This is a genomic window from Pseudomonas citronellolis, from assembly GCF_001586155.1.
GTDB classification, from domain to species: Bacteria; Pseudomonadota; Gammaproteobacteria; order Pseudomonadales; family Pseudomonadaceae; genus Pseudomonas; species Pseudomonas citronellolis.
Window position 1 is genome coordinate 4564893 of record NZ_CP014158.1, and the last position, 54371, is coordinate 4619263.

The 54371-nt window shown below is 61.2% G+C and carries 57 protein-coding genes and 1 pseudogene (1 of these 58 only partly in view); 12 read left to right on the forward strand and 46 right to left on the reverse strand.

The genetic code is table 11. The features are described 5' to 3' along the window. Both PcP3B5_RS30890 and PcP3B5_RS30895 read left to right on the forward strand, forming a co-directional pair. A protein-coding gene (locus PcP3B5_RS30890) for a YcjF family protein (RefSeq protein WP_082816365.1) crosses the window boundary here: on the forward strand, window positions 1-444 show its 3' portion. It extends 669 nt beyond the left edge of the window; 444 of the gene's 1113 nt are visible here — the last part of the coding sequence; its start codon lies beyond the left edge, outside the window; it ends in the stop codon at window positions 442-444. Window positions 445-493: 49 nt separating this feature from the next. Then, window positions 494-838: a hypothetical protein gene (locus PcP3B5_RS30895; protein ID WP_202604125.1), complete on the forward strand. Its 345-nt coding sequence runs from the start codon at window positions 494-496 to the stop codon at window positions 836-838. 99 nt (window positions 839-937) lie between these two features. Here the strand turns inward: PcP3B5_RS30895 and PcP3B5_RS19765 are convergent, their stop codons facing one another. Both PcP3B5_RS19765 and PcP3B5_RS30900 read right to left on the reverse strand, forming a co-directional pair. Beyond that, a complete protein-coding gene (locus tag PcP3B5_RS19765) occupies window positions 938-1639 on the reverse strand; it encodes an inovirus Gp2 family protein (protein ID WP_061562206.1) in 702 nt (233 codons plus the stop codon). Between the two features lie 537 nt (window positions 1640-2176). After that, a pseudogene (locus PcP3B5_RS30900) lies at window positions 2177-2406 on the reverse strand (helix-turn-helix transcriptional regulator). A 240-nt stretch (window positions 2407-2646) separates the two neighbouring features. Between PcP3B5_RS30900 and PcP3B5_RS30905 the strand changes: the two are divergent. From PcP3B5_RS30905 to PcP3B5_RS31845, 5 genes are read left to right on the forward strand one after another with little or no spacing between them, the layout of a single operon-like run. Then, a complete protein-coding gene (locus PcP3B5_RS30905; protein WP_019726434.1) occupies window positions 2647-3156 on the forward strand; it encodes a hypothetical protein in 510 nt (169 codons plus the stop codon). Further along, window positions 3153-4526, forward strand: coding sequence for a 7-cyano-7-deazaguanine synthase (locus PcP3B5_RS30910; protein WP_082816366.1), 1374 nt, complete (start codon window positions 3153-3155; stop codon window positions 4524-4526). Before PcP3B5_RS30905 ends, PcP3B5_RS30910 begins: the two co-directional genes overlap by 4 nt. Further along, entirely contained in the window at window positions 4523-5692 is a 1170-nt protein-coding gene (locus PcP3B5_RS19770) for an XRE family transcriptional regulator (RefSeq protein WP_023123593.1), read from the forward strand. Before PcP3B5_RS30910 ends, PcP3B5_RS19770 begins: the two co-directional genes overlap by 4 nt. After that, complete coding sequence (locus tag PcP3B5_RS30915; protein ID WP_082816367.1) at window positions 5667-6296, forward strand: PIN domain-containing protein; 630 nt, start codon at window positions 5667-5669, stop codon at window positions 6294-6296. The genes PcP3B5_RS19770 and PcP3B5_RS30915 overlap by 26 nt, the downstream gene beginning before the upstream one ends. A 44-nt stretch (window positions 6297-6340) precedes the next feature. Beyond that, on the forward strand, window positions 6341-7450 hold the full coding sequence (locus PcP3B5_RS31845) for a competence protein CoiA family protein (protein ID WP_160336936.1): 1110 nt from the start codon (window positions 6341-6343) through the stop codon (window positions 7448-7450). A 93-nt stretch (window positions 7451-7543) separates the two neighbouring features. Here the strand turns inward: PcP3B5_RS31845 and PcP3B5_RS30920 are convergent, their stop codons facing one another. The 18 genes from PcP3B5_RS30920 to PcP3B5_RS19860 all read right to left on the reverse strand — a co-directional run bounded on the left by PcP3B5_RS30920 (window position 7544) and on the right by PcP3B5_RS19860 (window position 34102). Then, a complete protein-coding gene (locus PcP3B5_RS30920; protein WP_082816368.1) occupies window positions 7544-9340 on the reverse strand; it encodes a TIGR04141 family sporadically distributed protein in 1797 nt (598 codons plus the stop codon). A gap of 184 nt (window positions 9341-9524) precedes the next feature. Beyond that, the gene (locus PcP3B5_RS19780; RefSeq protein WP_061562207.1) at window positions 9525-11375 is read right to left on the reverse strand and encodes a DUF262 domain-containing protein; all 1851 of its coding nucleotides are present in this window, start codon (window positions 11373-11375) and stop codon (window positions 9525-9527) included. A gap of 42 nt (window positions 11376-11417) precedes the next feature. Further along, the gene (locus tag PcP3B5_RS19785; protein WP_061562208.1) at window positions 11418-14486 is read right to left on the reverse strand and encodes a type III restriction-modification system endonuclease; all 3069 of its coding nucleotides are present in this window, start codon (window positions 14484-14486) and stop codon (window positions 11418-11420) included. A gap of 10 nt (window positions 14487-14496) precedes the next feature. Beyond that, window positions 14497-16368 carry a site-specific DNA-methyltransferase gene (locus PcP3B5_RS19790; protein ID WP_061562209.1) on the reverse strand — a complete coding sequence of 624 codons (1872 nt, stop codon included), beginning with the start codon at window positions 16366-16368 and terminating at the stop codon, window positions 14497-14499. Between the two features lie 43 nt (window positions 16369-16411). Beyond that, a complete protein-coding gene (locus PcP3B5_RS19795; RefSeq protein ID WP_061562210.1) occupies window positions 16412-17086 on the reverse strand; it encodes a DUF4391 domain-containing protein in 675 nt (224 codons plus the stop codon). Next, the gene (locus PcP3B5_RS19800) at window positions 17083-20373 is read right to left on the reverse strand and encodes a helicase-related protein (RefSeq protein ID WP_061563305.1); all 3291 of its coding nucleotides are present in this window, start codon (window positions 20371-20373) and stop codon (window positions 17083-17085) included. The genes PcP3B5_RS19795 and PcP3B5_RS19800 overlap by 4 nt, the downstream gene beginning before the upstream one ends. 433 nt (window positions 20374-20806) lie before the next feature. After that, the gene (locus tag PcP3B5_RS19805) at window positions 20807-21067 is read right to left on the reverse strand and encodes a hypothetical protein (RefSeq protein WP_058487177.1); all 261 of its coding nucleotides are present in this window, start codon (window positions 21065-21067) and stop codon (window positions 20807-20809) included. A 35-nt stretch (window positions 21068-21102) separates the two neighbouring features. After that, window positions 21103-21366, reverse strand: coding sequence for a hypothetical protein (locus tag PcP3B5_RS19810; protein ID WP_061563306.1), 264 nt, complete (start codon window positions 21364-21366; stop codon window positions 21103-21105). Window positions 21367-21425: 59 nt separating this feature from the next. Continuing rightward, entirely contained in the window at window positions 21426-21800 is a 375-nt protein-coding gene (locus PcP3B5_RS19815; protein WP_061562211.1) for a hypothetical protein, read from the reverse strand. 9 nt (window positions 21801-21809) lie between these two features. Next, window positions 21810-22223 carry a cell wall hydrolase gene (locus tag PcP3B5_RS19820; protein WP_061562212.1) on the reverse strand — a complete coding sequence of 138 codons (414 nt, stop codon included), beginning with the start codon at window positions 22221-22223 and terminating at the stop codon, window positions 21810-21812. A gap of 66 nt (window positions 22224-22289) precedes the next feature. Further along, entirely contained in the window at window positions 22290-22526 is a 237-nt protein-coding gene (locus PcP3B5_RS19825) for a hypothetical protein (protein WP_061562213.1), read from the reverse strand. After that, window positions 22526-24289, reverse strand: coding sequence for a hypothetical protein (locus PcP3B5_RS19830; RefSeq protein WP_203228512.1), 1764 nt, complete (start codon window positions 24287-24289; stop codon window positions 22526-22528). The genes PcP3B5_RS19825 and PcP3B5_RS19830 overlap by 1 nt, the downstream gene beginning before the upstream one ends. Next, on the reverse strand, window positions 24289-25035 hold the full coding sequence (locus tag PcP3B5_RS19835) for a hypothetical protein (protein WP_145923922.1): 747 nt from the start codon (window positions 25033-25035) through the stop codon (window positions 24289-24291). Before PcP3B5_RS19835 ends, PcP3B5_RS19830 begins: the two co-directional genes overlap by 1 nt. A gap of 26 nt (window positions 25036-25061) precedes the next feature. Continuing rightward, window positions 25062-26027, reverse strand: a complete 966-nt coding sequence (locus tag PcP3B5_RS19840) for a hypothetical protein (RefSeq protein ID WP_061562216.1) — start codon at window positions 26025-26027, stop codon at window positions 25062-25064. Beyond that, window positions 26027-29599 (reverse strand): hypothetical protein, encoded by a 3573-nt coding sequence (locus PcP3B5_RS19845; protein ID WP_061562217.1) that lies wholly within the window; start codon window positions 29597-29599, stop codon window positions 26027-26029. The genes PcP3B5_RS19840 and PcP3B5_RS19845 overlap by 1 nt, the downstream gene beginning before the upstream one ends. Before the next feature lie 66 nt (window positions 29600-29665). Then, window positions 29666-29971, reverse strand: coding sequence for a hypothetical protein (locus tag PcP3B5_RS19850; protein WP_061562218.1), 306 nt, complete (start codon window positions 29969-29971; stop codon window positions 29666-29668). 13 nt (window positions 29972-29984) lie between these two features. Continuing rightward, window positions 29985-30386 carry a hypothetical protein gene (locus PcP3B5_RS19855; RefSeq protein ID WP_061562219.1) on the reverse strand — a complete coding sequence of 134 codons (402 nt, stop codon included), beginning with the start codon at window positions 30384-30386 and terminating at the stop codon, window positions 29985-29987. Continuing rightward, window positions 30386-34102, reverse strand: a complete 3717-nt coding sequence (locus PcP3B5_RS19860) for a tape measure protein (protein WP_061562220.1) — start codon at window positions 34100-34102, stop codon at window positions 30386-30388. Before PcP3B5_RS19860 ends, PcP3B5_RS19855 begins: the two co-directional genes overlap by 1 nt. Before the next feature lie 217 nt (window positions 34103-34319). On the opposite strand from PcP3B5_RS19860, the gene PcP3B5_RS19870 reads away from it, so the two are divergent. Next, window positions 34320-34667: a hypothetical protein gene (locus PcP3B5_RS19870; protein ID WP_145923923.1), complete on the forward strand. Its 348-nt coding sequence runs from the start codon at window positions 34320-34322 to the stop codon at window positions 34665-34667. 22 nt (window positions 34668-34689) lie between these two features. Here the strand turns inward: PcP3B5_RS19870 and PcP3B5_RS19875 are convergent, their stop codons facing one another. The 25 genes from PcP3B5_RS19875 to PcP3B5_RS30925 form a co-directional block, all read right to left on the reverse strand. Continuing rightward, window positions 34690-35436, reverse strand: a complete 747-nt coding sequence (locus tag PcP3B5_RS19875) for a phage tail tube protein (RefSeq protein WP_061562223.1) — start codon at window positions 35434-35436, stop codon at window positions 34690-34692. A 29-nt stretch (window positions 35437-35465) separates the two neighbouring features. Beyond that, entirely contained in the window at window positions 35466-35681 is a 216-nt protein-coding gene (locus tag PcP3B5_RS19880) for a hypothetical protein (RefSeq protein ID WP_061562224.1), read from the reverse strand. 50 nt (window positions 35682-35731) lie between these two features. Further along, window positions 35732-36169: a hypothetical protein gene (locus PcP3B5_RS19885; protein WP_061562225.1), complete on the reverse strand. Its 438-nt coding sequence runs from the start codon at window positions 36167-36169 to the stop codon at window positions 35732-35734. Continuing rightward, window positions 36169-36489 (reverse strand): hypothetical protein, encoded by a 321-nt coding sequence (locus PcP3B5_RS19890; protein ID WP_145923924.1) that lies wholly within the window; start codon window positions 36487-36489, stop codon window positions 36169-36171. Before PcP3B5_RS19890 ends, PcP3B5_RS19885 begins: the two co-directional genes overlap by 1 nt. Continuing rightward, a complete protein-coding gene (locus PcP3B5_RS19895) occupies window positions 36489-36806 on the reverse strand; it encodes a DUF2190 family protein (RefSeq protein ID WP_061562226.1) in 318 nt (105 codons plus the stop codon). The genes PcP3B5_RS19890 and PcP3B5_RS19895 overlap by 1 nt, the downstream gene beginning before the upstream one ends. 66 nt (window positions 36807-36872) lie before the next feature. Further along, entirely contained in the window at window positions 36873-38963 is a 2091-nt protein-coding gene (locus PcP3B5_RS19900) for a ClpP-like prohead protease/major capsid protein fusion protein (protein ID WP_061562227.1), read from the reverse strand. Continuing rightward, entirely contained in the window at window positions 38935-40581 is a 1647-nt protein-coding gene (locus tag PcP3B5_RS19905) for a phage portal protein (RefSeq protein ID WP_061562228.1), read from the reverse strand. Before PcP3B5_RS19905 ends, PcP3B5_RS19900 begins: the two co-directional genes overlap by 29 nt. Beyond that, window positions 40581-40796: a hypothetical protein gene (locus tag PcP3B5_RS19910; protein WP_061562229.1), complete on the reverse strand. Its 216-nt coding sequence runs from the start codon at window positions 40794-40796 to the stop codon at window positions 40581-40583. Before PcP3B5_RS19910 ends, PcP3B5_RS19905 begins: the two co-directional genes overlap by 1 nt. Beyond that, entirely contained in the window at window positions 40787-42751 is a 1965-nt protein-coding gene (locus PcP3B5_RS19915; protein ID WP_061562230.1) for a phage terminase large subunit family protein, read from the reverse strand. The genes PcP3B5_RS19910 and PcP3B5_RS19915 overlap by 10 nt, the downstream gene beginning before the upstream one ends. Beyond that, window positions 42723-43268, reverse strand: a complete 546-nt coding sequence (locus PcP3B5_RS19920; protein WP_061562231.1) for a terminase small subunit — start codon at window positions 43266-43268, stop codon at window positions 42723-42725. Before PcP3B5_RS19920 ends, PcP3B5_RS19915 begins: the two co-directional genes overlap by 29 nt. 171 nt (window positions 43269-43439) lie before the next feature. Further along, entirely contained in the window at window positions 43440-44228 is a 789-nt protein-coding gene (locus PcP3B5_RS19925; RefSeq protein ID WP_061562232.1) for a hypothetical protein, read from the reverse strand. Between the two features lie 10 nt (window positions 44229-44238). Further along, window positions 44239-44610, reverse strand: a complete 372-nt coding sequence (locus tag PcP3B5_RS19930) for a hypothetical protein (protein ID WP_061562233.1) — start codon at window positions 44608-44610, stop codon at window positions 44239-44241. A 216-nt stretch (window positions 44611-44826) separates the two neighbouring features. After that, window positions 44827-45216, reverse strand: coding sequence for an antiterminator Q family protein (locus PcP3B5_RS19935; RefSeq protein WP_061562234.1), 390 nt, complete (start codon window positions 45214-45216; stop codon window positions 44827-44829). Window positions 45217-45218: 2 nt separating this feature from the next. After that, entirely contained in the window at window positions 45219-45518 is a 300-nt protein-coding gene (locus tag PcP3B5_RS19940) for a hypothetical protein (RefSeq protein WP_061562235.1), read from the reverse strand. Then, a complete protein-coding gene (locus tag PcP3B5_RS19945) occupies window positions 45496-45915 on the reverse strand; it encodes a hypothetical protein (RefSeq protein WP_061562236.1) in 420 nt (139 codons plus the stop codon). The genes PcP3B5_RS19940 and PcP3B5_RS19945 overlap by 23 nt, the downstream gene beginning before the upstream one ends. Continuing rightward, the gene (locus PcP3B5_RS19950) at window positions 45915-46346 is read right to left on the reverse strand and encodes a VRR-NUC domain-containing protein (protein WP_061562237.1); all 432 of its coding nucleotides are present in this window, start codon (window positions 46344-46346) and stop codon (window positions 45915-45917) included. Before PcP3B5_RS19950 ends, PcP3B5_RS19945 begins: the two co-directional genes overlap by 1 nt. Continuing rightward, entirely contained in the window at window positions 46343-46714 is a 372-nt protein-coding gene (locus tag PcP3B5_RS19955) for a Ref family recombination enhancement nuclease (RefSeq protein WP_061562238.1), read from the reverse strand. Before PcP3B5_RS19955 ends, PcP3B5_RS19950 begins: the two co-directional genes overlap by 4 nt. Next, complete coding sequence (locus PcP3B5_RS19960) at window positions 46711-46944, reverse strand: hypothetical protein (protein ID WP_237143052.1); 234 nt, start codon at window positions 46942-46944, stop codon at window positions 46711-46713. Before PcP3B5_RS19960 ends, PcP3B5_RS19955 begins: the two co-directional genes overlap by 4 nt. Beyond that, on the reverse strand, window positions 46937-47617 hold the full coding sequence (locus PcP3B5_RS19965) for a replication protein P (protein WP_061562239.1): 681 nt from the start codon (window positions 47615-47617) through the stop codon (window positions 46937-46939). Before PcP3B5_RS19965 ends, PcP3B5_RS19960 begins: the two co-directional genes overlap by 8 nt. Then, the gene (locus tag PcP3B5_RS19970) at window positions 47614-48363 is read right to left on the reverse strand and encodes a helix-turn-helix domain-containing protein (RefSeq protein ID WP_237143053.1); all 750 of its coding nucleotides are present in this window, start codon (window positions 48361-48363) and stop codon (window positions 47614-47616) included. Before PcP3B5_RS19970 ends, PcP3B5_RS19965 begins: the two co-directional genes overlap by 4 nt. Beyond that, window positions 48360-49100, reverse strand: a complete 741-nt coding sequence (locus PcP3B5_RS19975) for a phage antirepressor KilAC domain-containing protein (protein ID WP_082816369.1) — start codon at window positions 49098-49100, stop codon at window positions 48360-48362. Before PcP3B5_RS19975 ends, PcP3B5_RS19970 begins: the two co-directional genes overlap by 4 nt. 61 nt (window positions 49101-49161) lie before the next feature. Next, a complete protein-coding gene (locus tag PcP3B5_RS19980; RefSeq protein WP_061562241.1) occupies window positions 49162-49782 on the reverse strand; it encodes a hypothetical protein in 621 nt (206 codons plus the stop codon). Window positions 49783-50049: 267 nt separating this feature from the next. Then, window positions 50050-50412, reverse strand: a complete 363-nt coding sequence (locus tag PcP3B5_RS19985) for a hypothetical protein (protein WP_058490330.1) — start codon at window positions 50410-50412, stop codon at window positions 50050-50052. 3 nt (window positions 50413-50415) lie between these two features. Beyond that, complete coding sequence (locus tag PcP3B5_RS19990) at window positions 50416-50829, reverse strand: hypothetical protein (RefSeq protein ID WP_061562242.1); 414 nt, start codon at window positions 50827-50829, stop codon at window positions 50416-50418. Between the two features lie 12 nt (window positions 50830-50841). Then, complete coding sequence (locus tag PcP3B5_RS30925; RefSeq protein ID WP_074980421.1) at window positions 50842-51063, reverse strand: transcriptional regulator; 222 nt, start codon at window positions 51061-51063, stop codon at window positions 50842-50844. A gap of 95 nt (window positions 51064-51158) precedes the next feature. Between PcP3B5_RS30925 and PcP3B5_RS19995 the strand changes: the two genes are divergently transcribed. The 4 genes from PcP3B5_RS19995 to PcP3B5_RS20010 are packed head-to-tail and all read left to right on the forward strand — an operon-like array spanning window position 51159 to window position 53360. After that, the gene (locus tag PcP3B5_RS19995) at window positions 51159-51863 is read left to right on the forward strand and encodes a S24 family peptidase (protein WP_061562243.1); all 705 of its coding nucleotides are present in this window, start codon (window positions 51159-51161) and stop codon (window positions 51861-51863) included. Between the two features lie 9 nt (window positions 51864-51872). After that, complete coding sequence (locus tag PcP3B5_RS20000) at window positions 51873-52103, forward strand: hypothetical protein (RefSeq protein ID WP_374046628.1); 231 nt, start codon at window positions 51873-51875, stop codon at window positions 52101-52103. Between the two features lie 56 nt (window positions 52104-52159). Next, the gene (locus PcP3B5_RS20005; RefSeq protein ID WP_061562245.1) at window positions 52160-52615 is read left to right on the forward strand and encodes a hypothetical protein; all 456 of its coding nucleotides are present in this window, start codon (window positions 52160-52162) and stop codon (window positions 52613-52615) included. After that, window positions 52605-53360: a DUF1828 domain-containing protein gene (locus PcP3B5_RS20010; protein WP_070065508.1), complete on the forward strand. Its 756-nt coding sequence runs from the start codon at window positions 52605-52607 to the stop codon at window positions 53358-53360. Before PcP3B5_RS20005 ends, PcP3B5_RS20010 begins: the two co-directional genes overlap by 11 nt. Window positions 53361-53795: 435 nt before the next feature. On the opposite strand, the gene PcP3B5_RS20015 is transcribed toward PcP3B5_RS20010, so the two are convergent. Further along, on the reverse strand, window positions 53796-54053 hold the full coding sequence (locus PcP3B5_RS20015) for a DUF1654 domain-containing protein (protein ID WP_061562247.1): 258 nt from the start codon (window positions 54051-54053) through the stop codon (window positions 53796-53798). Window positions 54054-54371: the final 318 nt, after the last annotated feature.

The following is a 54371-nucleotide window of genomic DNA, read 5'->3' on the forward strand; positions in this document are numbered from 1 at the left end:
ACTAAACTGAAAATCGAGCAAGCTGAAAGAGAAGTCAATATTGCGAGTGTTGCGGCAGGAGCTGCCGCCGCCGTCCCAATTCCGTTCTCTGACGCCATCGCACTCGTCCCTATCCAAGTAGGCATGCTCGCAAAGGTTGGCGTCACGTTCGGAATGGAAACCAGTACGGCAGCACTCACCACACTCGTGACATCTGCCCTAGGCTCCACCGCAGCAACTCTAGTCGGACGCGCTCTAGTAACTGGCCTTTTGAAGATGGTCCCAGGGCTGGGTAGCGCAGCTGGCGGCGCCATTGCAAGTACTACTGCCATAACACTGACCAGGACGCTAGGGGCCGCCTATATTTCAATCTTGACCAGCTTCATCGAAAAAAACCCAGGGAAAGAGTTGGATGTCGATCTGATTTCTAACGAGCTAAAGAAAAAGCTTTCGATCTCTTTCTAAGCTCCCTTAATCTCAAAGCAAGACTAGCGCAACCAAAAACAGAAGGAATATGAAAGTGGGATTCTTTGATATTGTAGCAGGAATTGGAAAAGCAGCTGCAAAATCCATGGGCGATGCTATTACAAAACAGCAATTAGAAGCCTGGGAAAAAATAAGAAATGCGCCATCATCTCGCCTTCAAGACTTTTATGAGCAAAACAATACAGAAGATCGAAACAATGCTTCTAAGCGTGCGCTCGCGCTAGCAGCAATGGGTGGATGGGAAGGCCGAGATCTATTAGGGCGAGATGAGAATGCAAAGCGCGCCCTGAAAAGAATCCGAGAAAGCGTTTCTCTTGACGAGTCCCACTCTGCAAAGTCTCTTCGAGAAGCAATTGATAGACTCTTGCAATAAAGCAAAATATATTTCTGCTTTAAAGCGAACACCTTAGACGTGGGTCACACTAAAATCCGGGCCCGATCAGGCCCGGATTATTTCACACTTATTATTCTGCTATCCCCGGCTAGTATCAAACCCCCGCTGACGATTCCCGTAGGACTTCGTAGCCACCTTGCACAGGTAGCTAGCCCTATAGAACAGCACTGGCAGTTCATCTTCTTCGCCACGACGGACATACCGGTCAACGCGATACTCGGCATTTTTCGGAATATTCACTAGGCCTCCCGCTTGGTCGACTGATATGCCCAGAGCACCAGCCCAGGACTCCCCCATGCGGCTGATCATGTTCGCTCTCGCGGACCGCAGCCTCCCTATCGTGTAATAGGCGTCCCGGTTCAACAGGATCAATACGTGGTAATGTGGCCGCCCTCCTCGTGGAACCTCTCTAGACCATGCGTACCGGACCTTGCAGCCACGAGCGTAGCCGTCACGCTGACGCACTCTTTCCTGGTCGTAGCGGATTTTCTTCGTAAAGGACTCGAAGAATTCGCTAATGACTTGGTTGGTGTAGGCGTAGTCAGGCAGCTCAATGCCCCTAGGCAACCTGAGATCTACCCGGAATGCAAATACTCTCGGGTACTCAGCCAAGGCCAGATCGATGGCGTGTTTGAGGTCCGACAGATACTCCCGGATAAAGGGTCCCTTCTCGATCATCACGGGTAAACCGTCATAGGTGTCGTCGTAGTACAGGCTGAGGTTGTTGTTATCGGGATGCCGGAGCGGATAGCGCTGGGCGGTAGCAGTGTTTTTGGGCATGGTTATGATCTCTCAGTGGTTGAGTTTCATAACCTGTGCCTGCTGTGTATTTTTTAACCGTTACTTCTTCCCTGCCTGATCCCCCTCGACTGGCTGCCTGGTGACATATCTCATCCAGTAATGGATGGAAATTGGTCTCCGATGGTGAGCTGATGCTGGTAGTGGTTCAGTGTTCGATGATCCCCCCTCGACGTGTATGGGACCTGGTCAGCGATGCTTATCAATGCTCGGCTAGGCGGAAACCCTTCGGGTAGTAATAGCTAGTAAAAGCATACTACCCACACCGCAACTAATCGCTCCGACGCGCTTGGAAAAATCCACCCCGATCACCAAGCCACAGCGACAGTTTTTGCTGAAACCGTATTCCGGAGAAAAACTACATCGAAAGCCCATGGAGGCCGATGCCAGCCAGAGTCTGCCGGAGCGATGGGGAGCAACATCGCTCTGGCTTTCTGGAGAGAGTCAAACAGCCTTGATCTGGTAGCCGGCATAAGCGCCATGACCAGCTATAGCCAGTCATGGCGCAGATGGTCAGTTCTAGCTGGCCATGTTCAGGTGGCGGTGGAGCGCGTCGCAGCACTCTCTGCCAGGTCACGCTCCTCAATCCTTGCCAAAATCCAGTTGTGCACCTCGCTGTCGACCCAACCAACACAGCGTCCCACGAGAGGGACTGGTTTAGGAAAATCTCCTGAACCGATGAGCTTGTATATGGTTGATCTCGCCAAGCCGGTAGACCTGACCACTTCCTTAAGGCGAATGATTCTCAAAATACCCCCTCTACTGACATGTACCGCACAGGTACGAAGCTGAGAATTCTCTCCGATCTCTATTCCTCACTGCGGCAATAGCCAACACCGGCTCAGCGCTAATTGTCTCAAGGCTTGACAATGTCATTTTTTTAAATGAAATTACTGACATTGTCAGAGACGGTGATCACCGGAGGCTGGACGATGAGCGACGGACCCCACAGAAGCTTGCCGATGCGAAAGCCTTGGAAAGAGCTGGCCATGCGCGGCGACAAGGCTGCCTACAGCGCCAGCGAAGTGGCAGAGGCCGCAACCAACGCCCTCGCCAGCGATTTCAAGATGGAGGTTTCCTGGGAACTGACCCAAGAACTGAAGTCCATATTTTCCGGTCGTGACAATTCCCTCATGCTCCCTGAAATTGCGCTTGCTCAGCTAAATGATGCAACCGCTCTTGCTGCTGGATCAGTGTTTGGCAGAAATGTCGTGGCATGCAGCATTGAGCTCATCCATGAAGGCAAATTCGGTTCAGATGCGTTTCATGAAGCTGTAGGCCTTGCTGCCAAAATGCGTGGACTAGCAACCGTGCGCTCTGTTGAAGAGCACTACCTGAGAGAGTCCAACCACAGGCGAGCGGATCATGTGAGCACGCGTATCTCCGACGCAATCTGCGGACTCTCAGAAAACCAATTGGGCTTGATTCTGTTGGGCCCGGCACCGGTCTCTCAGCGTTCAAGAAAAATGACCGGCTTGGACGCGGGAGTATCGCTTTGAAAAATTTCTTACCTCTGAAGGAGATGGCTGTTGATGTGGTCGAATCCGGCGTACGCCCACAAAAAGGCATGCTGCCCTGCTATCTCGGACAGAACATCAATTTCAATCTAGAAGCTCTCGCATCCTTCTCCTCGCAAAAATGGCAACCCAGGGTCTATGACGCCCTAGTCGTGGCCGCTGCCGTTGAGTTTTGTGATCGCACTCTTACCCGCAGCACAATGAATTGGGGGCGGCGTTTTGATGTACGCATTCCAGTTCATGACCACGAAAAATGGTCAGAAAATGCAGTTACCGGAGCACTAGTGGAGGCACTGAACCTTCTTACCGGAGATGCCTGGTATTTCGAGTTCCACGCTCGAAAAGCTCCCGCAGAACCACCAGTTCAAGATCACATGCAGTTCCCATCCAACGCGGAAGCGGTCATTGCCTATAGCGATGGAATGGACTCCCGTGCGGTAGCCGAGCTGGAAAGCAAGCGCTTAGGAAATCGCTTGGTTCGCGTGAGAGTAGGCAGCAAGCAGCACGATATCTCCAGGAAGGAACGTCTCAAAATCCCGTTCACGGCACTCCCCTATTCAGTGAAACTTGACAACCGCAAAAATACTGAAACTAGCGCCCGAAGCCGCGGATTCAAATTTGCTGTCGTATCTGCAATGGCGGCATACCTAGTTGATGCACCAGCAACCATCGTTCCTGAAAGCGGCCAAGGCGCACTCGCACCGGCCCTCCTTCCAGTTGGTCATGGATACGAGGACTACCGAAACCATCCGGTCTTCACCAAGCTGATGGAGCGATTTGTTAACGCGCTACTCGACTATCCGATCCAATTCCAATTCCCCCGTCTATGGAAAACGAAAGGCGAAACTCTGCACGAATTCGTCGAAACCTGCGGAGATGGGGCTGGCTGGGCAACTACCAGATCTTGTTGGCAGCAGTCGCGGCAAACTGCCGTTTTAGGCTCACGGCGACAGTGTGGCATTTGTGCTGCGTGCATCCTGCGGCGCCTAAGCGTACATGCCGCTGGCTTGAATGAAGCGCCGGAGACCTATGTGTGGGAATCGTTGAGCGCAACGGACTTTGAAGCTGGAGCAGCAAAAGACTTCAGCAGACAAACTCAAGCCTTGCGAGAATATGCCATCGCAGGGGTGCTCCATTTCGAGCATCTATCTTCTATTAGGGAATCCACGCAGTACGAACTGATCAAACGCCTCAGGACGAACGAGCTAGCTCGTGCTTTGGCTGAAACGCCACAAACGGTGGCGGAGAATCTTGACCGGCTCTTGCAACAACATGCCATGGAATGGTCAGCGTTTACGAACGACCTGGGACCAGAGTCGTTCGTGAGAAAATGGATAGATCACGCATCATGACCAAACCAAATTACGAACTCAGCCCAGTAGAGCTGGGTGAACGACTGAAGGTTGCGCGGGAAACCGCGAACATCACCCAAGATGCTGCCGCTAAAGCAGTAGGCGTAGCGCGCACCACGCTTGTGGCCATTGAGAAAGGGCAACGTACTGCGCGGCTCGATGAAATCCAGGCACTTAGCCGCTGCTATGGTGTATCTGCCAACTCGCTGCTGCGACAGGAAGCCGTTCATGTGGATCTTGTTCCACGCTTCCGCTCGCTTCCAGATACCAATGAGGTAGGTGTCGAGCAAGCTGCGCGGATGCTGAACGATCTCGTCAGAGCTGAGGTTGAGCTTGAAAATGTGCTCGGTATTCAGAGAGCACACAACTACCCTGCAGAGAAAACTATCCTTCCTGGTGATGTCCGCAAGCAGGCGGAGCACGATGCTCAAAGCCTCCGAAACTGGCTGGGACTCGGCGAAGGGCCAATTCAGGACATCTTTGCACTTTTGGAGCTACAGCTAGGCGTGCGAGTCTATAGCCGAAAACTCGCCCCAAAAGTCTCTGGACTGTTTGCTTATGATGACGCCGTGGGTGCTTGCATACTAATCAATGCCAGCCACCGAAAGGACCGCCGGGCCCAAACCAGTGCTCATGAGCTTGGTCATTTTATTGCGACCCGACGCCGGCCCGAAGTCTATCAAGACGAGAAATATGAAAACTCCCGTGAGGAGCGATACGCGAATGCATTTGCGAGTGCGTTTCTCACGCCAGCCCGGGCCGTGATGGAGAAGTTCAAGGAGCTGACCATTGGCTCAACCCACCTCACTCGTAGGCACATCATCCTGCTTTCCAGCTTTTTTGGCGTATCCCGGCAAGCGATGGTGATGCGCCTTGAAGAACTGGGCCTAACGAAGAAAGGCACCTGGGACTGGTTCATGGATAATGGGGGTATTACTGATGAGCAAGCCCGCCAGGTCCTAGGAGATACTGTATTTGACTCAGTCCCTGCTGATGTGACGCAATCGTCACGACTCTTCTTGCTGGCGATCGAAGCATGGAAGAAAGATCTAGTCAGCGAAGGGCAGATGTCAGAGATGCTGAAGCTTGATCGCGAAAGAGTGCGTGAATTGCTTGATGAGGCAGAAGAGGACGAGGTAGATGACCTTTTCAAGCTGTCTCATTAATCAGAGAAATGCCATTGTCCTGGATGCTAGCGTAATCATAAATCTGCTGGCGACGGGGTATGCGAACACTATCCTGCGAGCATTGGCTACGCCTCTCTATGTAACCGACTACGTCGTGCGCGAGATAGAGCAAGGAGCAGTAAATGGCCGTCCAGAACCAGCGCTACTTGCAGAGCTGATCAGTGACCAAGTCTTGATAGTCGAGGAGTTAGCAGGAGCCGCCTTGGAGGATTTCTTTGGGATGGTATCCGGACATACCTCAAGCTCACTTGGCGACGGCGAGGCGGCTACTCTAGCCCTCGCATACAGAAATGAGTTATCTGCCGCCATTGACGAGAAGAAAGCTACCAGAGTGGCTGCTGAGCGCTTTGAAAGCTTGAAGCTCATTACAACAGTTGACATCCTAGCGTACGCTCCTGTGCGGTCTTCACTTGGGAATGAAGTGCTCGCCAAGGCGACGCTACTTGCTCTAAAAAACGCGAGAATGCAAGTTAGAGAGCACCAGTTTGATTGGATAGCCCAGCTAATTGGCGTAGAAAATGTTGCTGCCTGCCCGAGTTTGAAACGCCATATAAGACGAGGGGCATTTGCGCTTAGCCCTTAAGCAAGCCTCCTCAATTCCGCAGGATACATTCGATTAATAGAGCGATGCACGAAGCCAAGATCCCCTTCGGTGAACGTGACGGCACCCTCTTTCGCGCCCACGAGGTCGAAAACGGGCTGCGTTGTGGATGCATCTGCCCCGGATGTCAGCAACCGCTGAACGCAGCCAACAATGGCGAGAAGGTCGTACCACACTTCCGCCATGCGAAATCGAATGACTGCTTTGATGGATTCCGCGAAGGAGTCAGACGTGCTGCAGTCGCGCTGATCGCGAAGCACAAGCAGCTCATGCTCCCGGCACTTATAGAAACAATCCGAGTGGCCACACAAGACGGCCGGCTGCTGGAGGAAAAGGTCGAACTGCAACCAGTGGTGATCACTGCCGATAACGTTGAGCGGTTTGTTGACCTGGGTAGCTTAAGAGGTCATGCCGTCCTGCACCAATCTACTCGGCAGCTGATCGTCCGGATCAAGCTCTCAACGCGGATGGAGCATGAGCGTTATCGCCAGCTCGAAGCCCTGGAACATTCCAGCATGGAGATTGATCTCCATCACCTGGCACTGGAGCAGATCAATGATCCGGCCAAGTTCGAGCACGCGGTTCTGCATGACTCGGCAAACCGATTTTGGATTCGATCAATTCGCGGTGAAAGGCTCGCAGCAAACGCGCTGCAAAAGCTTCAGTCAGTGGCGGACGAAATAAACGCTCAGTGGCAACTCGAACGGGCAGCGCGCGAGGCTGCTGAGCAAGCCCGGCAGATTGAGCTAGCCAAGGAGAAAGCCGAACTGCAGCGCGCACTAGAAGCCCATAGAGCCAAGCAGCTTCAGATGGCGGCCAAACAATCAGCCTCAGAGCAAGACAACACGACAGAGGACAGAGCCGAGTTGATAGCAGGAACCATGCTGAAGGCCTTACAGGCATGGGGAGGACGAGCCATTGAGTGCACTGCCTGCTACTTGCTCAGCCCACCTGATTCAAGGTTCTGCCTTTACTGCGATGCCTCTACCAGCAAGGTAAACCCTGTAACGTTATCACCGGACATACCCTCCACAATTAATTTGCGCATGCGGTGTTCTGCAAAGCCAAATACGTCACTGAGAAACGCTCCCAGTCTCATTGTCCGACCATATTTCGACGAGGCTGAAGAACACTAATTCTTATAGACATGGAAGCTGCACACGCACAGCGTCAGAAAAACACCGAAAAATATAAAGCAACGAACATCCCAAGAATACCAAAGGAAAGGTTTAATCAACTTTCTTTTTCGAGGCTCTCCCCCTGCTTGGAGCCTTTTTAGACTTAGCTGCCGAAGCTTTCTTCTTGGCCAATTTTTCTGCAGCTTTCTTGGCGACATCTGCAAGATAAACTGCAGACTCAGGAATATGCATTAATTTTACCTGAAAGCCATAAGAGGAAATTGTCTTCCCATAATTCTGCAAAGTGACCTTACTAAAGAAAGGAATATCTAAATTCTCTGATGCAGGACCATCAACGATGGCGTATACAACATCATTACCACGTGCCTCAAATGGATTCGGGACAGGATTAATGCTCTGCGCTATTAATTGTGAATTTACATCCTGAATAAAACCAGCCTCCCTGACCATAAGAGTAGACGCAACAAAACCTTGAGCAAAAAGATGACTCAACGTGGACGATCCTCGCCCGCGCTTAACATGAATAAATTCACCTCTCTCATTACCAATTTTAGGCTTATATATATCGCAAACCTCAATTTTGTCGTAGCTGCCACCAAACCTTATAAGCTTTCTGTCCAGCATCGCTAAAGCACCGCCTGCCCGAGCGCATACATCTTCATTATAGGAGCCTTCGCCATCATGTTGATATTCAACAAATGGGGCTTCAAATTTCTTTCTTGGAAGACTCGAAAAATACCCCTCAACAGCTGTTTGAAAAGAGCTCTCTACCTTAAACCAACTACCAACATTCAAAATAAATAAGCCTAACTTATTTCTCACCTCAGCATACAAGCACCGGAAGGCACTGAAAGACCTTAAGGGAGAACCATCAGATAGAACTAAAAAAATATCTCGTCGCTTAAGTGTTTCAAGCGTGGCACCGCTACGAAGGGTTGATAGAAATCTATCTAGATCAAGAACTGGATCAATTTCATCATCCTGAGCATTATTGCTATAGGCAAAGCCGGTAACCCCAGACCAGTCAATTATGTCTGGAATTGCAAGCCACATATTTTTCCTTTCCGTAGAATTTAGTGCCTCCCAAAGCTGGTTTTCGAGTGTAGAAATAAGATCTTTATCCTTGACAGGCAGCAGATTCTCAACCCAAGAGAACTCGCTAGGATGCCCATCTTCATCTCGATCCAAATAGTCTTTTGAAGCCGATCGCTCCAGGGCAAGTTTAAGAAAACCACCTAGGCCAGAAAGCTCCATTGGAATGGAGGCTTTAAAAGAGTCAATTCCCGCTATGACGCTACCGAAAATCTCTAGATAATCACTTTTAGTGTGCCCAACCAACCCTCTGAGCAGGTCTTGCTCAGCATTGATCATATAGTCGGATACGGCTGCAGCTTTAACCGTCTGGGTACGACTTATTCTTGGAGATGCATCAAATGTCTGGCGATCAATTGACGCTATTTTATCAGGCAAAACACTATTGAGAACTACCCGAATGCCGAAACGGTCTTCGATAAGTCTAGGCTCAATCAAGTGCCTACCATATCCAAATGCAATAGCAAATTGTCGACCAGACTGCTGCACCACCAAAATAGCAGAGATACTCTTGTTCTTCCATCTGGAAGTATTTACATCATCAGCAAGCCCTGACTGAACAAAGCTCAACCACTCAGGCGAGGTTTCCACCAGTGGCTTACGCACAAATAGAGTACCGCTTATACCATCTGGACCGAGAGGAAACTTATCCGTTCCTATTTGCCTTGGCTTTCCACCCGACCCAATGGGACTGGCGATGAAGTCTTTTGGAGTCCAAGACTGAACACCAGCAGGGGGCTCTTTAAGCAAATAAACATTCAGAGTAATTCTTTTTGGACTTTTATTATTAGCCATTGCCACTCCTAAGCACCAAAAAATCCATCAACCATGATTACTGAGAAAAACCTGATTTACCCCCCCTGACGCTACCATTCAATAGCAAGCTCAGCAGCAGTTTTCCTCAAAATGCCCACACCAAAAAATTAGAAAAGCCAACGCATTTACTTTCAAGAATTAACTCAAAATAATAAAAAACACGTCAACTTGCATTCCAAATTAAAGCCGCGACCTCAAAGAGTAGCTTTTGCCGTTCTTCAAGATCACTGGGACCAAACTCATCAAGCGCCCTAAATCCGAGTCCAGATTGCTTAGCAAAATCGCGAAAGTCCAATTTACTGTGGTAAGAGTCACTGCGCAGCGTCTCATTCCAATAAAGCGTATTGGCATACGACCTCAGCTTGTCCGCATATAGCTCATTACCGCTCGAAATATTATCCTTCCCCTTCATCAACAACACACCGCCAAGCCGATTGCGCTCGACCTCAAAGCGCTCTTCATCACCATCGAAAGCATCAAGACTTTCTGCATTGCGTGACAATATATGTTCGATATGAAATCCAGTCTTGGCGCCTCTGAGGGTGACAAGATTCTGCAAGGGATGCTTCATTTTTAGCTTCATACCTTCGGCGAGAAATTGCTCTACCCTAGCAAAGAAAAATCGAGTGAAGCGAGTATTCAAGCGATCAATAGTCATATTGCGGAATAAGCTATAACTAAAGACGGATGAGACGACAATCGCACGCTTCCTGGTAATTTCCTGCAAAAGATGCTTCTCGAACACCAGTGGGATCTGAGCCACTGGCTTTTCGCGGATTTCGGCGCTAATCTCAAATAATTTAACAGCAAACTCATTACTGTCGTAAGCGCCCTGCAGCTGCTGAAGCGAGAACATTCGATCAAGTTGTTCTGCTACCACACGAATCTTGGCGACTTCCTCCGGATCATTCACGGTGCAGGCCGACAAAATAAGCAGATACTGACTATCCAGCTCGTTCAGGCTGTTGAAGAAGACCGCTGGGTACTGTTCATTCTCGTGCTGGCTGGCATGCAGCAGTCGTACATACAGCTTCGTGTAGTACGAAAAATCCTCCTTGAGAAATGCTTTGACCTTGGAGGAATCATGCTCAAGCTGGAGAAGCTGATTGATATCACTCTTGAACATTTCTCTGTGGTAGTCGCCATCAAAGCGCTGTCCAGCCTTTCGGCTATCGGAGAACTTGCTCTTCAACCAGTAACGGAAAAAACTATCGATTTCATCTTCCCGATAGGCGTTCACCGCCCTCACGTGCGTATCCCAGAGCTCGTTATAGTTACCAGAGTCAAGTTCAAGCTTGTCGATCTGCCCCAGGAGCTTTCCTTTCAATATCTCGTAAGGCTTGAGTCGTACACCACGGTCATTGATGACCTCGAACACCATCGGTACATGGGTAGAATCGACGGACAGATTGATGAGCACCAGGCGGTAAAGGAAGTAGTGAACGAAGGTCTCGAACTTGTGCTTGCTGTTCAAACGGGTAGATAGCTCCGCCGCGATTACCGAGAAGTTCCTCAGCATGTTGGCAGCCGTCAAGCCTGTGGATCTATCTACAGCCTCGGGAGCGACACCATCCATCAGGGCCTTGAGAACATGGATATGACGGACGTGGTTCATCCAAAACTCGTATTCCACCCCCGAATAGCCGGCGATTTTGCGCTCCAACCAACCAGAGGTCTTCGACTCGAAGACCTTGGCCATCCGGAACAGCTGAACCAGAAAAAGCGTCAGGGTTGTCAGGCGCTGCTGGCCGTCAACTACAAACACTTTGCCCTGTACGGTGTTGGTGACATAGGTGTTGAGGTAGTACCAGGGATACCGGGCGTTGATACTCTCCGAGTTCGGTTCCAGAGCCGAGTGCTTGGAATAGGCTTCATCGAACTGGTAGAAGACATCGTCAACCAGACGCCGTACGGGCTCCTCCGTCCACTTGTAGTCCCGCTGATAGAAATCGATGTAGTAAACCGTCGATGCAAAGGTGCGATCCAGGTTCTGCTTGTCCGGCTGAATATCCATATCAAAAACGACTCGAAGAATTGATCCTGACTGCGGAGCTGGCTACTTGACCAACTCCATCAGCTTCCCATACCCATCCACCACGTCGTACCTAACCTGCTCCGATGTAATCTTGGCGAAGAATTTCCGCGCACAGGCGATCTTCGAGGCCTCGATGGCACGCAGATCCAGGCTGGACATGGAACCTTTGGTTTCAGCAATGAAGTAGATGTGCTTCACTTTGCCCTCGTTGAAGGCAATGGCCCAGTCCGGGTTGTAGTTACCAACTGGGGTGGGGATGAAGAAGCTCTTCGGCAGTTTGGCGTAAACAACTACCTCAGTGCTGGCATCCAACTGCTCGACGAACTTGCGCTCGTTGGTCGAGTCGGTGAACACGTAGTCGTAGATGTGGCGCTTGGCCTCGAAAGCGTTGCTAAAGTCGTCTTTCGGCTTTTCGGCGGTGAAGATGTCCGAGCTATGGGTCTCGGCCACCGGGTCGTAGGCAATATGCTCGACGATAGCCGTGGCCTTCTGCTCGTTGATCAGCGTGGCAGCCCTGGCGATGAAGTCTTCCGGGTTGGTCTTGTACTGGCTGAAAACGGCAGCATTCAGACCCTGCAGAACGCGCGCGATGGTGCGGCGCGTCAGCTGGGTGGCCTCGGCCAGGTTACCGAGCAGGTCGTATTTCACCGCCGAATGCACCGAGTTTGTGTAAGTCTCGGTGGCCGTCTGCGCCAGCTTGAACGCCTCGCCCCGTTTCAATTCGTCGAAACTGGCATGCTCTTTCTGCGTGCCGCGCTCGATGATGTACTGCATGGGCTTTACCCGCAGTCCCTCATCCTTGTCGTTGAGTGCGGCAATGCACTTTTCGACCAGCTCGTCGGCCTCGAAGTTGACGGTGTACGCGGCCTTGCGATTGATCTTACTCCACAGTGCCTGGAACTCCTGGCGCTCGAAGTTGGCGTTGAGCGGATTGACCTTGGTCTTGCGGCCGTCGCCAATATGCGGCAGCTGCGCCTCGCTGAACACACTGTCGATCAGCTGAAACACCTGCTGGGTATAGGGCTTCAGCTCATCAGGCAGCTCGGCCAGCTGCTCATCCTTCTTCGCGGCGTGGTAGGCAAGCGTGATCTGATCGTTGTCGTCGGTGTAATCGTTCTTCAGCAGATATTTGTAGATCTGCTTGGCCATTTGCGGCGTGACTTCCACGTCGCCGCTCAGGGTCTGCAGAACCTTGCCGGTGAAGTATTTCTCGTTGGCTTCGCGCGGTCTTGCTGACAGCGATTCGCTGATGTCCTTCTGCAAGGCGCCGACGAACTCCCTGTAGCTCTCGCTGGCCACGACGGTCAATTCGTTGATGTCGTGAACGGTCGCCGGGTAGTCCATTCGGTCGCCGTTTTGGTTGACCGAAAGGCGCAGCCCCCGACCGACTTCCTGACGGCGGGAAATGGTGTTGTCGCTGTGCTTGAGCGTACAAATGACGAAGACGTTGGGGTTATCCCAACCTTCGCGCAGGGCCGAGTGGGAGAAGATGAAACGCACCGGCTCGTCGAAGGACAAAAGACGTTCCTTGTCCTTGAGAATCAGGTCGTAAGCATCCACGTCATCGGTTTCGGTCGACTTCGCTTTGGTGGCCGGGTCGACCAGACGCTTGCTCTTCTTGTCGATCGAGAAGTAGCCATTGTGGGTCTGACTAACCAGAATCCCCTTCAGGTAGCGGTTGTACGGCGTATCCTCCAGGCTCAGCACCTCGTTTAGGTAGGCGTTGTACTCCTCCTCGAAGACCTTCGCATACTCGCCCGGCTGCTCTCCGCTTTCGTCGTACTGACGGTACTTCGCAACCTCGTCGATGAAGAACAGCGTCAGCACCTTGATGCCTTTGCTGAACAGCATCATCTCTTTCTCGAAGTGCGCCTTTACCGCCTCGCGGATCTGGATGCGGCGCATAGCCGGCTCATCCAGGTTGCCCACAGCCTCACCGGCGACCAGCTCCACGCCATTGGTGAAGCTCAGGATATCGATCCGCGCATCGATCTCGGCGACCACATAGCCCTTGTACTGATCCAGGCCACCGGACAGGTCGTACAGATTGTCGTTGTGGCCAAGCTTGCGCATGACACGCTTGATACCGCTGTTCTGCTTGATCTCCATCTCCACCCGCGCCACCGGGGCCTTGTTGGAGATATCAATTCCCTGCAGGAACAGATAGGCATTGGTGCCGGGCAGGTTTTTGACAGTGATACCGCGCACGTCGATCTTCTTCACCAGCTTCTGGTTGTAAGCGTCGAGCGCATCTAGACGGTGGATCTTGTTGTACTCAGTCTTGTGAGTTGCCGAGTAGCGCACGATAAACAGCGGGTTGAACTCGCTGAACGATTCGAGGGTTTTGGTCCCCTCCATCTTCTGCGGCTCATCGAGGAACAGAATCGGCCGGTTGGCCTTGATCACATCGATAGGGCGGCGCGACTGGAAGTCATCCAGCTCCTCATAGATCCGCCGCTGGTCTGCGCCGCGTGCAGCGAAGGCCTGGACGTTGATCACCATGACGTTGATGCCGGCGTCCGAGGAAAAGCTCTCCAGGTTGTGTAGCTGCTTGGAGTTGTAGATGAAGAAGCGCGCCTTCTTACCGTAACGCTCCAGGAAATGCTCGGCGGTGATCTGCAACGACTTGTAGACCCCCTCGCGGATGGCGATGCTCGGCACCACAACAATGAACTTGCTCCAGCCGTAACGCTTGTTCAGCTCGAACATGCTGCGGATGTAGCAGTAGGTCTTCCCGGTACCGGTCTCCATCTCGATATCGAGGTTGATCGAGCAACCGGTTTTCTTGTCGTTTACCAACGCAGCCGACTGCAGCAGGTTCTGCCGACGTTGCACCGCCTGCAGGTTGGTCAGCAGTTGATCTTGCGTCAGGGCCAGCTCCGCATTGCGAAAACCAGCATCCACAGGCGCGATGTTCGGCTGCCGCTCCATACCAGCCAGGGAGCCCTGCTGCGGCGCCAACGGCGCGCCGCCGACACCTGGATCGATGCGATAGCTCACGCCCGACGATTTGGGCTGGCCGGCAAAGCAGTCGGCGAGGGACTCCACAGCGTGGAGTTGGTAGGCCTGCTCCTTGAATTTCAGCTTCATGGCAAGCCCCTTACAGCGTCTTGATTTCGGTCATCGGCGACAGCAGCTTGAACAGTTGCTCGACGTTGATCTTCACGCTGTCGCTGGCAAAACCGTTGTCGCGGAATACCACGCGCAGCGGCTTACGCTCGGCAATCTGTTTCACGAATGCCTCGTCGATGCCCTTATCAAAACAGGCAACCAGGGCGTTGCCGTCAACGAAGAACACCTGCTTGCCGGCGATGGCCTCCTGGCTGATTGGCAGAGCCAGATCTACGCCCCAGTCCAGCAGCACCTGGAACAGAAGATCTTCGGGTGTGCGGTCTTCGCGGATATTGTCGATCTGATCAGACAGCAGATCCTGAGTGACAGCATCCGGCGTGTAATACACCTCCTGCATGTTAGATGTATCCACCTTCAGGACGCGGAATCCTAAGTCGAGCCCAACGGCTTCCTTTTTTTTACGCAATTCTGCGCTGAAGTTCCGCACTCGACTGAGCCCCATCTCGAAGATCGAGCCGAGACCCGGTTCAGGTCGAGGCAACGGCTCGGATATCTGTACGGCGATAAAACGACGGTTACCGCCATCCTCGGAATTCTGTTTCAGCACAGCATGGGCAGTGGACGCACTGCCGCTGAAAAAGTCGAGCACGATGCTTTGTTCGTCTGGCTTGCCCGCCAATTGTAGGATGCGCTGTAACAGCTCCACCGGTTTGACCGAATTGAGGACATTCTCGGTGTGCTGGAACGGGACATATTTGAGCAGCGTCTTCTTGGCATCCTGGGTGTGGCCGACTTCCCTGTAGAACCAGAGGGTTTGCGGAGTCCGACCACTGGAGACCTCTGACAAGAAGCGCTTGATTGCAGGCACGTTGTTGCCGTCTTCCCCCCACCAAATGCGGTTATCCGCATCAAGCTCTCTAAATTTTTCCTGACTAAAACGCCAGTACATGCCTCGTGGCGGGCCGTCAATTGTTCTTCCAGAAGGGCATGTGATTGGATACACGCCGGCATCGTAACGATTCCTTGCAGATAGATCTGCGGCCTTCCACGGCCCACGTGGATCGTCGTCAGGGTTCTTGTAACGAGCCTCCATCTCTGCAGTCCTGGGAAGGAGCTCTGGACGCCAAGAGTCTTTATTTCGAGCGTAGACCAGTACGTAGTCATGGTCCTCGGAGAACCAATAAGCAGTGTTCTTGGGGGAGTAGACCTTCTGCCAGATAATCTGCGCCACGAAATTTTCTTCCCCGAAAACTTCGGTGCAAACCTTGCGAAGATTATCGACCTCATTGTCATCAATTGAGATGAACAGCACACCGTCGTCGCGAAGCAGATTACGGGCGAGCCGAAGACGCGAGTAGATCATGCTCAGCCAATCGGAGTGGAAGCGGCCATTAGCTTCGGTATTTGCCACCAAGTGTGCACCAGTGGCGCTAATCTGATTGGAACGTGTCAGATAGCTTTCGGTGTCGTCCTTATAGTCGTCGTCATAGATGAAATCGCGACCGGTGTTGTAAGGTGGGTCGATGTAGATCAACTTAACCTTTCCGAGATAGCTTTCCTGTAGCAACTTGAGCGCTTCCAGATTATCGCCCTCAATGAAGAGGTTCTGCGTCTTATCAAAGTCGATACTTTCCTCTCGGCACGGCCGTAGCGTTTTCGCAATAGGTGCATTAGCAGCAAGCAAGGCTTCACGCTTACCTGGCCAATTCAACTGGTAGCGCTCCTGCGCCCCTTCAACAACGTGCAAAGAAAGCTCCTGACGCAACAGGTCCAAATCGATACCTTTTTTCAGCCCTCCCTTGCCATCAGCCGTTTCTGTCACGCAACCAGGAAAAAGCTGGGTTAGCTTTTCAATATTCATCTCAGCCAGATTCGGCGAATGCATTTTCAGTTTGTCCACGGGACGTCCTGTATATCTCTAGTAATTAATTACCAACTGGAGTCTATGCACTCAGTTGATCGATTTCATTTTTCAGTTCCCGCAACTGGGCATTAAGCGCCACCTTGCGGTTGAACTGTTTTTCCTTGTGCAGGCGAGCTTCCAGCTTGTTGTACTCGCTCTGCCGGCCACGCAGCCGGGCTAGACGCTCCAACTGCTCGAGCAAGCTTTCGCCGACTCGAGCGGCTTGCGGTAGCAGGCTGCGCAGCAGCTGTTCGTAAAGCCCTTGTAGATCCAGCGCCACGGGCAAAGACTGTCGTTCAACTGTATCCGCCAGCCAGGGACCAGCGAGATAGTTATCGAGTACCCACTTGCCCGCCTCGGCCTGGCTGGGTCGCTTGAAAGCAGCAACCATGCACGCCTGCTGGTCTCGGTACAGCTGAAAAATGATCGGCAGCGGAATAGCTCGATCAATCGCACGCAAGACTTCGTAGTCCAGCTCCGCGCCTTTGAGCTCGATGTCGAAAACCTGAATCTCCGGCACCTCCGGCCGCGCCGACAGGTTAAGAGTCTCCGGCGCCAACTTGTAGGCCCAGGTTATTTGCTCGATCTGAGCGACAAACTTGTCACGCAGCGCGCTGCCTATCTGGCCGTGCTCATAAATCTTGGTTTTCGGCACCGGACGGCCAACTCTGGCCTGGCCAGGAAACGCGAACAAGACTGGCGCGGGCCGAGTCATGCCACATCCTGAATGACGATGAAGGTGATCAGCTCGAAGTCGTCCAGACCGGCAATGGTGTCCACCAAGGCGGTGGTCTTGCCGCCACTGAACAGGCTGTCGATGTCCTTCTCTTCCTTCACTTCGATCATCGAGTGAATGGCCTGATCCAGCAGATTGGAGTAGGCCTGCATATCGCGGCCATCGTTCGTGGTCTGGTTGAAGCGCTGGTAGGCATCTCTGATCGGTTGCCCCTGCCCTTTGCAGGCAGTGCGGGCCAGGTCCAGCAGACGCTTGGCCTCGCTGTAGTCACTGATTACCCGCCCATGGTTATCGATGTAGATCAGATAGTGGGGATAGAGGCGGTTCTGCTGGTTGATGTCCACGCCATGGTTGCGGTTGCGCAGGGTGAAGATCACGCCCGGTAGCAAACCCAGCTCCGGCTGTGCAGGCACCACAGCATGCATGCCGTTGGGCAGATGGTTCAACTCGCCGTGCTGTTTGATGTAGTTGAGCAGATCCATGCGGAAGTCGTTGAGACCGAGGTCGGTAATGGAGACGCCGGTCTTCAAGTCTTCCATCTCGATCACTTCATCCTGCAGACGGCGCAGCTGTTCCTTGCGGTAGGCCACGTCGTTGGCTTGAGCATTGAGCACGTTGTCATCGCCGGTCGCAGTGACGTCGGCGATCATCATGCGATTTTCCACCCGCTCCTTAAGATTGATGTACTCGTCCAAGCTGATATCCGGCCAGTAGTTGACCAGCTGAATACTGCTGTTCTGCGAGCCGATCCGATCCACCCGGCCAAAGCGCTGAATGATTCGTACCGGGTTCCAGTGGATGTCATAGTTGATCAGGTAGTCGCAGTCCTGCAGGTTCTGGCCCTCGGAAATACAATCGGTGCCGATGAGAATGTCGATCTCGCGCGGCTCGTCCGGATAGATCGCCGCCTTCTCCTTTGAGCGTGGCGAGAACAGGGTCAACAGGCCCTGGAAGTCGTAGCTCTGCCGGCTGCCCGGCATGGTGCCAAGGGTGGATTTCGGCGCGTCGCTGCCGGTGACCTTGCCCGTGTGCACCTGGTAGTTTCGTTGCAGGTAATCAGCCAAGTTGTCGTACAGGTAGTTAGCGGTATCGGCGAAGGCAGTGAAGATCAGCACCTTCTTGTTGCCGGGGTTGATCGGCGAGGCGATTTTGCTGGCGATCTGGGTTTTCAAGTGTTGCAGCTTGGCATCATCGGCCGGGGTGACCTTGGACATTTCACCCAACAGCTCGTCAATGAACAGCAAATCGGCCTGCAGATCCTGCTCCCATGAGGGCAGGTCCATATCCTCCAGACTGATCTGAATTTTTTTGCCAATGCTAATGTCGCCAGGCATCGGCCAGCTGTCCTCATCGAAGTCAGCCTCTTCAAAGGCCGCGGTGACGTCGGCAAAACCTGTTGACTGGCCGGTTTTGTTGAACTGAGCAATCTTATCCAGGGCGCTGCGATGGCTGGCCTGCAGACTTTGCAGGGTCAGACGGAAAGCTTCCACCGAGCTCTCCAAACGCTTGAGCAAATTGGTGGTCATCAACGCCTGCAGGCTCTTCTCCCGATCAACCTGCTTGAGCTTGCCTCGCCCACCTTCCACCTGGGTGTCGTACTGCTCCTCATACTTCCTCAGGCGGCTGGGCAGGATGTAGCTCACCGGCGCATATACGGCGAGCTTGAGCAACGACAGGTGATTGAAGATCTCGTTGAAGCCAATGACATCGTCGCGCTGAGTCAGCGGGCAATGGAATGACATCGGCTTGCGGCGCTCCGGGAAACGGCCAATGTCGGCAGTGTTGTAGAAGGTTTCGATGTGTCGACGAGAGCGCGCAATGGTCACGCTGTCCAGCAGCTCGAAGAAGTCGAAATCCAGGCTGTTAAGAATGGCCGCCGCCGTGCGCTTTTCCGGCGGCAGATTGGCCCAAGCGTTGAACGCCGCCTGAGCGCGGCGAAATATGCTGTCGATGTCTTTCTCGGTACGCAGCTTGTCATTGAGGTTCTCGCTGTCACCCTCGTAGGCCAACGCCAGCTGGTTACGCAAATCGCTGAAACGATTGTTAACCGGAGTCGCCGAGAGCATCAGCACCTTGGTCTTCACCCCCTGGCGGATGACCTGGTTCATCAGCCGCTGGTAACGAGTTTCCTTGTCCTTGTAGAGATCGTTGTTGCGGAAGTTATGCGACTCGTCGATCACTACCAGGTCGTAGTTGCCCCAGTTGACCCGATCCAGCGGCATACCCAGAGAGGTGCCGCGGCTGCGGCTCAGGTCGGTGTGACACAGCACGTCGTATGCAAAGCGATCCTTGGCGAGGATATTTGTCTTCAGGTTCTGGTTGTAGGTGAGCCAGTTGTCGGCCAGCTTCTTCGGGCAGAGCACCAGGACGGACTTGTTGCGCAGCTCGTAGTACTTGATCACCGCCAACGCGGTAAAGGTCTTACCCAGGCCTACGCTATCGGCAAGGATGCAACCGCTGTAGGTTTCCAGCTTGTTGATCAGGCCGGTGGCCGCATCGCGCTGGAAGTTGAAGAGCTTGTTCCAGATCACCGTATCCTGATAGCCGGTACGATCGTTAGGTAGCACGTCCTCGCTCACATCCTCCAGGAACTCACGAAAGATGTTGTAGAGCATTAGGAAGTAGATACGCTCGGGGGCATTCTCCTGATACACCGAGGCAATGTGATCACAGAGCCGAGCGGTGACGTCTTCCAGCTTTTCCTGGTCGTTCCAGATCTGCTCGAACAGATTGAGAAACATGCCCGTATGGGCTGGCTCATCGAAGCGGGTGACGATGTTGGAAAGCGCGTTACCCTTTTGGTAGCCCAAGTCGACCGCCGTAAACCCTTGCACCGGCATGTAGACGGACTCTGAGCTTGGCGCACGCACCCCAATGAATGGCTGCATGGGTGCCTGGCCACGGTTGGAGCGGAAAGTAGCCTTGCGACGGATCCAGTCGGCACACTCCCTGGCAATGGCTTTCTGGGTAAGCTTGTTCTTCAGTAGGATCTCGAACTCGCTTCCGGTCAGACTACGCTCACGCTCGGCCTTGGGAATGTGGAACTCGCGCTGTTCCTTCTTCAGCTTGTCCGTCGCCTCGTTGGGCACGAAGGTCGGCGAGGTGAAGATGAACTCCAGGGAGTCGATGCTTTCAAGCTCTCGCTTGAGCGCCACGTAAGCGTATATCGAGAAGCAGGACGCGGCGATCTTCAATTTGGCGCCAGGCTTGAGCGTACCCTTGAGACTCTCGCCAAGCAGCGAATTGATGTTGTCGATCAGCTCCATGAGACACTCCCCGCCCTTATTCATCAGCGCCACCATCCACGCATCACGCATCACGCATCACGCATCACGCAGAAAGCTGATAGCACTCCGCCTTCTTGATCGATCCTATTCCTCCATCGCTCTCAAGCCAATCTCAATTGGCAACCAATTGGCAACCAGAGCGATCATTTTTAGATCAGCCACCAAAAACGCCAGGCATAAAAAAATCCAAGCACCCGTAAGTGCTTGGATTTTTTGGAGTTTTTTGGTCGGGACGGAGTGATTCGAACACTCGACCCCTTGCACCCCATACAGCGGACATATCCAATCCAAGCCTTTGATTTAGCTTGGAAATCGTACCATTTTGACTAGGCAAAACACACCACTTTTCGGCGTTTCGCAAACGTATCCACGCGGGCTCCAGGGGTGGTTTTGCGCCGAGTCTACCGAGCATTCAGCGGTACTCCGCGACGCCTTTTCCTGCCGGCCGCCACTCCTCCTGCGGGGAGTTGGATCGGAGCATGACGAATGCTTCAACTTCCTGTCCCTCTTTCGGTTCCGCCGGGGAGATAGCGGCATGGCGACCAGCCGCGTAGCCGGGGAACATGTCGGAGTTCGCCGACACGTGGTATTCCCAAATCCCGAAATTGCCCGCCTTGCCGACCATGCGCTCCAGCTGAAGCCGAGAGAAAGTGCCCTGACGAATGATGAGCATGCCGACCTCCTGTTGATCGAGGCCGGCATCATACCCTACTGGCAGGCCTGCACCGCGGCACGCAACTGCGCCTCGTAGCCCAGGTGCTGCTGCCGCTCTGCCAGCAGCGCCCGGACCTTGGTCTGCAGGCTGTCCCCCTTCCGCAAGCTCGCCGTGGCCCAGGTCGGCTCCTGCACCGCCGGCGCCCGGCAGGGCACCGCAACCGGCACCTCTACGCGCACCGTGCGCGGCTCAGGCTCGACCTGGCCAGCGCATCCCGCCAGCGCGAACATCACCCCCAGCACCTGCACCACCTGCACTTTTCGGCTGCACCTGCCGAAAATCGCTGCACCTGCAGCTTTTCGCCACTCCTGCGGTTTCATAGGCCCAACTCCTTGTCGATGACCGCCTCTGCCGCTGCGCACTGATCACCCTCGGCGTGCTCCTGCTGCAGGCGCTGCGCCGCGGCGTAGTGCTCGCCGGCCTGCTGCTGGGCATCGGCCACGGCCTGGGCGGCACGTGCCTGGCGCTGCTGGGCCTGGTTAGCCAGGCCAGCGATGGCGGCGTTCTGGTCGCCCACCAGTGCCTCGAGGTTGCCCCGGGCCGCGCGACAGCTGGTCAGATCCACGGCCGCGGCATCGAGCTGCGGACGGTAGTGCCCGGCGGCCAGCCACACACCCAAGCCGGTGCCGACGGCGACCAGCAGCAGCGCGGCCAGCACCAGGCCGGCCGCCTTCCACGGGAAGTTCTGCATGGTTCGCTCCTACGGGACGTCGCGGAAGAAGGCGTGGTGGCCGATCACTGCCGTGCGTTTCGCTTTCGCCGCCCAGGCCGGCGGCTTGGCCATGGTGGTGGCGTAGTAGTGGGTGGCCCCGCCGGTTGGGTCCAGCTGGCTGCCGCTGATCACCGCCAGTGCGGCCTCTCTGGCGCGCAGGTACTCGCCGGCCGGGATCTGCTTCGCGCCGGACAGGTACGGATAGTTCGGATCGTTCTTGTTCCAGCAGCTGAACTGCCAGGGCGCCTGGCAGACGCTGACGATGTCCCGCCCCCACCAGCCAGGCTTCGCCGCGCGGTTACGGATCGTCCAGCCCACGGCGACCATGCCGGCGGCGCCTTCGCCGCGCGCCTCGCCCCACAGCGTCCGCGCCAGCACATCTACATCACGGTCTTGGCCCATGGTTTCCTCCGGGCATGAAAAAGCCCGCCAGGTGGCGGGCTTGGGTTGAAGGCCTGGCCGGCGGGCTCAGACCTCGAAGTCGTACTGCGGCAGGTCCGGGGCCGGGCCGGTGACCTGGCCGTCGACCAGGAACGCGTTCTGGCCGGCAGCCACCGAGGTGCCGCGGGCGAGCACCCGGGTGCCGGTGCGCAGCTCCACCACGCTGGTGCCGGCGGCAGCGTCGATGCTGACCACCTCCCCCACCGTGCGCTCTCCACCGGGCAGCAGCCCGATGAACTTTTTCCAGGGGTTCACGGTGGCCATCAGCTGCTGCTCCCGTAGTGCCGCTCGATCCGCAGCGTCTGCCAAACGCGCGAGGCGCCCACGCCTTCGGCGGTGATGTCGACGCCCAGGCAGAGCCCGCGCCAGGTGACGTCCGGGTCGCGGAACTCAACGATCATGCCCGGCTGCACCAGCCCCGGAGTGTTGTCGCCGTCCGCGAACAGCGGGATACGCCGCGTCTCGATGGCCTGGCTGCCGCCTTTCGACAGCTCGCAGATCCCGCGGGCACGGGCAACGTCGGTGCCGGTCATCCAGTCCTCCATGACGTCCGCCGCCGGCTCGTCGCCGGCCGTGCCGGCGCGCCGCACCTGCACGCTCACGCCGTAGTTGGTGCCGCTGACGTAGACGAAATTCCACTCCGGCTGTGGCGACCATTCGCTGCCCCACTCTGCGACGATCTCCGCCGGCACGATGCAGTCGGGAATCGCGCTGTTCCAGTACCAGGTCGCTTCGCGGTAGCGCGGCAGAACCGTGAAGGCGTCGCCGGCCAGGTCCGGCCGCACGATGCCGCCGGCGACCTCGGCCAGGCGGTGGATCACCTCCATCGGCGCCATCTCGGTGTAGCTGAACGCGCCGGCCGGCAGCGTCCAGTCCGGCGGTCCCATCGACACCGTGTCCCAGGTCGCCGCGAAGCCGGTGAACTCCAGCTGGTCGTCGACGATGTTGCGGGCGTTGATGGGGCTGGTGTTCATGCCGCTGCGCTTCGGCGCGTAGGGCGCGGCGAGGAGCTGGGTGCGGCTGCTGCCGCTGATCGTGTAGCGCTCCTCCGGGAACTTGCCGGTGCCGCTGTAGCGCTCGACCAGGAAGTGCCAGGTCCAGCCGTTGACCACCAGCTCGACGGTCTTCGGCCCGTCGGCATCCTGCAGCACCAGGTTGAGCGAGGTGCGGCCGAACAGGTCGGCGCTGAACGTCCAGGCGAACGAATCGATGTCGAGGCCGATGCGGATGTTGCTGGCGTCCAGCGGCGTGCCGCCGGCCAGCTCCACCAGGGTGACCGTGTTGGCAATCATGTAGGTCTCCAGAATGGTCGGCTCCTCGGGCGGGTCGACAACGACCACAGGCCCCGGGTAGTCCGGGTAAACGATGCCCGTCGGGCGCGGATCGGTCGGCGTGCCCCAGCCCCAGGGCATGGTCCGCATCTGGTCGATGATACGCGCCGGGGTGAAGCGCACCACCGCGCCGCTGTCCACCGGCTGGATGGCATGCGGCTGCGGGCTGTAGCGGAAGTCGAAGAACACGATTGCCGACGTGCTGGGCACGTAGCGTTCCCCACCGAAGCTGAAGTCCACTAGGCCCGGCGTGGGCACGTAGAGGCTGGCGGCGCGCTCGGCCGCGGCGTCGAAGCGCGGGCCGAACTCGTCGCAGCGGAACCACGCCTGCCCGCTGGACGTGTCCTTGCGCGCGGGCTTGGGGTTGTAGAGCAGGCGCAGGCGGGTGTCCTGGGGCTTGACCGAGTGGTCCCAGTCCAGGCGCCGCGCCAGGTCAACCTGCGCGACGGTGTCCCAGCGGCTGGCGGCGTCGGCCTCCAGCGCCCCGCCCTGCCTCCAGCGCCCGCCGTGGCCATGGTCGGCCTGCGCCACCGTGTTCCATCGCCCCGCCAGGCCGGCGTTCCGCGCCTCACCCTGGCCCCAGGGCGCCGAGGTAGCCACCTCCTTGGCGGCCACCGTCCCCCACTCCGAACGGCGCACAAGATCGAACTGGCGGCGGGCCTTGCTCCAGCCCGCCACCGCATCATGGGTCAGCATCAGATCAACTCCACAGGTTGCGGGCCGAGCGCCTGCGGGCGGTAGTAGCGCACCACCTCGGCCCGAGCCGTGCCAAGCGGTTGCGGCCCCTGCAGGCTCTCGTCCCACCAGGTTGGTTCAACGGCGGGCAGTTGGCCGGCCTGCGTCACCCGGTACAGCCACCCCAACATCACGGTGGGGCGGATCACCTGCCCCTCGGCGACGCTCAGGCTCGGCTGAAAGGCCGTTCCCCAGTCATCCAGCGCGACGGCGTAGACCAGGCCATCCGTGACCTTCAGCTCGACGACCGACTCACCGTCCTGGGCGGGCCCGTAGCCGGCAATGCGGAACTGGCCGCTGGAAGGCTTTTCCACAAACACCACCTCCCGCTCAGCGAGCACACCATCGACGCGCACGCGCGCCGTGATCTCGGCCGACTCGCCACCACCCGAACCATCGCCACTGGTGATGTTGAAGGTGTAGGTGCCGTCGGCACTGATGCTCAGGTATGCAGCTCGGATCTTCTTCGGGGCTGTGTCGTCATAGCCAACCACCAGCCAGTCGCCCTGATCGTTCAACGTCGATAGGCGCACAGACTCCCACTGGGTGTACTCGCCATCCTCAGTGGCAAAGCCCAGGCTGGTGAAGGTCTGCGAATTGAAGTCCCGATAAAACACCAGGTTCTTCTGTTCCGCAGTGACCTCGCCCTCGCGCAGGATACGGAAACGGAAGCGCACCCGCGGCGGCTGGACTCTGTCGATCAGCACGGGAGCTACCATCACGGAAAGAGCCATCACCAGAACCTCGCGTCGTCCGTGATGAAGATGCCTGGATGCGCGTTGTACTCTTTGCAGGGAACCACCTTCAGCCCTGTCACCAACTCGAACGGGTTCGCTGCATTCGACAAGCTGAAGTCGGTGACAGCCACCGCCCTCCCCACCGACCGCATGGCGTAATTCAAATAGCCTTGCGCCGTCGGCTGGATGGCCAGTCCTCGCAAATACCCTCCCTCCTTGCTCGTCGTCATCCATGGCAACCGGATCAGGTCGGCATGCTCCAGGGGGTAGACCGTTGTTCCTGTATCGGCCTGATTCGATAGAAGAGGAATATTCGGCGAGATCGATCCGGTATCGATCAACAACCCGGTGGCAGGGTCTCGAAGCACGGTCATCCCGGACGAAGAGAAGTAGTTGTTCGCACTCGCAGAGTTCGAAGCGTTATACCCACCGACAGACAGAAAATTGCCGCCGGAATCTTCCCCAAACGTCAGGGTGATTCCCGCGGGGCTATTGGTGGTCATATTGATCGGCCCCTGGCCGTTGTTGCTCGAATAGTAGTACCAGGTCAGCGCAGCGCTTTTCTCATCAGCGATAACAGACCACGAGAACTGCGAAGTCTGAGAAATCGAGCTGATCATCAGCCACTGTGGCGCCGCATTATTTGCCGCGACGCCAGTCTTCACCCCGGCGCCTGTGATGATGTCGTTGACCACGCCGGTAAACGTCGCCGCCAGCGTGATCTTCATGTAGTACGCCGTGGTGAAGGTGAAGCAGATGTAGCCCGTTCCGCTTCCGTTGCGCAGGATCAGGTAGTTCGTATCCTCCGCGACCAGCGACCAGCCAGCGCCCGGCTTCCCCTGGTAACCATTCACCAGGCACCCTTTAAGGACAGCCTTGACGGCTGCCGCCCCCAAAGCGGCGGTCGTTCCGTTGGAGTAGGTCGGTGCCCCCGTGTCGATGCTGGAATAAATGGTTGGCATTAGTCTGCGTCTCCTCGAATCTGCAGGCGGAACTGGTCGTCATCAACCGTGCCCTGCCCGCTCAGCACCGTGCGTGCCAGCCACACCGGGCCCAGCGCCGAATCGGTGTTGAAGCGCACCGCGTTCGCTGCCGCCCACCCCGTCCCCCAGCCCTCCTTGCGGATGGTGAAATACGGTGTCCCGGTCTGCGGGTTGATGGGCGCGCAGTCGCTGGCGATGTTGCCGGTGGCAATCACCCCCAGCTTTTCCTCGACCACCTGAAACGCGGTCGCCGAGGTGAACACCAGCGCCCACTTCCCGTCGATGCTCCCCATGTTGGTGATGATCGGCGGGTAGCTGAGCTGGTCGTAGTTCGCCGTGGTGGTCTCGCCGACAGGCGCGTCCGTCCAGTTCGGCGCCCCGGTGTTCCACGCCTTCTGGGTGAACCAGTGGTGGTAGCGCGCCTGCAGGTCGCCCCAGCTGAGCGCGCTCGACACCGTCGCCTCGTTCGCCGGCATGTCCCACGGCACAGGCGAGGCCAGGCCGATCTCGCCGCTGATCTGCACCTCTGTGCACAGCGTCATGTGCTCGATGCGGTCCTGCACCACCAGCGGCAGCGTCAGCGGGTTGCCGGCCTCGTCCTGCAGCACCAGCGGGTTGGCCCACGTCACCGTTCCCGCGGCACGGTTCGCCGTGAAGCTGGCGGCGCGCAGGGCGGTGCCGTTGGCGTCGAACACCTCGATCTCGGCCTGCTGCTGCCGCGTCAGCACCAGGGTGCCGCCAGCCTCGGGGCTGGGCACCACCGTTTCCTTCACGTGGCGGATCACCAGCACGTCGGCCTCGCGGAACTGCGGCACCCGGCCGTCCGCCGGCAGGCGCACCGGATCGAGGCCGATCAGGTTGGCGTCCAGCGGCAGGGTGGAATACACCACCGCGTTGTAGCGCAGCAGGATCGGGATCACCGGGATGTCGCTGGCCCCGGTCTGGTCGTCCAGGTTGCTGGTGAACCGCAACCTGACGATGCCCGTCGCGATGTCCACCGTACCCTTGATCACCGCGCCGCTCAGCACGCCGTTGGCGTCCGCCGTGGCCGTCACCACCTGGGCGGTGTCGACGCGCACCGCGGTGACCTGCAGGCTCGCCGGCCGCAGCGGCGCCCCGGGCGTGCGGAACGTCATGGCATTGACCGCGAACCCGGAGTTGGTGGTCAGGCACGCCAGCAGCGTGACGGCCGCCGCGGCGCCGGCCGGGTAGGTGCTGAGCGTGGCCGCGCGGCCGGCATAGTCCACCGAGCCGACCGCCGCCCCGGCGTTCGTGGTGCTGCTGACGTTCTTGTAGAGCACGCCGGAGCGGTCCACATAGGTCTCACCGGCATACGTGAACACCAGCGAGCCCGGCAGGATCGACTCCGACACGCCCGGCAGCAGGTCAAGGGTGACCGGGACCACGGCCTGGGTGTCGGTCTGATCGCCGTAGCTCTGGCTGTTCGACTGCGCGCGGATGGTCAGCGTGCCGCCGAAGCTCTCCATCTCGCTGCGGTCGGTGCTGACCAGCTCGATGGTGTCCGGGTTGAACCCGTGTTTTTCCGTGGCGTAGGTGAATTCCTTGTAGGTGTAGGTCCGCGCCACCTGCAGCGAGCAGGCGCCGGTCGAGTAGTTGATGCTCCCGGCCCGTCCGTCGCCCCAGCCGCCGGCGGTGTTGTCGCTGACGGCGTTGTTGACCAGCACCTCCGACTCGTACACCGGCAGGCTGTTGCCGCTCTCAAGCACGCCGTGGTCGATAGCCGGCACGGCCTGCCTCTGCTTCGTGATCCAACTGATCTGCACCGAACCCGGCTTGAGCGGCGCGCCCGGGATGGTGAACGTGGTCATGCCGGTGCCGTCCGAGGTCACCGCCAGCGGGGTGTCGGTGAACGCCCCTTGCTGGTAGGTGTGGGTGATCGCCGTCCCGGCATCCGGGGTGGCGGTCAACTCCATCGACACGGTGCCGGCGGCGTAGTTGATGACGCCGCTGCCGCCGGAGCCGGACAGCGTGCCGTTGCCGGCGTCGACGATGGTCTTGGTTACCCCGCCGACCTTGAAGCTGGCGGTGTAGGAGCCCGGCAGCAGCCCCTGGTGGGGCAGCGTGCGGTTGACCTTCGCCCGGGCCTGCACGCTCACGCCAGTGCGCTGGGTGAACGCGGCGCTGTTCTGCCCCACGTAGGCCCAGATCACCGAGCTGCCGACATCCGGCAGGGCGTTCAGCGTCAGCGACACCGAACCGGTGTTGAACTGGATGGTCCCGGTGCCCTCCCCGGCCAGCTCGCCGTTGCCCTGGTCGCGCAAGGTCTGCCACTTGCCCAGGGCCATGTAGGAGATTTCGAGCGTGCCCGGCATGGGCGGGGCGTCGGACAGGCTCAGCGTGTATACGTAGCCACGGTTCGACAGGTCGACCGGGATCTCCCCGGTGACAGTCTCGCCGGTGGCGGCGGCGCCGGGCTGGTGGCTGGCGGTGGCTGCACCGGTGTAGCCGGCACCGGTGCGCACCAGGTTGATCTCGCCTGTCTCGTAGTCGATGGTGCCGCTGGTGATCCAGTTGCTGCCCGACACGTAGCGCAGGCCGCCTTTGCTGTCGTCGGCGAAGGTGCCGCCGTTGACCACCAGGGACAGCGTGCCCGGGGCGCAGCCGGTCCCGAGGAAGGTCCGCGACTGGCCGCCGCTGACCAGAGCGAACGTCAGGTTGACCGAGCGCGCCGGCCCGGTGGCTAGCACGATGCGGCGCTGGTAGCCGCCGAGCTGGTCGATCAGCGCGTTCTCGCGGGTGCTCGACGGCACTAGCTGGGCGTAGACGGATTTCACTCGCAGGCTCAGTGCGCCCTCGGCGACGGCCTGGGCCAGCGGGCTGATACCGTAGTAGTGCGCGGCATCCGCCACCTGGGTGGTGAGGATCTGGCTCTTAGTGCCGCTGGAGCCCGACGGCATCGCCGTGCCGGCAGGCGTCGGCTGGCCGCCCGGGAACGTGCTCAGCAGCGGCGAGCTGATCGACAGGTCGAGGCGGCGTCGGGTGAAATTCACGAAGTTCCCGTTGCCGTAGTCGTACGTGAAGCTCTCCAGTCGGGCGTCCACGCTGGTGATCCGCACGTACTGCGATAGGGCGCCGTTCACCAACTGGTACACCTCGCCGATCTCCGGCAGGCGCTGCTCCTCGCGCTGGATGCAGGCGATGGCACGCTGGCCCTGCAGCTGGTTGCCCAGCAGGTCGAACGGCGCGATCACCGCCGGCACGACGTAGGACTCGATGGCGTTGCGGGCGTCGGCGCGCTCGTCGGTCTGGGTGCCGCCGAACAGCAGCACCGACACGCGCGGATCGGCCGGGGCCTGGGTGAGGATGGCGTGGGCGCCCAGGTAGCTGTCGCTGTTGGTCGACTGGACGCCCGCGAAGGCTTTCCGCAGGTTGATGCGGCCGATGGTGCGGTCCAGGCGCGAGATGTCCGGGAACAGGTTGTTCACCTCGGCGTCCACCACGGCCTGCCCGGTGGCGCGGCCGCCGCCGTCCGACTCGTCGGTCAGGCGCTGGGACTTGAGCAGCTTGATGTCGCTTTTGCTGATGGCCATGTGTGCTCCAGCCAGAAACGAAAAAACCCGCCGAGGCGGGTTTGGGGAGGGGGAAAGAGAGAGGGATCAGGCGCCAGGGAAGTCCCAGCGGATCAACTGCGGACGACCGCCGCCCTCGCTGGCCTGGGCCAGCCGGGAATCGGCGCGGCTGCCTGCACGAGTGGGTTCGCCCTGGCAGAGCGCAAGGGCCTGGGCGACGGTTTCGTGAGCGTCCGGGCTGACCTGCAGGGCCAGCTCGGCCTCGGTAAGCGGCACGGCATCGTCGACCAGCCAGCGGCCGGCGGGCTCGTGCTGCTCCATGATGGCGACAGCGCCCAGCGACGAACGAGCGGCCACGATGCTGCCGCCCACCCAGTAGGCAATCAGTTGCATGGTGTTCTCCAGGTCAGGGGGTAACGGGCGGCGGCGCCACGGTGATCAAGCGGAGGGTGATTTCGTAGTCCTCGGACGGCCCCGGGTTCACCGTGCGGTGCACCTGGGAGGCCTCCAGCGGCGCCTGGCCGTTGGCCCGGTTCCACGTCACCGAGAACTCCCGGCCGTCCGGCAACACCAGGTCCATGACCTTCAGCCGCTGGTCGCGCAGGGCCTCCAACTGCCGCACGACCGACAGCGGCGTCCAGGCGCCGCCGTTGGCCTGCAGGGTGATGGGCCGACCGTGCAGTTTGACGCCCTCCTGCACCAGCAGCGCCCCGGTGATGGAGCGCTCCTGCTCCTGCGCCACTGAGTCCCAGGTGAACTCATCGGTCCATTCGAGCTGGTCATCCAGTTCGATGCTGTCGAGCATCATCAGCTAGTCCTCAAGGCGGCCTTGCCGAGCAGGTCGAGCAGTTGGCTACCGTCATCGGTGACGCCGACGTCTACGCTCCGCCCCTGGACCTCTAGGCGAATGGTCTTCATCGGCTGGGAAGGTGCTGCAGCAGCTGGAGCCGCGGCGGCCGGCGCGGGAGCCTGTGCCTGCGCAGCGTTCTGCGCGTCCACCCGGGCCTGCTGCTCCGCCAGTTGGCGCTTGGCATCGGTCTCGGCCTGGATCTGCTGGAGCGTGGCCAGCGCCTCCATGATGTTCTGCACGGCGTTCAGGTTGCCGCCGGCCTGGGCTTCAGCCAGTTGCTGCTGCAGATCCTGCCGGCGGCTGTTGAACTTGCTGCGGTCCACCGCTTCCGTCTCGCCGCGCAGGCCCGCCAGTTCCTCCTTGAGGCCGGTCAGGGTGTCGCGGGTGCCGCTCTCCAACTGGTCCATCCGCTGCTTGGCCGAGTCGATAGCGCTTTCCAGCTGCCGCAGGTCCGAGTCGTTCAGCAGGTTCATGCTGTTGCGCGCGGCCTTGGCCTTGTCCACGAAGTCGCTGAGCGGCATCGTCTTCTTCTCGTAGCCATCCATCAGGCTGAGCAGTTGCTGCTTCTGCTCGAGGAAGGACACGGCAACCCGCTTGCTCTCCTCCTGCATCGACAGCGCCCACCTGCCCAGGCCGGAAAGGCCCGGCATCGAGGCGGCGCCCTGCACCCTGTCCAGCTCCGAGCGCATCTGCTGCAGCGCCTTGGTGGTCGACTCCAGCGAACTGGTATCGATCGAGATGTCGGTGGTGCTGATGCCGCGCAGCTGATCGAAGGCAGCGAGCGCTTCCTTGCCCAGCTCCGCCAGGGGCTGGCGGGCCTGGTTGATGACGCCCTCGTAGAACCCGGCGAAGTCCGACATGTCGGCCGAGGTCTCGGCGATGTTGTCCTTGGTCGCCTGGACGCCCTTGCGCTCCTCCTCCATCTTCTCGCCGGAGATCCGCCGCAGTTCCTCGGTGGTGACGATGCCATCCTCCATGGCCTCGTTCATCATCTGCTGGGACCTGGTCAGGCCCTGGACCTGCTGCGCCTGCGACTGCGTGCTGCTGGAGAGCCCATCCGTGGAGGCCTTCAGCTGCTGCTGTTTCTGGTTGGTCTTGTCGACCTCCCGGTTGTATTCGGAGGCGCTGATCGCCCCCGTCTGGTACAACTTCTGCAGTGCCGACTTGATGTTGGAGATGTCGACGTCGGTGCGGGCATCGCTGATCGCCTGCTGCACATCCTGCAGCGTGGCCAGCGAGGCGCCCAGGCCGCCGACCTTGGTGGCCGCGCTGCCGGCAGCGGCCTCCAGCTTGCGGATGCTGCTGGCCGCGGCGTTGTGCGCCTGCTGGTACTCCTCGAGGCTCAGGCGACCGCCCTTGTAGGCGTCGAACATAGCCGCCTGCAACTTCTTCAGGTCGGCCACGGTCTTGGCCGAGCTGACGGCGTCCTGGGCCGCCTGGAAGTTGGCGACCGACACCTTGGCCTCGTCGGCGGCCTTGCCGGTGTTGCGCAGCTGCTCGGCAATGGCGTTGTGCTGCTTCTGGTACTCCTCCAGGGTGATCTGGTGCTTGAGGTACTGGTCGAGCAGGCCGGCCTGCCGCTGCTTCAGCTGCTCGACGGCACGGGCCTGCTCATCGGTGGCACCGGCCGCCTGCTTGCTCGCGGCCGCCATCGAGGCCTGCCGGGTGCTCGCGGCGTTCAGCGCCTCGCTGTACTGCTCCAGGGTGAGGCGCCCGGCCTGGTAGGCCTCGGTGATCGCCACCTTGACCACGTCCAACTGCTTGGCGGTGTCGGCGAAGTTCACCGCCGCCATGGCGTTATCGAAGCCGGTGATCATGCTCAGGAAGTGGTCGAGCACACCGTCTGCCATGTCCTGGCTGGACTGGCGGGCGGCCTTGGCGCCGCGCTGGACGGCCTGGACCTGGGCGTCGACGTTCTTCTCGACGCTCCCCGTCACCGACGACCAGGTCGCCGCGATGTCCTTGCCGTCCTGGACGACACCGGCCCGCAGGCCGTCCAGCATCTGGTAGGCCGAGTCGCGCGCCGATTCCAGCCCCGCCACCAGCTTGGCGCCGCCGAACATGTCCGGCACCACCTTGGCCAGCAGGGCCAGCTTGGCGAAGGTGCCGCCCATCATATCGACCAGCCCGCCCATGGCGCCCCGCAGGACGCCGGTGACGAGGTTGGCCGCAATGCGGAACGGGGCCACCAAGCCGGTTACCCAGGCCTCGGCGGTGTCGATCTTGGCCTTGAAGTCCTTGAGCCAGGCGGTGCTGTCATCCACCACCTTTTCGAAGCTGACGTCCCCCAGCTTCAGCGCGAACTCCTCGACTTTCTTCGCGCCTTCGATGAACGCCGTGGACAGGCTCTGCGCCAGGGCATCTAGGCGGCCATCGCGGTCCATCCCCTCGATGGTATCGGCCAGCGCCTCGAGGCGGCCCTTCACGTAGTCGAGGGCTCCAGCCTTGGCGATGCGGTTGAGGAAATTGGTGGCCGTGTCCTGCAGGTTGCTGACCAGGCCGGTCAGGCGGCTCATGTTCGCGGCCGCGGCACCGGCCGAGCTGCGGCCCATTTCCTCGATCAACGCCTTGATGGCGTCACGGCCCAGGCGCCCAGCGCTGGCCAGCGTCATCAGCTCGCCGGCGTTGCGCCCGGTCACCTTGGCCAGCAGGTCCCAAGCCGGCACCCCGCGCTCGACGAGCTGCAGGATCTCCTCGGTCTCCAGCTTCTGTTTCGCCCAGGCCTGGCCCACCGCAGAGGCGATGCCCTCCAGGCGTTCCATGCCGCCGCCGAGCTTCTCCGACTGATCCTCGACCGACTGCAGGGTCCCGTTCATGGGATCGAGGCCGTAGGCCTTGAGCAAGGCGAAGGCGTCGGTGACATCGCCCAGTTGCAGGGGCGTGTCCTTGGCGAACTTGGTGATCCACTCCGTCGCCTGCTCGCCGGCCTGCACCGAGCCCATCAGCGACGTGAGGCGCGTCTCCAGGCCCTCGAAGGTGTCGCCGGTCTTCAGCATCTCTCCGATGCCGGCGGCGACGGTGCGCAGCCCGGAGGCCACAAGGCCCAAGACTTTCTCGACGCCCACGAAGGCCGCGGCGTAGCCGAGGAGCTTCGTGGTGCCCCAGGACATCGCCTGGCTGACGGCGCCGACGCGCGAGGCGTGCTCGGCAGCCTGCCGCGCCGCCCGGGCCTGGTCGCGCTCCAGGCTGCGCAAGGCCTTGGAGTTTTCGCCGATCTGGTCCTTGGTCCGCGCCACCTCGGCGGCCAGGCGCTTCTCTTCGTCGGCCAGCTTGCTGGTGTCGACGCCCGCTTCCTTGGCCGCCTTCTCCTGATCAGCCAGCTTGGCGTTCAGGGTGTCGAGGGTGCGCCGGAGCGTCGCGGCATCCCTCTCCACGACCTTCAGCGAGGTCTCCAGCCCCTTGTTGTCGGGGTTCTTGTCGAGCGCCTGCCGCAGATCCTCGATGGTCCGCTCGGCACGCGCCAGCGAGGTCTCGGTGATGCCCACGGCGCGCTGGGTGTTGGCCAGGCTGTTGACCAGGCCGCGGGCGCCCTTGGCATTGTCGAGGGCCTCGCCGAGCTGGCTGGCCTTGGCGCGCAGCGCCTCCAGCGCCTCGGCGGACTGCTTGGCGGCGGGAGACATCTCGTCCTTGCCGCGCAGAACGAATTGAATCAGGCGTTGAACTGGATTGGCCATGGATATCCTCGGGTAAGAAAAAGCCCGCCAGATGGCGGGCTGATGTCATTCAAAGTCGTGGAAACCCAGGCGCCGGCTGAGCCAGAGGAACAACGGGACAAACACGAACCGGCCGAGCAATAGCCAAACCACAAGAAAGCCGATATAGAAGGCCCACTCGGCAGTCCAGGCGGATACCGACGCAATGTAAGGGCCTACTCGCAAGCAGGAGCTAATGGTGAACAAGAGGAAGAAGAAGACGTGGAGAAAAGAATATCTGCGCATTTTGCTCAATGGCCCCGCATCTACGAATGACTATGCTCTGGCCTCTGAACTGCTAGATGAGCAGCTAGCCAAAGGGAAATATCTCCGCAACCGGGCACAACCGGACGACATCGCCAACCTTGTGTGGCAAGGAATAACCACTAAAGGTCGCCTCTTTGCGGATGAGCTAGAGGATGAAATCAGGCGTAGCACTTGGTGGCACCGCACTCTTGTGGCCAGCGGCGGCACCGGGCTTTGGCTGCTGGGCTACTGCACCGAGTCGATCCTTGATTACGGCAAAGCAATGCTCTTCGGCGGATGAGGCCATCCATGGCCAGGCCGCCTTAGGCCGCCAGGTCCATCTGCAGGAACTTCGAGATGTCGTCGGCGACGACGGTCGGATCGGCGAGCAGCTCGATGGGGCCGGTCAGCTTCAGGTAGTCCTGGCCCAGGATCGGCATCTCCTGCAGCAGGCCGAACTTCGCGCGGCGGATGCGCAGCGCGTAGGGCTCGCCCGACTGCGCGTCGTTCAGGCCGGCGATGAAGATCTCGAACTCCTTCTCCGAGCTGTTGAGCATCTGCACGGCCGTGCTCTTGCGCGGGGTGTAGTCAACCAGCACGCCGGTCTCGTCGATGGTGGTGCCGGACAGCACCTGGATGCCGTGGGGCGTCAGCAGGTAGTCGGTGCCAGCCGCCAGGGGATCGCCGCCGGCGGTCTTGACGGTGATGGTCTTGGTCATGTCCGGCATGTACTTGAACGGGATCAGCTCGAAGGCCACGCCGGCGGAGGTGTGAGCCTCGCCGGTGATCGCCGCGGTGGGCGCCACGGTGATGGTGCCGCGAGTGATCGCCGCCACGTTCTCCGGGGTGATGTCGTAGAGGCCGATGGAGCCGGTCACGTCGGTGGGACGGGTGCGCACGTTGCGGTTGCCGCCGCCACCCATGTAGTTCGGCAGGGCCTTGCGGTCAGTGGCATAGCTGACGCTGAAGGCGTCGCAGTTGCCGAACGGCAGCAGGCCATCCTGCGAGCCATACAGGCGGGCGAAGGGCTGGCCCTCGCCGATGAAAGAACGATCAATGGGCTGGAGCATGTAGGTCTCCTCGAGGGATTGGCCGGCGCTTACTTGGCGCCGCTGGTTTCAGTGGTCGGCGCCGGGGCGGGCGCAACGGGCTGGGCGGCGGCCTTCTCGGCCTTGGGCTTGGGCGCGAAGCCATGGGCCCAGGCGTGTTCCGCGACGGCCTGGGAAACCTCGACGGGCAGGCTCGACTTCGGGTAGTGCGTCACGCCGGCCCCCGCGCGGTGGTTGAAGGCCTTGGTGATGGTGATCTCGGGCATGTGGCCCTCCAGAAATGAGAAGGCCGCCCGAAGGCGGCCTGGTGGATGGGTTACAGCTGCTGCACGTAGGTGAAGGTGATGGGGATCACCCGGAACGCCCATCGGCGCCCCCTGTCGGGGTACCGCGGCGCGGAGGTGGGGAACGCCACCTTGATCAGGCCGTCGACGGTGAACCCGGCTTTGATGCCCTTCAGCGCCCGCTTGATGTCCAGCCTGGCGGTGCGCAGCGGCTGGGCATGGTCACGAAGCCGGGTCATCGCCACGATGTTGATGGTCAGCTCCTCGCGCACCGTCGCCCCGGACCGGTCCAGCTCCGAGGTGTCGCCCTCCTGCAGGACGATCAGCTGGTCGGGCAGTTCCTCGTCCTCGGCGTCGATCAGGTCCAGCACGTTGTCCTCGCGGATCTCCGCGCCGAAGCCGGGAACGCCGGCGAGCAGCGTCTGCAGCTGGCCGATGATGTCGGCCTGCACGTTGGGTACGTCGCTCATCAGGGCACCACGTAGAAGGTGATCAGGTGGCCGTCATCCGCATGGATGCCGTCGATGTGCCAGACCTTGCCGGCCTGGTCCCGGAATGCTCCCTTGCGATCGAGGGGCCGCAGGGACTCCTTCAGGGCGGAGATGGTCCGCACCCGGTCGATGGTGTTGGCCTGCTCGTTCAGCCGCTCGGCCGAGTCGTCGACAGCCACAGCGAGGCCCTCGACCAGGACAGAACCCTGGCGGTCGAGGTAATCGACAACGCTATCGGCCGTCCTGGCCTGGCCGACCGAGTGCAGGCGCCCCATGAGGCGCCCGAACCGGGTGTCCATTACTGCTGGACCAGCAGCGCCGAGGCGAAGCCGGCCACGGTGGCCTCGGTGATGTAGCCGAACGGCACCGAGTCAGCGGTGGCGGCGGCCACCAGCTCGCCGTCGAGGACGCTGCACTTCGCGCCCTGGGCCAGGCCCGCGGCGGCCGGCAGGCTCCAGATACCGCCGGGCTTACCGGCGAACGGCTCGCCCGCGGCGGCGTCCACCAGCGGCACCACCACCAGGTCGCCGATCACCGCCGGCACGCCGGACTGAACGCCGCCCGCCGGGGCGATGAGGGTCAGGACGTTGCCGTCCTCGACATAGTTCTTGGCCATGTTGGGTCTCCAGATGGCTGAAAAGAAAAAGCCCCGCAGGGGCGGGGCTTGGGGAGGTAGCGCCGGTTAGGCAGCGCCGTTGGCCTTCTGCAGGCCGCGGAAGTCCAGCGGCGCCACGCCGGCGTCGATGCGTACCTTGCTGGCCACGCCATCGACGGTGAAGCCTTCCTGCTGCTCCAGGTACGGGGTGTCGACGCCGTCCAGGTAGGCCACCTCGATGGTGTCCGAGCCCTGCTTGGCTGCCATGTACCAGGCAGTCGCCGAAGCGTCGTCCAGGCGCGGCTCGCCGATCACCTGCGCGAAGCCACGGATCGGGTTGATGATGCCGCTGTTGACGTCGGCGCCCGGCACGGACTCGGAGTTGATGATCTGGTTGGCCTTGTCTTCCAGCGCCACCGGGGTCAGCACGAAGGCCGGGCGGATGTTCAGCGTCCGGCCTTTGCCCTTATCGACCTGGGTGCGCTGGGTCGCCATCTGGGTCTTGGCCTTGCTCAGGCTGTCGATGGACATCGCCGAGGCCGCGCCGGTGAGCAGGTTGCCGTGGTCAGCGTGGAACAGCGCCTTGCCGTCGCTCATCGCCGGGTTGCCGGTCAGCACCGCATAGACCAGGTCGCCGATGGTGGCCTTGGCCGCCTGGCCGAGCTTGAACGGGATGTCCGAGAGCATCTGCAGGTCATCGTTGATGATCGCCTGGCGGGTGATGCTGAACAGCTCGCCGTAGGTGGCCAGGATGATCTGCTCGCCGCGCTCGCCCAGGGTGACGTACTTGTACTCGGCGCCCTCGCGCACCTGGCGCAGCGAGGAGAACTCGCCCAGGCCAACACGGCGCGCCGGCTTGAAGTCGGTGAGGATGCCGGGCTTGGTCCACTGCGGGAAGGTCTCTTCGGCCTCTTCCCAGCCCGCCAGTACCGACCGGTTGGCCACGTCCAGCAGGATCAGGCCGAAGTCGCTGGAGGTGTGGGTGAAGGCCAGGCCGACCATCTGCGGAGCGTTGAGCGAGGCCACGCCGATGCCGCGATCGACCAGCGAGGCGCGGGCCAGCTCGCGCAGGGTCATGCCGTTGTAGGCGTTGTCGGCCTGGCGCTCGCCGCGGCCGATGCGGGCCAGCACGCTCGCGCGCACCGAGTCGCCCACCAGGTTGCCGTTGCCGGCATGGATGTGGGCGCCAGCGCCCGGGGCGGCGGCCGGCTGGGTGCCGGCGCCGATGGCAGCCAGCAGCTTCTCGCGGGCCTGGTCGACGGTGACGGTCATGTCGTTCAGGCAGGTGGCGAGCAACTCGGCATGGCCAGCGGCGAAGCCGCCGAAGGCCGCGGTGATCGCGGTACGGCGGCCGGCTTCCTCGGAGAGGACGCGGGCGCGGATCTCGGCCTCGGTCGGAGCGGCGGCCACGGGAGCCGCCGGCGCGGCCGGTGCCGGAGTCGGCGCGGGAGTGTTGGCCGGCGCGGTCGGGGTCTGCGCGCGCGGGGCCAGCAGGGTTTTCAGAGCTTCGGGCATGTGGGCGAACTCCTGCATGCGTTTGGAGGAAAGGTGAGCGGCCGCCTGCAGCGGCTCGGTGAGCTGGTCGGCGAAGCCGGCAGCGACGGCCTCTCGGCCATTCATCCAGGTCTCCTCCTTGAGGAGCGCCTTGATGTCGTCGGCGGACTTCCCGGTCTTGCTGGCGTAGGCCATGACCAGGGTGTCCTCGACCTTGTCGAGCAGTTCGGCGTAGCGGCGCATGTCGTCCGCATCGCCGCCCTGGATGCCCCAAGGCTTGTGCACCATCATCATGGCGTTCTCGGGCATGTAGATGGTGTCGCCGGCCATGGCGATGACCGAGGCCATCGAGGCCGCCAGGCCGTCGATGTACACGTCGACGCTGGCCGGGTGGTTGCGCAGCAGGTTGTAGATCGCCGTCCCCTCGAAGACGTCGCCGCCCGGGGAGTGGATGTGCAGGTTGATCTTGGCCATGTCGCCCATGGCCTTGAGGTCGCGGGCGAACTGCTGCGCGGTGATGCCCCAGGCGCCGATCTCGTCGTACAGCAGCACCTCGGCGACACCGCGGCCGGCAGCCTTGATGCTGTACCAGGACTCTTGCGGGGCGCTGGCCTCGGTCAGCGCCGCCGCCATCGCCATCGGCAGCATCAGGCTTTTATGGATCAGGGGTTGATGGCGGCCCATTGGCGCCTCCGTTGTTGCTCTCGTTGGGGAAGTCCGGCCCTGGTACAGCAAGGCCGGCGCCGTATTTGTTGACGAGCTCGCGGGCTTCGTCGGCGGTGAGCATCGTCCCGACGCCCAGGTACACCTTCTGCACGGCCTCCACCGGGTCCATCCCGGACTTGACCAACTGGTGGTAGGCGTCCGAGCTGAAGACCAGGCTGGCCGCGCGGTTGGCCTTGATCTCCGCCTCGCGCGACTTCTTCAGCTCGCGCGGATCTCGACCGCGGGCGCGAGCCACCTCCGCCTCGTCGGCGAAGCCAGCCTTGACCAGCAGCTCCCAGGCATTGGCCTCCTTCATCGGATCGATCCACGGCATGACCGGGCCCTGGTAGACCGCCGCGTAGAGCGTGCGCGGATCAATATCGGCGGGCAGCGGCTCCTTCCTGGCCAGCAGGTACATCTGCAGCCAGGCCCGGTAGACCGGCCGGCACCAGTAGTCGATGAACTCGTGCTGCAACAGGTCGTAGCCCAGCCAGCCCTCGACCAGTTCCTGGCGCTGCGCCGAGTAGGTGCCGTCGTAGGCCCTGGCCACCGAGGAGTAGGTGCTGCGGGTGCCGGCGCCGATCATGCGCAACTGGCCGTTGCGGAAGCCTTCCAGGAAGGGATTCGGCCGGTTGCTCTCGATCATCCCGACGTCTTCGCCCGGCTCCAGGTCGTCGAAGACCATGCCGGGCGCGATGGGGATCGTTCGGTTCTTCCGGTCCTTGCCGGGCTCCAGCGCGTAGTTGTCGGGGCTGCCCTTCTTGATGTACATCGCCAGGGCCGCGCTGATGCGCGCCGCTACCCGCTCGCTCTCCTCGTAGTCCTTCAGGTCGGCAAGGCGGATCAGCACCGCGTGCAGCATCGGCACGCCGCGGTTCTGGCCGATCCGCTTGCGGTAGGCGATGTGGATGATCCGTTCCGCCTCGACGCGCTTCACCGCCAGGCTGCCGCCCAGCGCCTGCAGGTTGCCGGGGTGATCCTTCAGCAGGTGATAAGCCCGCTTCCGGCGCCAGGTGTCGCGCTCGATACCCTGGACAATGCCCTTCGACAGGTCGTTGTAGGTGAAGGGCAGGTAGTCGGGTTCCAGCAGCTCCAGGGCGAAGGGCACCGGGGTGGCGAACGTGTAGTTCGGCACCCGGCCCATCAGCTTCTGCGCCAGGCCCTCGCCATCGCGCAGCCAGGTGCGGCACATCAGGCGTTCCACCTGGGGCCTCGTCAGCTCCCCTGAGGTCTCCGGCGACAGCGACCATTCGGCCCAGGCGCTGCGGATCTCCATGGCCAACTCGGCGTGCACCGAGCCATCCAGGCGCAGCGGCAACGGCTCCACGCCGATGCCACTGCCTCCCACCACCCGCTCCTCGAGGCGGTCGAGCAGGCCGGTGACCAGGTCATGGTCTTCGTCCAGCTTCCGGCACTGCTCCCGCATGGAGACTGCCGACTTCTGCAGCGAGGTGTCGGCGCCCAACGGCTGCCGCTTGGCCTTGTGGGTGCGCCCAGGCTTGGCGGCTTCGTACGCCAGGATCGCCTCGCGGGCGGCCAGGCGCCGAGCCACCAGACCGGGGGCCCAGGGTTTCAGCAGTCGATCGATCAGGTTCATCAGCTGAACTCCGCCAGAGCCGGGCCGGGGCGGCGGCCGGCAGCGCGTGCCTGCTCTGCCGCTGCACGACGCTCCCATTCCCGGCGGCCGGCGCGGATCTTCTCGATGTCCTCCATGGTGTGGGTGCGCCCGTTGAAGATCACCGTCCGCCCTTCCAGCACCGCGGCCTCGGCCTCCAGGTACTTGTCGAGCATCTGCTGCGCTGTCAGAGCCATGGTCCGCTTCCAGTGTTGAGCCAGCCCCCGGAGGTACTGGCGTGGTTATCGTTCGAGGGTTGCTGCTGGGCGACCGGCTCCGGCACGGGCTCAACGCGCGCACGCTCCAGCTGGTCGAGGTCGAGGCCGAAGCGCTGCTGACTGATGCGCAGCGCGGCCAGGGCGTACACGAAGCAGTCCAGCGCCTCGTTTCGGCGCCCGCCGGAGTCCCAGCGCAAGACGCGGACGCCCTTCGCCATCACCGGCTTCTTCTTCTCGGCGGTGATCTGCTTCAGCTCGTCCTCGTCGCAGATGTCGCTGTCGATCGGGAAGTGCACACAGCCAGGCGTCGGCTGCCACGGGATCGGCACGTCGATGCGCAGGCGGCTGTAGATCAGCTCCTTCGCGTTGTCGGTGCCCAGCTCGGTCTTGTAGACCTTGCGCTTACGGCGCTTCGGGAAGTTGGCGATGGGCTTGCCGTAGGTACTGGCTCCGAAGGTCGGGATCACCCAGTGCACGCCGTGCTTGGCGCTCTCGGCCTCCACCTCGTCGGAATAGTGGCCGCCGGCGTCCCAGCACCAGCGCATGACGCCCATCGGCACGCCGTCGGCGCGGGTGAACTGCCGGTGAATCTCCAGCCCGACCTTGCGCCGCAGTTCCTCGCTGCCGGGATCGCCGTAGAGCACGAAGCGATGCACCAGCCAGGCCTCCTCGCCCAGGCCAAAGGCCCAGACGCGGCCCTCGTAGCGGTCGTCCTGGGTGTCGATACCGCCCATCAGGACCAGCGCCTGCGGCGGCACCTTCGGGAAGTTCTCGCGGCGGGCGTAGAGCGTCTTCCACTCCACGCGGTCGCCCTGCTCCTCCTCCCACACCTCGCCGCGCGTGGTGTTGATGAAGGTAACCAGTTTCTCGCGGTCGCCCTTGACCTTGAGCCACTCGTCCACCAACGACACCCAGGTGGTCCAGGTGCTGTAGATCGCCCAGCAGTAGAAGCTGACGGAACGGGGCGTGCGGATTGGCTCGTTGTCCGGGCCGTACCAGTCGATGCTGTCACGCGTCCAGCTGCCCGTCTCGTCGCAGATCCAGCGGCCTTTCGCCTGGGCCGCCACCATGTCCCGGTGATCAAAGCAGGCCGCGCAGTGCTCGCAGACGTACCAGGCGCGCTCAGCCTCGCCCAGGTCGTTCTTTTCCCACTTCAGGCCGAACTCGCAATCCTTGCCGCCCCACTTCAGGTGCTGCTCCCGCTGACAATGCGGGCAGGCAATGTGAAGCCGCAGGCGGTAGGGAGACTCATCCGCCGCCTTGGTGATCTGGCAGCTACCGGCGATCCCAGGCGTCGAGCCTCGGATCGACTTCGGATAGACCGCGCCGTCCAGACGCTTGTCGCCAAGGAACGTCGGCGAGCCCTCGCCCTCGACGTCAGCGTCGAACTTCGACAGCTCGTCGTAGATCACCTCGTCGGGCGACTTCTCCCGGTAGTTCCGGGAGGCCTTGCCGCCACGAATCCAGAGGTTGCGGCGGTTCGAGAACACCTTGTTGTCCAAGGTGTTGTTGCCGTCCTTCCGGCCGAACCAGGGCGCGAGCTCCAGCATGACCGGAACGTCGCGGATCAGACCGTTGACGTGGCTTTTGCTGATGTCCTCGGCGTCCGGATCGGTCGGACTCCACATCATCACGTTGCGGCGCTTGTGCTGGATCTTGTAGCCGATGTTGGCCATCAGCAGCTTCGTGTAGCCAATCCGGGCCGACTTCACGAAGTTGACCACCCGGATCAGGTCGTTACCCATCGCGTTCAGGATGGCGACCTGGAAAGGTGCGGTCTTCCAGCGGCCCTCGTTGTACGAGGACTCGGCCGACATGTAGAAGTGCTTGTCGGCCCACTCCACCGCCGTCATCGGCGGCTCTTTAAACATCCCCTGCAAACCCAGCTTGACCGCAATGCGCAGGTCATTGATCCAGGGTGGCAAGGTACTCATCGAGGATTCCCGGGATGTCGTCGCTGAACTCAGCGGAAAGGTTTCGCGCCAAGGCGATCTCCCGCTCGAAGGACTCCATCACCAAGGGATCAGCATCCGGGTGGCGGCGACTCACCGTCTTGCAGACGGTCTCCAGCGCCGAGCCAATCTTGGCGGCGATTTTCGCCAGGGCGAACGTGGCGAACGGGGCCGGGACCAGGAGCTTGTCCTGGACCTGGTTCTTCTGCTCTTGGGCGTAGGCCTGGGCCGCGGTGAGGCGCAGACGCTCTTGCGTCAGCTTCGCTTCTGCATAGGGGTCGATCCCGTCCGGGTAGTCCCCCTCTGGTTGGTGTTTCCGCTCCGCTTGGGCCAGGCGGTTCTCCAGCACCGAGCGGACGTCGTAGAAGGCCTCGCGGCCGATCCGAGCCACTGGCTCGACGCCCCATTTATCAAAGGCTTGGGTGCTGATGCCGAGGCTCGCCGCCATCCGGCTTTTGTTGAGCCAATGGGGCTGCCGAGTGATGTTCGAGTTGCTCATGACAACACAACAACCAACCTCCGAAATTCGGTCATACATAGTTGGCGCGCGGGGTTCGAATTACCCTCTGGCCCCCTACCCCCGGGGAGAACCTACCGGAATTTTGTGGCTCGCCAGGGGTGCCAGCCCAGAGCCCTCCCCGTGCTTTTGTGGCACGCCACAGGCCCCGATTTAAGACCGCGGGCCCGACTGGGGCCGGCGCCTCCATTCGGTCGGCGTCCGCCCCTGTGCAGCCTTGGCGATGGCCTCCTCGATGTTCGCCTCGAGCCTGGCGTCGTCCTCGGCGATGCGGCGCACCACCTCGAAGAACTTGAAGCGCTCGCGGTACTGGGGTGCGCGCACGAAGGCCAGCACCATCACCAGCGTCTTGTCGCGCCGCTCACCGATGCCGATTGGCACCCTGCCCCGCTTCATCACGAAGTAGGCCTGCTGGTGCCCCTTGGCCAGAGACCTGGCGCTGTCGGTGGCGTTGTGCTTGGAGCCCTCGCGGTACTCCAGGGCGCCCAGGCCGGACAGGATCTGGATCATCTGGCCGCGGCTCATGTTGCCGTACTGGTCCAGGCGAGCACCTGCGGCGGGCACAATGAACATCCCCTTGGGCAAGATGCCCTTGGCTCGCAGGTTGCGCTCCGAAGCCTTGTCCACCCGGGGACCGCCGAATACCTGGGGCGCCACCCAGTCTTCCGGCGCCTGCCCCTTCGATGCATGGTCCTTCTCGTCCTTCACCCACAGCGCAGCCTCCAGGCGGTTCGGCGTAGCGCTCAGGATGCGGATGGCATTACGGGTGAAGGGCGTCGGCTGATCGAACACATCGTCAATCTCCGACCGCAGCGCCTGATTCGCCTGGTTGGCGGTGTGATTGAGGGCATCGGCCAGCACACGGTTGGGCAGATCGCCGCCAAGGCTAGCCAGGGAGGCGACTGCATCGTCCAGGTCCTGAGCACTGATGCTTCCCCGCATGGCGCTGTCCTTAGAGGCCGGTGCCTTCGCGGAACTCCTTCACCATGTCGGGAAGGCTGGCGGTCTTGCGCGACTCGCTCCAGGCGAACCAGGCCCGGACGATCACCCATGCCGGCAGGCCGCAGACGAAGATGATGCCGCACAGGGCGATCATGCCGATGTCGTCCTGCACCCAGCTGCCGATGTCGAGCCAGCGGACCAGGAAGGCACCGCCGCAGACGCTGGAGACCACGGTGCAGATCATGGCGACCACGAACTCGCGCGGCGTCTTCGGCAGCGTCATCACCATCACCAGGATGGCGGCCAGGAAGGCGAAGAAGCCAAAGGCGCCGAGCTTGTAGAGCGCGATGCCGCCAACTGCTGTCGAGGCAGGCTCGGTCATGGTTGTCCTCATACGGGTGTCCCCAGGCTTCGCCAGCCCTGGCACTGCGTGAATAGAAAGGCCCGAGCGTGATCGGGCAAGGCGCAGGAGCGCGCACCATGAAATCGTGGGCAACAAAAAACCCGGCGCGATGGCCGGGTTTATTTGAGCGTCTTGCTGCGTTCACAGCAGTTCACGCTGGCATGAAACCACCCCCTATTCCGCGCGTAAAGCGCTTTATGCTGCCTCCCGCAGCCGCTCCAGGCAGCAGTCGATCCAGGCTGCCCCGGCCTTCACCAGTTCCCGGACCTTCGCCTCGCCCACCCTGTACTCGCGAGAGATTCGCAGCGCTGGCCATTTCGATCCGTAGTAGAGCCAGATGAAGTCGCCCATCTGCTGGTCGCGCACCACCAGCTTCGCCAGAGCGCCGTCGATGGCCATTGCCGCCTCATCGGTGATTCGATAGGCCTTCACCGCCCCGATAGGGTTGGCCCGGCTCATGATGACGGCCATCTGCGAGACATGGCCCGGAATGCCCCGGCCATCCATGCGCCACCAACCCCATTGCTCCAGCAGATACTCGGTATCGCCCAGCGCCTTGTCCGTGTAGGTGCGAGTGCGCGCCATCTTCAATCCCCCGTGAAATGTGATCCGCCGGCCCCGCGGCGGTTGTTGTCCTCTGTCCAGGCCGAGACCTTCGCCTGGTTCACCAGCCGCTGCTCGGCCTCGATAACGCGCCGCCCCAGCGCCCGGATAAGCGCAACCGGATCCACCGGCATTCCGTCCTCCCCAATCCATCCGGTCCCGTCGCAGGCCGTGCAATCGAGCTCGAAAAACACCCCCTTCGTGAAGCCCTGGCCGCGGCACGCACGGCAGCGCTGAATGGCCAGCACGGCCTTCTGCAGGTCAGGCCCGTGCGTCTTGCGCATGCGACCTCCTCCTCAACTCATCGGACAGGCGCTTCCGCTCCATGCGCATGGCGTCGATCTCCCGCCGGCAGCGATCAACGACAGAACGGCGCGCGGCGGCGACCTTGCGGGGCCGTCCGACGCGGTTGCCGACCACCCGCCCCTCGCGATAGCCGAGGGCAACCCGCTCCTGCTGGTAGCCGAGCCCCATCTGCTGATCCAGCACCTCGATGCGCCGCTCGATGTCCGCGCTGGGCGCCGCGGCCAGCACCTCGTCAGCTCGACGCGACAGCGCACCGAGTACGGTGATGCCCGGTACACCCGGACCGGAGCAGCGCGCCAGCGCCTCCCGCCGATGCTCCGGCGTCACCGACCACGAACTGCCGATGATCTGGCAGACGTCCTCCCAGATATCCATCACCGCGCCACCTCCGTCCTGGGCTGGGCCAGGTACTGCTCGATGACTCGCAGCGCGTCGTCGACGCCGCGGCAGACTGTGGCGTAGTAGCCCTCCCGCTCCATGCGCACCAGGAAGGCGCTCTGCTCGGGCGACACCCGGGCGTCGTTCGGCGGGGCCGCCTTGAACTCGACGAACAGGCCGAACCACCCGCCGCGCGCCATGGGCAGCACGATGTCGCTAACGCCGGCCTTCACGCCCTGGCGCTTCATCTCGGCGGCGATCTTGATGTGCCGGTGGCCACCGTTGGGGACGTGGAAGGCCAAGCGCGCAGCCTCGGGGTGCTTCACCGCCAGGATGGCGAACAGCGTGGCCTGCTCCATGCCCTCCCAATCAACCTTCGGCCGGCGCAGCGGGCGCGGAGTCCGCGCGATAGGACGGGGCGACTTCATGCCATCACCTCGTCGCCATCCAGCCAGGCCAGGAAGCCGGCCGGGATGTCGTGGCCGGCCTCGGCGATGATGCGAGCGCACTGCCCAACCAGGTCAGCCTGGCGCCCGTAGCGCTCCTCGAACCTGGCCTTGTACGGGTGCACGGCCACGCCCGGGAAGTTCTCCGGGCCGGTGCCGTGCTGATGATGCGGGCCACAGAGCGGAAGCACGTACCAGTGCGCGTGCGGCTTCATGCGGCCGTCGACGTGGTGGATGCTGCAGAAGTCATTCACCACGCCGTGTTCGACGCGGCAGGCGATGCAGCCGACCACGCCGACGAGCAGGTCGTGCCAGCGCTTCTGCTCGGCGGTGGGGTTGCGGCCCTTCATGCCAGCACCCCGCTGGCCTTCATGTCGGCCCGGATGACCGACACCACCTCATCGCGACTGCCCAGGTAGGCGAACGGGGCGGCATCGCCCGGGCGGGTGACGGTGAAGCGCTTCTCCGGCAGTCGGCACTCGGAAACGGTGTAGCCGCTGTCGGTGATCCAGCAGTTCGGGATCTGCTGGCCATCGCGGTTGCGCTTGGCGCGCCACTTCAGGGGGGTCAGGTCAGGCATTGCTGGCTCCTTTCAGGCGGGCGCGGATGGCCTGCAGGGCTGCGTTGCCCACTTCAGGATCGGCAGCCTTCGCCGGTTGCGGGAGGGCCGCGGCGGGGACCGGCGGCAGGCTGTTGCCCTTCGCGATCTCGCGGCGGATCTGGGAATACTTGCTCTCCAGCAGCTTCATGCCGTCGTCGCGGCTGAGCTGCTGCAGGTTGCTGAAGCCGGCGCGGGCGGCGGCGTGGTACACCGCGGCATGACTCCAGGTGGCGGTTGCGGCGGCAGCGGGGTGCGTCTTCGCCAGCGCTTCGCGGTAGGCCTCCTCCAGGCTCGGCAGGCCCAACTGATCGGCACCGAAGCACCAGTCCACGAACAGCGCCGGCGGCGGCACGAACTCGCGCTTGCTCTGGCGCAGGGCGCGCACGCCGTTGTCGACCAGCTCCTGGCTGTTCACGCCAGCCCGGGCGAACTCGGCCAGCCACTCCTCCTTGGCCTTGCCCATCACCGTCTGGGTGTACCAGGCGGAGCGCCAGCCGGAGCAGATGCCGCGGATGCGGTCGAACAGGTCGTCCATCACCTGGCGGGCGAAGTCGTCAACGGGGACCACGTTCGCGCCCGGGGCGGGCTGGGCCGGGGCCGGAGCGGCGCGGAGGTTCGCAGCGATCAGGTCAGCACGCTTGGGCTGGCTCATACGCGCACCCCGTTCGCGCCCCAGGCAGCGCCTTCGGTCTCGCCCGAGCCCTCGACGCGCTCCCGCTTGATCCACTTCGCCAGTTCGTTCGCCCACTTGGCCTGGGTGAACACGGCATCCGGCAGGGCCAGCCAGTGGGCCTTGAACTTGTTCACGACGGGCAGCGTGATCGCCGACACCGGAATGCCCATCAGGCGAGTCTGCGCTGCCAGGTCGTCAGGATCCGGCTCCCAGTCCTCGGTCATGGCGAAGCGCTGGCGAACATCGACCGGATCGCTCGCGTGTTGCAGCTGCTCTTCGGTTACCTGATGGTTCAATGACGGATTGGGTGCAGCCGCTGCACCCCGTTCCGTCGTAATTTGCACCCCGTTCTGCTGTGGATTGCACCCCGTGGCATCTTCACGGGGTGCAGTGGTTTCACCCCGTTCATTTTGACGGGGTGCAGCAGCTTCACCCCGTTCCATGACGATGTCGTAGCAGGTCGGAACACGGTCCCGACGGGTGATGTACGCCGCGGCGATCGCCCGGTTGCCCTCGACAATCACACCCAAGTCTTCCAGTAGGCGCAGCTTGGCCTGCACGGTGCGCTCGGACAGGCCGGTGTCATCCGCGAGGCTGGCCACCGAGGGGAAGGCGCCCCGGCCGTGCTTGTCGGCGTAGTTGGCCAGGCACAGCAACACATGGCGGGCAGAGGAGTCGGTGACTACGCGCTGCTCCAGAGCCCAGGTCATGGCTTGAACACTCACAGCGAACCCTCCGCGACCTTCTGGGCCAGCTTGGCCAGTCCCTTCGGCGTGACGCGCACCTGGGAGGCCAGGCGCTGGTCACCCAAGTCGTCCTCGCCCAGCACTGTGACGCGATGCTCGAGCAGGCCAGCCGCCATGCGCGGCTGATAGGCCAGCCAGCGCGCTGAACCTTCCCGGCGGTAGATCCACCGGTTCTGGCGCATCCAGGCCAACAGGCGCTTGCGCTGGATGTTGAGATGCTTCGCGGTGTCGGTCAGGCAGAGCGTGCCGCAGGCATCCGTGAGGCGCTCCAGGGCTTCCACCTTGGGCGCCTGCTCGCCAACCACGATGCGCAGCTGGGTGTTCTGCTCGGCCAGGTCGGCGGCCAGGCGCAGAGCCTCGGAGTAGGTCTGCGGGATGGCGGGCGCCGCAGCGCGCTCCTCGAGCTCCTGCCAGCGATCAACCAGCCTGGCGGTGAACTCGGGGCACAGCTGGGCCACCACCACGATGGAGTCGCGCTTTCCCCTGTCGCCGGCGAATACGTGCTCGGCGACGGGCCGGCCGGCGGTGGGCTTTTCCACCAGCGGTGGAGAAGCGATCACGCCGCGCTCGGCGAGGCGTTCGATGGTTCGCTTCACGCTGTCGTGCCTGGCGCCGACCAGTTCCGCAATCTCGCGCGAGGTCATTTCCATCCGCGCCACGTTTTGCGCAATCGGAAAACGTGGCGCAGCGTTGTCAGTTCCATTCGTCGTGTGCATACTCACTCCCGTTGATCTGAACCCCGGCGCCGAGTCCCCACTCCAGCCGGGGTTTGTTTTTTCAGCCGACCAGCACCAGCGGCTTGCCGCCGGCATGGATCGCCAGTTCGTTCTCCATGCGCCGGCGCATCTCGAAGCTCTTCGACTCCACCAGCAGCAGCCGGTCGATCGCCGCGGGAAGGTCCGGCAGGTCGTTCTCGTCGATGCGGCCGTCAGCCAGCACCACGCTGCAGCGCTCCACCGCTTCGCCGATACCGGCGACCAACTGGCCGAACGCGCTCACCGGGCACCCAACCACGCCAGCGGCGCGGGCCCCGATCAGGCCGTAGCGGTCGGCGAGTTCGTTGATGCAGCGCTCCCGCCACTCCGGCTCCAGCGCCGCCACCCAGGCCTCTTCCATCCAGGCGGGCAGTTCCTGCTCACCGCCGAGCAGCCGCTGGACGCGCTTCAGCCACCGGCCAGCGGCCCTCAGGTACTCGCCGGTGTCGCCCTTCAGCTCGTCTGCTTCGAAGTCGGGCACCTTCTCGGCCACGGCCTTGCGCGGGCACTTCTGGTACAGCGCCCGGTTCAGCGCCTGGGCGAAATCGTCCTGGCTGAGGCTGGTGCGAGCGATCTGGTCGGCGGCGTAGGCCACCAGGACCTGGTCGCGAGTCATTTCGTGTCGGGGATTGGACGTGTTCACGTTGCGCTCCTGGTCCTAAGCTGCCCCCATCAAGAAAGGGAGGTCAGCGGTATGTCTTGTTGGGGCTCAGCTGGAACTGGTGGTTGCGTGAGCCTCTGTTGGAAAAGGGCGCCGGGCGCAGCGTGGTATCGTTTTGCTTCCACACGAAACGGCCATGGAGGCCCGGCATGTCTATTGATCGAATCCCAACCATCACCAGAGAAGAGCTACTCCGCCGCATCGAGGCCCTGCCGAAAGGCTGCGAAATCAGCTTCTCCGGCCTTGAGTTCATTGACTTCGAAACAACGAATCGGCAGCCGTATAGAGTCCGTTTTCTGTTCCATCCAAACGTGTTCCGAAAGGCCGACGGGGAAGTGGTGGTTGAAAACCCTGCATGAGGTAAAAGGCGTTCTGGCACACCTCCTCTACGCTCCGAGGGGCGTAGAGGGCGTGCACTGCGCCGTAGATGCGGACGTCCAGCGAGAACCGATCATCCTCACCAGCGGCCTGAGTGATCACCAGTTGAAGGCGGAACTGGGAGCGGAGACGCTCCGCTTCCGCCCAGAGCGCCTGGGCCTCTTTGCACATGCGATCAGCCTCGGCCAGCGTGGCCAGGCGGTCCTTGTCGATGGGGTTCATCTCTTGCTTCATGCTCTAGAGTTCCACAGAGGTGGCCGTCGGCAGCGCGGCCAGGTAGGTGTTGATGGCGTCCACCACGGGCGCCATCTCCTGAATGCGGACGACTCCGTCCCGGCCGTCGCGAGCGATTTCCTCGGTCAGGCAGATGGCCCGACTGAACACCCCGAGAAGACGAACCACCTCGCGGACGCTCGGCACCTCCATGCGGAGCCGGGCAACGCAGCCAGCGGCCTGCACATCGATACCCGCGCAAACCGGCGGACGGTCAGTGCTCGCGGCCGCGGCCTGGACGACCACGTCCAGGTGAACACGCGGAAGGCCGGCCCTTTCCCGCGCCCCGTTCAGGTCGGCAATGGCATTGAGCGCCAGGGCCTCCTTGTGCTGAAGGACAGCGAGTTCGGGCGGCGGCGGAGGGTTCGGGTGTCTCATTGGGATCTGCTCCTATGCGGCGAAGGACGACCAGGGAAAGCTCGGGCAAAGATCCCGGCGGGATACCTCACCCTTGGTGAGGTTTTCGATCTCAACGGCACGAGGTGCCGGGATCGGCCGCTCTCCCGAGCACCACTGGCTTACCGTTGGCGCTCGAACACTGAGAAGGCGAGCCAGTTCGGCCTGGCTCCCCAGAATCTTTGCGGCTTTGAGTACGGCTTCGGGCGGGGTCATTTCGTGTCTCCGGTGTAATGCGGAGAAAATAAGGCATTGGCTAATCAAAGGCAAGCCATTGCCTAACCACCTGATGGGTAGAGTTAAATTAGGCAATGCTTACCGGACCGGAATTAGGCGCAGCTATTGAGGCTGCCCGTATCGCCAAAAACATCTCGAAAAAGGCTCTTGCCGGGCAGTTCGGGGTGCAACCTCCGTCTATTCAGACGTGGGTCAAATACGGCCGAATCGACAAATCGAAGCTCATCGAGTTGATTTCCTTCTTTGCCGACACGGTTCCAGCCAGCCATTGGGGGCTGACGGCAAAGGAGGCCGACCTGGTGGCTGTGGCGTCAGTGGAAAAAGCCAGCAGCCCAAGCCCGCATGAGGGCGATGACGAATACGTCCACGTCCCGCTGAAGAGCGCCAGGGGCGCAATGGGCCGCGGCTACGAGAACCCCTACGTCGAAGTGAAGGGGCATCTGGCGTTCAAGCGATCCTGGATCATGGCCAGGGGCTTGAATGTGAAATATCTAGAAGCCTTCTATGCCGACGGGTGGAGCATGCATCCCACCATCAACGATGGCGACGTGGTGCTGTTGAACAAGGCCCAGAAAGAGCCGATCCACAACACAATCTTCGCCCTCAACGGCGCCGACGGCGTGATCATCAAGCGCCTTTCGCATGCGAGCGCCGTGAACCAGTGGGGGCTGATCAGCGACAACCTCGACAAGCGCGAATTCCCGGACCAGTGGTTGGACGAGGATGACGAGCCTATGTCGCTGATGGGGCAGATTGTTTGGCGCGGTGGGGATCTGTAAGAAATGGGCATGAACAAACCCACCCAGTTGCTAAAGCACGACCTCAAGTCCATAACGGCGGACCTCAAATGGGCATCCGTCGACCTGGTGAAGATCGCCGAGCGACTGAGCCAGGCAGGCAATGAGACTGACGCCTGGGCCGTACTCCGTATCGTTGGGGTGCTCATCAACGGCGAGGACCGTCTTGGCTCATATGCTGATGAGGTCAAGGCGGGGCGGATAACGCGGAGTAAGGGCTGATAGGTGTCATGGCCAGGGCCGGAGCGATAGGCAAATGGGGGGAGTGAGGCGTATGCATGGATGATCAGCAACTGATCGCGCGACCCAAGCGCTTCTCTGGCCGTTTGGCGTTCGGCACTAAGGATACTAACACCCTGTTCAAGGTCGCCGCCTTCCGGCCGGAGGATGAGGATGGCGCAACCATCCCCGGCGTGACCATCGAGATCGTGCTGCGCACGGGCGTGGCTGCGGATCGCTGCAAGTACACCTTCACCATGTTCCGCCTGAGCAACCAGAAGCAGCGGCGCGTCTACCAACTAGAAGTCGTCCCCCAGGACAAGCGTTCGCACAACGGGCCGCCAAGGCTCTACGGCCCGCACGAGCACTACGGCGACGATGGCGATGTGCGACCTGTACAAAATGACCTCTGCTGCACAGACTACAAGCTCTGGCTGGAATTATTCTGTAGCCGCATCTGTCTGACATTGGAGACCGAACTGCCATACCCGTTTGGTGACGATCATGGAATGTAACTGGCTGATCAATAATCTGGGCTTCGAGTGCCGACCCGTGAAAGGCATCACCCATGGGCCGGTGCTAGAGGTCGACACGCCGTTTTCCTTCTCGGATGGAGAGCCGATTGCCTTCTACGTGAAGGAGCACGGAACCGTTCTGGTGCTCAGCGACAATGGCGACACCCTCGCCCACCTGATGAGCATCGGTCTGTCCTCTTCGGACAAGCGCCGCTGGGCCTCGCTGCGCAATCGCCTGGAACTGCATAGCCTGGCGCTGAGCGATGCGGGCGAGATCTTGGCCAGCGGACCGAACCAACAGGCCTCCGATCTGATCGCCCGCTACCTGGCTGGCTTGATGTCCATCGTCGAATACGAGCGCGAGGCGTTGGCGACTCCTTCTGACTGGCATGTGCTGGTCGATGAGGTGGAGATGCTACTGCGGCACTGGCGCCCCACCGAAACACTGTCGCTGCGGCCCAAGGCTCGCGGCCTGTCCCGGCGCGAGCACACTTTCGACTTCCAGTTGGGCAATCTGCTGGTGGACGCAATCAGCCCGAACGCCAATGCGACGGGCGGCGTTATGCGCAAGGCCGGCGACATCCTGAGCAGCCCCTATACCAAGGGCCGGGAGATCATGGTTGTGATCGATGACCGTAAGGACCACGCGAGCGCCCTGATGGAGCGCGACATCATCTCATCGCTGGTGAAGTCCATGCTGTTCACCGACCTGGAGAAGCGCGGCGCCAGCCGAAGTCATCACTAAGCATGGCCCTAAGCCCCGCGCCCGCTGGGCTTTTCGCCCTCCCTTGACCGCCCTACCCGTTTTGGTAAATTTTCCCTGCCCTGGAGCTGGGAAGACAGCAGCTACCAGGACAAGGCCGTATCGATTGGGTACGGCCTTTTTCGTTTCTGGCAATGACGGCATCGCCTGCTACGCTGAAGTTTCCATGCTGAGACCTTTCCGGCCGCCCGTCCCTGATCGAGGCGGCCTTTCTTTTTCTGGCATCTGCACAGGAGGACGCCATGGGGCAACCACATCGACCGACCTTCTGGGTTCTTCTCTGCGCCTGGGCTATCGCCTCGGCAGCGATTGTCTCCGTCATCTGGCTGATACTGGGCCGAGCTGGACCAGGTTGATATCAATCGCCCCATGAAAAAGCCCCGCACTGCGGGGCTTTTCGTTTCCGGTCTCTTCCTCCTACCAGGCGCTCTCGTCTACCTGCCACCGGATGGTGACAGCGCCCTCCTCCCCCTCCTCGATATCCACCCCGTCAGCCAGGCTCATCTCGTCCAGTAGCCGGTCCCAGTCAGCCTGGCTCTCGCCCTCCTCCTTCCTGATGGTCAGCGACCGCGCCAACTGCGCGGCCGGCATGCCCATCAGTCGCTGAATTCTTCTCCCCAGAACCTCGTAGCTGCTCGGTGCGCGGGGTTCCTGCCTCTTTGCTTGCTTCGCCATTACAACTCTCCTTTTGCAACAACTGTATGTACATACAGTATCGACATTCCTGTACGCCTGCAAGGCATCGCCTAATCACCGGCGGATAAGGCTATGCAAAATAATTAGCCATTGCCTATTGCAATGAGATTAGGCATTGGCTTATCTTGATTCCACGCCAGTTCACCGGCAGCCCACCCGGGCACCGCTCTTTAACAACCAGGAACAACCACGCCGGCTCTGGTCACCGGCCTGCTCGAAGCTGCGACGCCCTTCTGGAGGCGACGCGCCAAGGGTTGCTTCGCTAACGCTCCCTGCCAGGGCCCCTCAGACCGGGGT

Bases quoted from the DNA above. Each gene is read 5' to 3' on its own strand.
- PcP3B5_RS20000 (WP_374046628.1), top strand. From the start codon at position 51,873: ATGAACAAACCCACCCAGTTGCTAAAGCACGACCTCAAGTCCATAACG.
- PcP3B5_RS19920 (WP_061562231.1), bottom strand. From the start codon at position 43,268: ATGAGCAACTCGAACATCACTCGGCAGCCCCATTGGCTCAACAAAAGC.
- PcP3B5_RS19945 (WP_061562236.1), bottom strand. From the start codon at position 45,915: ATGGATATCTGGGAGGACGTCTGCCAGATCATCGGCAGTTCGTGGTCG.
- PcP3B5_RS19785 (WP_061562208.1), bottom strand. From the start codon at position 14,486: ATGAAGCTGAAATTCAAGGAGCAGGCCTACCAACTCCACGCTGTGGAG.
- PcP3B5_RS19800 (WP_061563305.1), bottom strand. From the start codon at position 20,373: ATGGAGCTGATCGACAACATCAATTCGCTGCTTGGCGAGAGTCTCAAG.
- PcP3B5_RS19965 (WP_061562239.1), bottom strand. From the start codon at position 47,617: ATGAGCCAGCCCAAGCGTGCTGACCTGATCGCTGCGAACCTCCGCGCC.
- PcP3B5_RS30915 (WP_082816367.1), top strand. From the start codon at position 5,667: ATGACCTTTTCAAGCTGTCTCATTAATCAGAGAAATGCCATTGTCCTG.
- PcP3B5_RS20005 (WP_061562245.1), top strand. From the start codon at position 52,160: ATGGATGATCAGCAACTGATCGCGCGACCCAAGCGCTTCTCTGGCCGT.
- PcP3B5_RS19885 (WP_061562225.1), bottom strand. From the start codon at position 36,169: ATGAGCGACGTACCCAACGTGCAGGCCGACATCATCGGCCAGCTGCAG.
- PcP3B5_RS19765 (WP_061562206.1), bottom strand. From the start codon at position 1,639: ATGCCCAAAAACACTGCTACCGCCCAGCGCTATCCGCTCCGGCATCCC.
- PcP3B5_RS19845 (WP_061562217.1), bottom strand. From the start codon at position 29,599: ATGGCCATCAGCAAAAGCGACATCAAGCTGCTCAAGTCCCAGCGCCTG.
- PcP3B5_RS19875 (WP_061562223.1), bottom strand. From the start codon at position 35,436: ATGCTCCAGCCCATTGATCGTTCTTTCATCGGCGAGGGCCAGCCCTTC.
- PcP3B5_RS19910 (WP_061562229.1), bottom strand. From the start codon at position 40,796: ATGGCTCTGACAGCGCAGCAGATGCTCGACAAGTACCTGGAGGCCGAG.
- PcP3B5_RS30925 (WP_074980421.1), bottom strand. From the start codon at position 51,063: ATGACCCCGCCCGAAGCCGTACTCAAAGCCGCAAAGATTCTGGGGAGC.
- PcP3B5_RS19925 (WP_061562232.1), bottom strand. From the start codon at position 44,228: ATGCGGGGAAGCATCAGTGCTCAGGACCTGGACGATGCAGTCGCCTCC.
- PcP3B5_RS19975 (WP_082816369.1), bottom strand. From the start codon at position 49,100: ATGCACACGACGAATGGAACTGACAACGCTGCGCCACGTTTTCCGATT.
- PcP3B5_RS19795 (WP_061562210.1), bottom strand. From the start codon at position 17,086: ATGACTCGGCCCGCGCCAGTCTTGTTCGCGTTTCCTGGCCAGGCCAGA.
- PcP3B5_RS19820 (WP_061562212.1), bottom strand. From the start codon at position 22,223: ATGGGCCAAGACCGTGATGTAGATGTGCTGGCGCGGACGCTGTGGGGC.
- PcP3B5_RS19955 (WP_061562238.1), bottom strand. From the start codon at position 46,714: ATGAAGGGCCGCAACCCCACCGCCGAGCAGAAGCGCTGGCACGACCTG.
- PcP3B5_RS19890 (WP_145923924.1), bottom strand. From the start codon at position 36,489: ATGGACACCCGGTTCGGGCGCCTCATGGGGCGCCTGCACTCGGTCGGC.
- PcP3B5_RS19915 (WP_061562230.1), bottom strand. From the start codon at position 42,751: ATGAGTACCTTGCCACCCTGGATCAATGACCTGCGCATTGCGGTCAAG.
- PcP3B5_RS19960 (WP_237143052.1), bottom strand. From the start codon at position 46,944: ATGCCTGACCTGACCCCCCTGAAGTGGCGCGCCAAGCGCAACCGCGAT.
- PcP3B5_RS19815 (WP_061562211.1), bottom strand. From the start codon at position 21,800: ATGCAGAACTTCCCGTGGAAGGCGGCCGGCCTGGTGCTGGCCGCGCTG.
- PcP3B5_RS30895 (WP_202604125.1), top strand. From the start codon at position 494: ATGAAAGTGGGATTCTTTGATATTGTAGCAGGAATTGGAAAAGCAGCT.
- PcP3B5_RS19985 (WP_058490330.1), bottom strand. From the start codon at position 50,412: ATGAAGCAAGAGATGAACCCCATCGACAAGGACCGCCTGGCCACGCTG.
- PcP3B5_RS19830 (WP_203228512.1), bottom strand. From the start codon at position 24,289: ATGCTGACCCATGATGCGGTGGCGGGCTGGAGCAAGGCCCGCCGCCAG.
- PcP3B5_RS19905 (WP_061562228.1), bottom strand. From the start codon at position 40,581: ATGAACCTGATCGATCGACTGCTGAAACCCTGGGCCCCCGGTCTGGTG.
- PcP3B5_RS19940 (WP_061562235.1), bottom strand. From the start codon at position 45,518: ATGCGCAAGACGCACGGGCCTGACCTGCAGAAGGCCGTGCTGGCCATT.
- PcP3B5_RS30920 (WP_082816368.1), bottom strand. From the start codon at position 9,340: ATGGCTAATAATAAAAGTCCAAAAAGAATTACTCTGAATGTTTATTTG.
- PcP3B5_RS19805 (WP_058487177.1), bottom strand. From the start codon at position 21,067: ATGCTCATCATTCGTCAGGGCACTTTCTCTCGGCTTCAGCTGGAGCGC.
- PcP3B5_RS19825 (WP_061562213.1), bottom strand. From the start codon at position 22,526: ATGGCCACCGTGAACCCCTGGAAAAAGTTCATCGGGCTGCTGCCCGGT.
- PcP3B5_RS19840 (WP_061562216.1), bottom strand. From the start codon at position 26,027: ATGCCAACCATTTATTCCAGCATCGACACGGGGGCACCGACCTACTCC.
- PcP3B5_RS19995 (WP_061562243.1), top strand. From the start codon at position 51,159: ATGCTTACCGGACCGGAATTAGGCGCAGCTATTGAGGCTGCCCGTATC.
- PcP3B5_RS31845 (WP_160336936.1), top strand. From the start codon at position 6,341: ATGCACGAAGCCAAGATCCCCTTCGGTGAACGTGACGGCACCCTCTTT.
- PcP3B5_RS19860 (WP_061562220.1), bottom strand. From the start codon at position 34,102: ATGGCCAATCCAGTTCAACGCCTGATTCAATTCGTTCTGCGCGGCAAG.
- PcP3B5_RS20015 (WP_061562247.1), bottom strand. From the start codon at position 54,053: ATGGCGAAGCAAGCAAAGAGGCAGGAACCCCGCGCACCGAGCAGCTAC.
- PcP3B5_RS19850 (WP_061562218.1), bottom strand. From the start codon at position 29,971: ATGCAACTGATTGCCTACTGGGTGGGCGGCAGCATCGTGGCCGCTCGT.
- PcP3B5_RS19855 (WP_061562219.1), bottom strand. From the start codon at position 30,386: ATGATGCTCGACAGCATCGAACTGGATGACCAGCTCGAATGGACCGAT.
- PcP3B5_RS19950 (WP_061562237.1), bottom strand. From the start codon at position 46,346: ATGAAGTCGCCCCGTCCTATCGCGCGGACTCCGCGCCCGCTGCGCCGG.
- PcP3B5_RS19895 (WP_061562226.1), bottom strand. From the start codon at position 36,806: ATGGCCAAGAACTATGTCGAGGACGGCAACGTCCTGACCCTCATCGCC.
- PcP3B5_RS19780 (WP_061562207.1), bottom strand. From the start codon at position 11,375: ATGGATATTCAGCCGGACAAGCAGAACCTGGATCGCACCTTTGCATCG.
- PcP3B5_RS30905 (WP_019726434.1), top strand. From the start codon at position 2,647: ATGCGCGGCGACAAGGCTGCCTACAGCGCCAGCGAAGTGGCAGAGGCC.
- PcP3B5_RS19900 (WP_061562227.1), bottom strand. From the start codon at position 38,963: ATGGGCCGCCATCAACCCCTGATCCATAAAAGCCTGATGCTGCCGATG.
- PcP3B5_RS20010 (WP_070065508.1), top strand. From the start codon at position 52,605: ATGGAATGTAACTGGCTGATCAATAATCTGGGCTTCGAGTGCCGACCC.
- PcP3B5_RS19770 (WP_023123593.1), top strand. From the start codon at position 4,523: ATGACCAAACCAAATTACGAACTCAGCCCAGTAGAGCTGGGTGAACGA.
- PcP3B5_RS19990 (WP_061562242.1), bottom strand. From the start codon at position 50,829: ATGAGACACCCGAACCCTCCGCCGCCGCCCGAACTCGCTGTCCTTCAG.
- PcP3B5_RS19935 (WP_061562234.1), bottom strand. From the start codon at position 45,216: ATGGCGCGCACTCGCACCTACACGGACAAGGCGCTGGGCGATACCGAG.
- PcP3B5_RS19880 (WP_061562224.1), bottom strand. From the start codon at position 35,681: ATGCCCGAGATCACCATCACCAAGGCCTTCAACCACCGCGCGGGGGCC.
- PcP3B5_RS19930 (WP_061562233.1), bottom strand. From the start codon at position 44,610: ATGACCGAGCCTGCCTCGACAGCAGTTGGCGGCATCGCGCTCTACAAG.